General features: G+C 64.8%; 48 protein-coding genes and 1 pseudogene (2 of these 49 running past the window's edge). 37 read left to right on the forward strand and 12 right to left on the reverse strand.

Annotated features, from left to right (window positions below; genetic code table 11):
- The 3 genes from NH14_RS09590 to NH14_RS09600 all read left to right on the forward strand — a co-directional run.
- On the forward strand, nt 1-193 hold the end of the coding sequence (locus NH14_RS09590; protein ID WP_035534131.1) for a porin. The gene continues 938 nt to the left of window position 1, outside the view; the window shows 193 of its 1131 coding nt (coding positions 939-1131); the start codon falls outside the window, past its left edge; the stop codon is at nt 191-193.
- A 275-nt stretch (nt 194-468) separates the two neighbouring features.
- A complete protein-coding gene (locus tag NH14_RS09595; RefSeq protein ID WP_035534130.1) occupies nt 469-903 on the forward strand; it encodes a CHRD domain-containing protein in 435 nt (144 codons plus the stop codon).
- A 68-nt stretch (nt 904-971) separates the two neighbouring features.
- Nucleotides 972-2018 (forward strand): alpha/beta hydrolase, encoded by a 1047-nt coding sequence (locus NH14_RS09600; RefSeq protein ID WP_084225974.1) that lies wholly within the window; start codon nt 972-974, stop codon nt 2016-2018.
- Here the strand turns inward: NH14_RS09600 and NH14_RS09605 are convergent.
- Entirely contained in the window at nt 1988-2881 is an 894-nt protein-coding gene (locus NH14_RS09605; protein ID WP_035534129.1) for an EcsC family protein, read from the reverse strand. The two genes, NH14_RS09600 and NH14_RS09605, sit on opposite strands and share 31 nt — an antisense overlap.
- Before the next feature lie 111 nt (nt 2882-2992).
- Between NH14_RS09605 and NH14_RS09610 the strand changes: the two genes are divergently transcribed.
- Nucleotides 2993-4588: an MDR family MFS transporter gene (locus NH14_RS09610; protein ID WP_035534128.1), complete on the forward strand. Its 1596-nt coding sequence runs from the start codon at nt 2993-2995 to the stop codon at nt 4586-4588.
- 85 nt (nt 4589-4673) lie between these two features.
- Nucleotides 4674-5135, forward strand: coding sequence for a MarR family winged helix-turn-helix transcriptional regulator (locus NH14_RS09615; RefSeq protein WP_035534127.1), 462 nt, complete (start codon nt 4674-4676; stop codon nt 5133-5135).
- Nucleotides 5136-5244: 109 nt separating this feature from the next.
- On the opposite strand, the gene NH14_RS09620 is transcribed toward NH14_RS09615, so the two are convergent.
- On the reverse strand, nt 5245-6531 hold the full coding sequence (locus NH14_RS09620) for an amino acid deaminase (RefSeq protein WP_035534126.1): 1287 nt from the start codon (nt 6529-6531) through the stop codon (nt 5245-5247).
- Between the two features lie 132 nt (nt 6532-6663).
- On the opposite strand from NH14_RS09620, the gene NH14_RS09625 reads away from it, so the two are divergent.
- The 14 genes from NH14_RS09625 to pyrF all read left to right on the forward strand — a co-directional run bounded on the left by NH14_RS09625 (nt 6664) and on the right by pyrF (nt 21652).
- The gene (locus NH14_RS09625) at nt 6664-7635 is read left to right on the forward strand and encodes a MurR/RpiR family transcriptional regulator (protein ID WP_035534125.1); all 972 of its coding nucleotides are present in this window, start codon (nt 6664-6666) and stop codon (nt 7633-7635) included.
- A 54-nt stretch (nt 7636-7689) separates the two neighbouring features.
- On the forward strand, nt 7690-9159 hold the full coding sequence (locus NH14_RS09630; protein WP_035534124.1) for an N-acyl-D-amino-acid deacylase family protein: 1470 nt from the start codon (nt 7690-7692) through the stop codon (nt 9157-9159).
- Nucleotides 9160-9212: 53 nt separating this feature from the next.
- Nucleotides 9213-9602, forward strand: a complete 390-nt coding sequence (locus NH14_RS09635) for a RidA family protein (protein ID WP_028216230.1) — start codon at nt 9213-9215, stop codon at nt 9600-9602.
- Nucleotides 9603-10115: 513 nt separating this feature from the next.
- The gene (locus tag NH14_RS09640) at nt 10116-11084 is read left to right on the forward strand and encodes an IclR family transcriptional regulator (RefSeq protein ID WP_035534123.1); all 969 of its coding nucleotides are present in this window, start codon (nt 10116-10118) and stop codon (nt 11082-11084) included.
- Complete coding sequence (locus tag NH14_RS09645; protein WP_035534122.1) at nt 11081-12163, forward strand: 2-dehydro-3-deoxygalactonokinase; 1083 nt, start codon at nt 11081-11083, stop codon at nt 12161-12163. The genes NH14_RS09640 and NH14_RS09645 overlap by 4 nt, the downstream gene beginning before the upstream one ends.
- Before the next feature lie 34 nt (nt 12164-12197).
- Nucleotides 12198-12920, forward strand: a complete 723-nt coding sequence (locus NH14_RS09650) for a 2-dehydro-3-deoxy-6-phosphogalactonate aldolase (RefSeq protein WP_052148560.1) — start codon at nt 12198-12200, stop codon at nt 12918-12920.
- On the forward strand, nt 12917-13696 hold the full coding sequence (locus NH14_RS09655; RefSeq protein ID WP_035534121.1) for an SDR family oxidoreductase: 780 nt from the start codon (nt 12917-12919) through the stop codon (nt 13694-13696). The genes NH14_RS09650 and NH14_RS09655 overlap by 4 nt, the downstream gene beginning before the upstream one ends.
- A gap of 110 nt (nt 13697-13806) precedes the next feature.
- Nucleotides 13807-14808 (forward strand): arabinose ABC transporter substrate-binding protein, encoded by a 1002-nt coding sequence (locus NH14_RS09660; RefSeq protein ID WP_035534120.1) that lies wholly within the window; start codon nt 13807-13809, stop codon nt 14806-14808.
- Between the two features lie 167 nt (nt 14809-14975).
- On the forward strand, nt 14976-16487 hold the full coding sequence (araG, locus tag NH14_RS09665) for an L-arabinose ABC transporter ATP-binding protein AraG (protein WP_035534119.1): 1512 nt from the start codon (nt 14976-14978) through the stop codon (nt 16485-16487).
- A 23-nt stretch (nt 16488-16510) separates the two neighbouring features.
- Complete coding sequence (gene araH / locus NH14_RS09670) at nt 16511-17548, forward strand: L-arabinose ABC transporter permease AraH (protein WP_035534118.1); 1038 nt, start codon at nt 16511-16513, stop codon at nt 17546-17548.
- Nucleotides 17549-17582: 34 nt separating this feature from the next.
- On the forward strand, nt 17583-18371 hold the full coding sequence (locus NH14_RS09675) for an SDR family NAD(P)-dependent oxidoreductase (protein ID WP_035534117.1): 789 nt from the start codon (nt 17583-17585) through the stop codon (nt 18369-18371).
- Nucleotides 18368-19303 carry an SMP-30/gluconolactonase/LRE family protein gene (locus tag NH14_RS09680; protein ID WP_035534116.1) on the forward strand — a complete coding sequence of 312 codons (936 nt, stop codon included), beginning with the start codon at nt 18368-18370 and terminating at the stop codon, nt 19301-19303. The genes NH14_RS09675 and NH14_RS09680 overlap by 4 nt, the downstream gene beginning before the upstream one ends.
- Before the next feature lie 240 nt (nt 19304-19543).
- Nucleotides 19544-20689 (forward strand): aldose 1-epimerase, encoded by a 1146-nt coding sequence (locus NH14_RS09685; RefSeq protein WP_052148561.1) that lies wholly within the window; start codon nt 19544-19546, stop codon nt 20687-20689.
- 147 nt (nt 20690-20836) lie between these two features.
- Nucleotides 20837-21652: an orotidine-5'-phosphate decarboxylase gene (gene pyrF, locus NH14_RS09690; protein ID WP_035534115.1), complete on the forward strand. Its 816-nt coding sequence runs from the start codon at nt 20837-20839 to the stop codon at nt 21650-21652.
- A 376-nt stretch (nt 21653-22028) separates the two neighbouring features.
- Here pyrF and NH14_RS09695 read toward each other — a convergent pair.
- From NH14_RS09695 to thiL, 4 genes and pseudogenes are all read right to left on the reverse strand, one after another.
- A pseudogene (locus NH14_RS09695) lies at nt 22029-22571 on the reverse strand (cupin domain-containing protein).
- Between the two features lie 138 nt (nt 22572-22709).
- Nucleotides 22710-23210, reverse strand: a complete 501-nt coding sequence (locus NH14_RS09700; protein ID WP_035534114.1) for a CinA family protein — start codon at nt 23208-23210, stop codon at nt 22710-22712.
- A gap of 74 nt (nt 23211-23284) precedes the next feature.
- Complete coding sequence (locus tag NH14_RS09705) at nt 23285-23863, reverse strand: phosphatidylglycerophosphatase A family protein (RefSeq protein WP_035534113.1); 579 nt, start codon at nt 23861-23863, stop codon at nt 23285-23287.
- Nucleotides 23853-24857: a thiamine-phosphate kinase gene (gene thiL, locus NH14_RS09710; protein WP_035534112.1), complete on the reverse strand. Its 1005-nt coding sequence runs from the start codon at nt 24855-24857 to the stop codon at nt 23853-23855. Before thiL ends, NH14_RS09705 begins: the two co-directional genes overlap by 11 nt.
- Nucleotides 24858-25038: 181 nt before the next feature.
- On the opposite strand from thiL, the gene NH14_RS09715 reads away from it, so the two are divergent.
- The 3 genes from NH14_RS09715 to NH14_RS09725 all read left to right on the forward strand — a co-directional run bounded on the left by NH14_RS09715 (nt 25039) and on the right by NH14_RS09725 (nt 28737).
- Nucleotides 25039-27333 carry an NADP-dependent malic enzyme gene (locus NH14_RS09715; protein WP_052148559.1) on the forward strand — a complete coding sequence of 765 codons (2295 nt, stop codon included), beginning with the start codon at nt 25039-25041 and terminating at the stop codon, nt 27331-27333.
- Nucleotides 27334-27644: 311 nt separating this feature from the next.
- Nucleotides 27645-28163 carry a ribonuclease gene (locus tag NH14_RS34105; protein ID WP_084225973.1) on the forward strand — a complete coding sequence of 173 codons (519 nt, stop codon included), beginning with the start codon at nt 27645-27647 and terminating at the stop codon, nt 28161-28163.
- Between the two features lie 16 nt (nt 28164-28179).
- Nucleotides 28180-28737: a barstar family protein gene (locus NH14_RS09725; protein ID WP_035534110.1), complete on the forward strand. Its 558-nt coding sequence runs from the start codon at nt 28180-28182 to the stop codon at nt 28735-28737.
- A gap of 86 nt (nt 28738-28823) precedes the next feature.
- Here NH14_RS09725 and NH14_RS09730 read toward each other — a convergent pair whose 3' ends face one another.
- Nucleotides 28824-29564: a 16S rRNA (uracil(1498)-N(3))-methyltransferase gene (locus NH14_RS09730; RefSeq protein WP_035534109.1), complete on the reverse strand. Its 741-nt coding sequence runs from the start codon at nt 29562-29564 to the stop codon at nt 28824-28826.
- 19 nt (nt 29565-29583) lie between these two features.
- Complete coding sequence (locus NH14_RS09735; RefSeq protein WP_035534108.1) at nt 29584-29997, reverse strand: VOC family protein; 414 nt, start codon at nt 29995-29997, stop codon at nt 29584-29586.
- A 795-nt stretch (nt 29998-30792) separates the two neighbouring features.
- On the opposite strand from NH14_RS09735, the gene tkt reads away from it, so the two are divergent.
- Both tkt and gap read left to right on the forward strand, forming a co-directional pair.
- Entirely contained in the window at nt 30793-32793 is a 2001-nt protein-coding gene (tkt, locus tag NH14_RS09740; RefSeq protein WP_237179606.1) for a transketolase, read from the forward strand.
- A 99-nt stretch (nt 32794-32892) separates the two neighbouring features.
- Nucleotides 32893-33903, forward strand: coding sequence for a type I glyceraldehyde-3-phosphate dehydrogenase (gap, locus tag NH14_RS09745; protein WP_035534107.1), 1011 nt, complete (start codon nt 32893-32895; stop codon nt 33901-33903).
- A gap of 89 nt (nt 33904-33992) precedes the next feature.
- Here the strand turns inward: gap and NH14_RS09750 are convergent, their stop codons facing one another.
- A complete protein-coding gene (locus tag NH14_RS09750) occupies nt 33993-34736 on the reverse strand; it encodes a FadR/GntR family transcriptional regulator (protein WP_052148558.1) in 744 nt (247 codons plus the stop codon).
- Nucleotides 34737-34930: 194 nt separating this feature from the next.
- On the opposite strand from NH14_RS09750, the gene NH14_RS09755 reads away from it, so the two are divergent.
- Entirely contained in the window at nt 34931-36268 is a 1338-nt protein-coding gene (locus tag NH14_RS09755; protein WP_035534106.1) for a C4-dicarboxylate transporter DctA, read from the forward strand.
- Nucleotides 36269-36286: 18 nt separating this feature from the next.
- Entirely contained in the window at nt 36287-36799 is a 513-nt protein-coding gene (locus NH14_RS09760; RefSeq protein WP_035534105.1) for an ureidoglycolate lyase, read from the forward strand.
- A gap of 153 nt (nt 36800-36952) precedes the next feature.
- Here NH14_RS09760 and fur read toward each other — a convergent pair whose 3' ends face one another.
- Nucleotides 36953-37381 carry a ferric iron uptake transcriptional regulator gene (gene fur / locus NH14_RS09765; RefSeq protein ID WP_035534104.1) on the reverse strand — a complete coding sequence of 143 codons (429 nt, stop codon included), beginning with the start codon at nt 37379-37381 and terminating at the stop codon, nt 36953-36955.
- Nucleotides 37382-37517: 136 nt separating this feature from the next.
- On the opposite strand from fur, the gene NH14_RS09770 reads away from it, so the two are divergent.
- The 9 genes from NH14_RS09770 (at nt 37518) to NH14_RS09810 (ending at nt 47507) form a co-directional block, all read left to right on the forward strand.
- Nucleotides 37518-38438, forward strand: coding sequence for an outer membrane protein assembly factor BamE (locus NH14_RS09770; RefSeq protein WP_052148557.1), 921 nt, complete (start codon nt 37518-37520; stop codon nt 38436-38438).
- A gap of 255 nt (nt 38439-38693) precedes the next feature.
- A complete protein-coding gene (dapB, locus tag NH14_RS09775) occupies nt 38694-39491 on the forward strand; it encodes a 4-hydroxy-tetrahydrodipicolinate reductase (protein WP_035534103.1) in 798 nt (265 codons plus the stop codon).
- 84 nt (nt 39492-39575) lie between these two features.
- Entirely contained in the window at nt 39576-40307 is a 732-nt protein-coding gene (locus NH14_RS09780; RefSeq protein WP_035534102.1) for a MotA/TolQ/ExbB proton channel family protein, read from the forward strand.
- A 50-nt stretch (nt 40308-40357) separates the two neighbouring features.
- The gene (locus NH14_RS09785) at nt 40358-40789 is read left to right on the forward strand and encodes an ExbD/TolR family protein (protein WP_035534101.1); all 432 of its coding nucleotides are present in this window, start codon (nt 40358-40360) and stop codon (nt 40787-40789) included.
- A gap of 257 nt (nt 40790-41046) precedes the next feature.
- A complete protein-coding gene (gene leuS / locus NH14_RS09790; RefSeq protein WP_035534100.1) occupies nt 41047-43653 on the forward strand; it encodes a leucine--tRNA ligase in 2607 nt (868 codons plus the stop codon).
- Between the two features lie 70 nt (nt 43654-43723).
- Nucleotides 43724-44275 carry an LPS-assembly lipoprotein LptE gene (locus NH14_RS09795; RefSeq protein WP_035534138.1) on the forward strand — a complete coding sequence of 184 codons (552 nt, stop codon included), beginning with the start codon at nt 43724-43726 and terminating at the stop codon, nt 44273-44275.
- Nucleotides 44276-44310: 35 nt separating this feature from the next.
- Nucleotides 44311-45537, forward strand: coding sequence for a DNA polymerase III subunit delta (gene holA / locus NH14_RS09800; RefSeq protein ID WP_168727137.1), 1227 nt, complete (start codon nt 44311-44313; stop codon nt 45535-45537).
- A gap of 207 nt (nt 45538-45744) precedes the next feature.
- The gene (locus NH14_RS09805) at nt 45745-47016 is read left to right on the forward strand and encodes a glutamate-5-semialdehyde dehydrogenase (protein WP_035535385.1); all 1272 of its coding nucleotides are present in this window, start codon (nt 45745-45747) and stop codon (nt 47014-47016) included.
- Between the two features lie 74 nt (nt 47017-47090).
- Nucleotides 47091-47507 (forward strand): CopD family protein, encoded by a 417-nt coding sequence (locus NH14_RS09810; RefSeq protein WP_035535384.1) that lies wholly within the window; start codon nt 47091-47093, stop codon nt 47505-47507.
- A gap of 45 nt (nt 47508-47552) precedes the next feature.
- On the opposite strand, the gene NH14_RS09815 is transcribed toward NH14_RS09810, so the two are convergent.
- On the reverse strand, nt 47553-47999 hold the full coding sequence (locus NH14_RS09815) for a nuclear transport factor 2 family protein (protein WP_035535381.1): 447 nt from the start codon (nt 47997-47999) through the stop codon (nt 47553-47555).
- A gap of 883 nt (nt 48000-48882) precedes the next feature.
- Between NH14_RS09815 and NH14_RS09820 the strand changes: the two genes are divergently transcribed.
- Nucleotides 48883-55965 (forward strand): YadA-like family protein, encoded by a 7083-nt coding sequence (locus NH14_RS09820; protein WP_168727138.1) that lies wholly within the window; start codon nt 48883-48885, stop codon nt 55963-55965.
- A 163-nt stretch (nt 55966-56128) separates the two neighbouring features.
- Here NH14_RS09820 and NH14_RS09825 read toward each other — a convergent pair whose 3' ends face one another.
- Nucleotides 56129-56986 carry a MurR/RpiR family transcriptional regulator gene (locus NH14_RS09825; protein WP_035535245.1) on the reverse strand — a complete coding sequence of 286 codons (858 nt, stop codon included), beginning with the start codon at nt 56984-56986 and terminating at the stop codon, nt 56129-56131.
- Between the two features lie 278 nt (nt 56987-57264).
- Here NH14_RS09825 and edd point away from each other — a divergent pair, with 278 nt between their 5' ends.
- Nucleotides 57265-57671, forward strand: the 5' portion of a protein-coding gene (edd, locus tag NH14_RS09830) for a phosphogluconate dehydratase (RefSeq protein WP_035535247.1). The gene runs 1474 nt beyond the window's last position; 407 of the gene's 1881 nt are visible here — the first part of the coding sequence; its start codon is at nt 57265-57267; the stop codon falls past the right edge of the window.

The raw sequence follows: 57671 nt of genomic DNA on the forward strand, positions 1-57671 counted from the left end.
CTGGAACCAGTTCGGCCTGCAAGCCGACTACGCGCTCTCGAAGCGCACGGACGTGTACCTCGAAGGCGTGGGCGTTTGGGGTGCCGGTCAGGCTTCGATGGGCATTACGCAGGTTGGCTTCCAGGGCGCGGACAACTACTCGTCGTCGAAGAACCAGGGCATCGTCACGACCGGTATCCGTCACCGCTTCTAATGACGGGGCGGCCCGGCTTCTGGCCGGGCTGCCGAATCCCGGGTTTCGGAAGCCCGGGTTTGGGAATTCATCACGTAGTAAAGCAGTAGAAGGTAGTACTTGGGTTAAGAGCGCCACTCCCGGCGCTCTTTTTTTTGTCTCGCACTTTTCATTCCTCTGTTTTCAAGGCTGTCGATCATGCGGGATCGGACGCCTTTGCCGGATTTGCTCTAGCATGTGACGATGTGGCTGCCAGCCTACTGGGGCAGCACACCACAACAAACGGAGAACTCCCCATGAAAGCGCTTCGTCCGCTGCAGTTTGCTCTCGCCCTGTGTGTCCTTGCTTCCGGTGCCGCGTTTGCCGATACCGTTGCGCTGAAGGCCGATCTCGAACCTTCCAGCGAAGTGCCGCCGCGTGTGAGTCACGGGCACGGCATGCTCAATGCCACGTTCGACACCTCGACCAAATCGCTGAATTGGACCATCACTTACGAAGGCCTGTCGGGTCCGGTGGCGGCTGCGCATTTCCACGGCCCCGCGCCAGTCGGCCAGAACGCGAACGTACAGGTGCCGATTCCGAAGGGTGAACTCGCCAGTCCGATCAAGGGTTCCGCAACGCTCAACGAAAAGCAGGTCACCGATCTGATGGCCGGCCAGTGGTATTTCAACGTGCATACGCAACAAAACCCGGCGGGCGAAATTCGCGGGCAGGTGCTGCCTGCGAATTGAGCATCCGTTGGGTTGCGCGAGCGCTTGGTGAGCACATTTGGTGAGCGCATTGCGAGGAGCCGTGCCCCATGAGTCTTCAAGGCAGGTTGATCTGCTGGTTTCTGCGCCGCAGCTTTCTTCCGGCGACGCGCGGCCCCATCGACGTCGCACGCGTACGCGTGCAAACCGCGAAGCGGGTGTGGTTGCCTCAGGTCCCCAAGGGTTGGCAATTGCGCGAGCAGTATCGAGCCGCTGCCGAGCGTGACGCAGCCGACGCGCCATCGAGTGGTGAATGGCTCGTGCGCGAAGGTGGGGCGCCGCGCACGATCCTCTATTTACATGGTGGCGGTTATTACTTCTGCTCGCCGAAGACGCACCGTGCCATCACCTTCGGCCTTGCCACACGCGCCGAAGCCGATCTTTTTTCGCTCGACTATCGTCTTGCGCCCGAGCATCCGTTTCCGGCGGCGCTCGACGACGCGGTGGCCGCTTATCGGCGCTTGCTGGCTGACGGGGCGCGTGCCCAGTCGCTCGTGATCGCGGGCGATTCGGCGGGCGGCGGGCTCGCGCTCGCCACGCTCGTGGCATTGCGCGACGCCGGCGATCCGCTGCCGGCCGGCGCCGTGCTCTACTCGCCGTGGACCGACCTCGCGGCCACGGGCGCATCGATACGCGAAAACGACGGGCGCGATCCCATGTTCTGCGGCGACGTGTTCGCACGCGTGGCGCCGCTCTACCTTGGCGAGGCGAGCGCGACCGATCCTTATGCTTCGCCGGTTTACGCCGATCTCCACGGCTTGCCGCCGCTCTTCATGCTGGCGGGCAGCACCGAGACGCTGCTCGACGACACGCGCCGGGTCGCGCAACGCGCCCAGGCTGCCGGCGTGAGCGTCGAGTGCGGGATCGGGCGCGATCTACCGCATGTCTGGCCGATTTACGCGCCGTTCCTGCCCGAGGCGCGGCGGGCGCTCGACGACACCGCGCGCTTCGTGAAGCGCGTGACGACGGCCGACGATACCGCCCGCGCGCAGAAGAGCGCGCACATGCTAACGGAGCCTGAGGCGGATGCGCAATCGAGCAGACCGCCGGGCGCGCATCGAGCCGCTCAATCGAGCGTCACGTCGATCTCTTCGTAGGCTGCGCGGACGGCGGCTTCGCCGTAGCGCCGCTCGAGCCTGCGCACGGTGAAATGGCCGTGCGCGACGTTCTGGAAGTGATCGATGAATACGGTGTTCACCATGGCGCCGAGCACCGCGCCGATGGCCGGAATCGATTTCGCGGCCATCTGTTCGCTGACCTGCACGGAAAAGCGCGCGGCCACGGTTTGCATGAGCTTGAGCAGCGCAGTCGAGCCGTGCGCGGCGAAGCCTTTGGTCGCCATCTCCGACGACGCTTTCGATACCGCCTGCGCCAGCGCGCCGCGCACGATGAAATAGCCGAAGTCGGCTTCGTCGTCGGCGGCCGAGCGTCCGCCCATGCCGAACACGGTCAGGCATTGGAGCTGGGTGTCGGCGCTCGCGAGGTCTTCGCCTTCGCTGCGGGCGATGTCGCAAATCGAGCGGAACATCAGCGTCGTCGTGACGGGTAGCTCCACCGGCAGCGCGAACAGGCCGAACGCGCCGCCGGCCGCTCCCGTCGTGGCGACCGCGAACTTGTGCAACAGGTTGCTCGGCTTCGCGCCCGGTTTTTCTCCCTGCTTTGCGACTGAAGTTGTTATTTGTGTCGATTCCGCAGCCGCGCCCGCATCGGCGATCCCGGGCGCCCGCTCGCCCGGTTTGCCAAGTGTCTTGAGCGCAATCTGCAGGCATTTGCGCAGCGCTGCCTGAGTGGCGTCGTTGACCTTGTCGTTGGCCACGGCGGGCAGCTTCGCGATCAGTTTCTCGACCGGCGCACCCACGATAGCGGCGAGCTTCATGCCGAGCGGCGGCGTTTCCAGTTCGTGCTTCGCGCGCTTGAGCGCGGCAAGATCGGCTTCGGAAAAATCAGAACATGACCCCATAAATCTCCCGGGAAAAACGGTTCGGCAGGCGCTCCTCGACGCCCAGTGTAGAGGATCGCATCATGCTATGATTTCAATTCTTTGACGTATCAATCATTGCGGGATCAAAAAATGGCCGTCCGTACTGCCGCCCATCATTCGAGCGGGCAGGTGCTGCCGTTCCGGGAGTCGCTGCTGGCGATGCTCGGCGTCTCCTTTGTGAGCATGCTGGTCGCCCTGGACCAGACCGTCGTTGGCACGGCGCTGCCCACCATCGTCGCCGAGCTGCGCGGCTTCGAGCTTTACGCGTGGGTCGCCACGTCCTATCTGCTCGCCTCTGTCATCACCGTCCCTATTTTTGGCCGCCTTGGCGACTATTACGGGCGCAAGCCGTTCGTGATCGCGTCGATCGTCGTCTTCACCGGCGCCTCGGTTCTGTGCGGCGCGGCCAACAGCATGATGTTCCTCGTGCTCGCGCGCGGCCTGCAAGGTATCGGCGGCGGCATGCTGGTGGGCACGGCGTTCGCGTGCATCCCCGATCTCTTTCCCGATTCGGTCGTGCGCCTGAAATGGCAGGTGCTGATGAGCTCGGCGTTCGGCATCGCCAACGCGGTGGGGCCTTCGCTCGGTGGCTTTCTCACGCAGTATTACGGCTGGCGTTCGGTGTTCTATGTGAATCTGCCGGTCGGGCTGCTTTCGCTGTTTTTCGTCTGGCGTTATCTGCCGCACCTGCGCCATGTCGCGCACAAGGAGCGCATGCGGCTCGACTGGCCCGGCGCGCTGCTTATCGCGGTCACGCTCGGCAGCCTGCAACTGTTCGTCGAGCGGCTGCCCGCGCACGGCGTGACGTTTTCCGCGCTGGGCCTGCTCGTGCTGGCCGCGGCCTCGGGCTGGGCGCTGTGGCAGTGGGAGCGGCGCTGCCCGCAGGCGATCCTGCCCGTCGACATGTTCCGCAACGCGAGCCTCAACGCGCTCTTCAAGTTGGCGGTGCTGGGCGGCTTCACGATGTTCTCGCTGCTGTTCTACGCGCCGCTGTTGTTCCAGGGCGGCTTCGGCATGACGCCGAACGAGGCAGGCATGGTCATCACGCCGCTCGTGGTGTTCATCACGATCGGCAGCATCGCGAACGGACGCATCGTCTCGCGCATCCGCAATCCGAACCGGATGCTCTACGTCGGCTTTGGGATGCTCGCGTTCACCTGCTTTGCGGTCGCGCTTGCGTCGCACAACACGCCGCGCGCGCTGTTAATGGCGCTGATGATCGTGGGTGGCATCGGGCTCGGCTTCGTGATGCCGAATCTAACTGTGTTCGCGCAGCAGACCGCGGGCCGCGAGCATCTGGGCATTGCCACGGCGCTGCTGCAGTCGCTGCGTATGATCGGCGGGATGTTCGGCACCGCGCTGACCGGCACGATGGTCACGCAGCTTTACGCGAGCGGCGTGCACAAGGCGCTGGACGCCGACCAGGCGACGCACTGGTTCGCCCGGCTCGCCGACCCGCAGATTCTTATCAACCACGACGCGCAGTACGTGCTGATTGGCGAACTCGCGAAGGCCGGGCACAATGGCGCGCCGCTGCTGGAAGCCGCGCGCGAGTCGCTGGTGGGTGCGATTCATCTGGGGATTGCGGTGGCGGCGGTGATCGCGCTGGTGTCGATCTGGCAGACGCGGCGCGTGCCGCCCATCAGGCTTCAGCGCAAGGTCGAACCCGTGATCCACGCCGATTGAGGGCGACGCGTCGGGACGCAGAACAAGGCAGTGAGGCATGCAAGGCTCGCGGCCAGAGACAGGAAGACAGGCAGGAACACACAGCATGGAAACACAGGACCGCGTCGCTATCGTCCAGCAGTTCGGACGGACCTACCGCACGTTCATGTCGGCGTTCGAGGCGCAGGTGGGGCATCCGCTGCCGCGCTGGCGCATTTTGATGGCGCTGCATGAGCAGAATGGCGAGTCGTCGCAGAAGCGGCTCGTCGAGCGCCTGCGCGTTGACCCGGGCGCGCTCACGCGCCAATTGAAGCCGCTGGAGGCGCTGGGCTGGATCGCGCGCAGCGCCGACGCGCGCGACAATCGCATCACCAATGTGCAGCTCACGCAGGCGGGGCGCGATGTTGTCGAGGCGAGTCTGCCGCGGCGCAACGCATTCCTGAACCAGACAATGTCGTTGCCCGACGACGCGCTCACGGCGCTGTCGGGCGCGCTGCGGATGATGGAAGAACGGATTAGCGTGGCGGTGGCGCAAGCCGATGCGGCCGAAGCGAAGGAAGGCGCTTAAGGAAGAAGGCGCTTAAGGAAGAAGGCGCTTAAGGAAGGCGCTAAAGTCACCAGCCATCAGCCGGCCAGGCTGCAAGAGCCTGGCCGCAGTGAATCGAACCGCAGAGCGATCAGAAGAACGTTTCGATCACTTCCGTCACGCGATATTGCCCGTCGACCATCAGCACCTGGCGCCACCGGTCGAACGTGAGGCAGGGATGCGAAATGTCGAAGCCGATCATATCGCCGACCTTGATGTCCGTGCCGCCCGGAATCTGCAGATAGGCGTGCTGATCCATCATCTGGAAGATCTCCCAGCCTTCGTTCGCCGCGATCTCGCGCGGCATGCCGCCGCCGTCGCGTGAAGGACGATAGTGGCGCGTCGGCTCCGGGAAGCCCGCGTCGAACGCGGCGTCGCGCTTGCCGAAGCCGATGATCGCGCGGCCCGGCTCCGGAATCGACTGGACATAGGCCCATAGCTGCAGCGCCGGCAGGAGCGCCACGCCCATCTCGCGCGCGACCGGATTGCGCGTGAGGATTTGCGACTGCGCCTGCTTGTAGACGCCCACGTCGTGCGTGAGATAGCAGCCGGGGCGCAGCACGACGTCGATCGTGCCGGCCTGCGAGGCTTTCGCGAATTCCTCGGCCACCACGTCGTACCATGCCGATCCCGCGCCCGAAAGCAGTGCCGGCGAACGCGCGAAGCGGCCGGCGGCCGCGAGTTCCTCGGTCACGTTGAGCGCGTCGCGCAGGAAGGTACGCACCTCGCTCTCTTCCTTGAGGACGCCCTCGTAGATCTCTACGCCCGCTAGCTTGAGCGAGTCCGGATAGCGCGCGATCGCCTCGATCACGGCGCGGCGCGCGTCGGCGTCACGCACGCCGGTGCGTCCGCGCGGCACGCCCAGTTCGAGCAGCACTTGCAGCGTGCGGCGCGAGGCGCGGAAGAATTCGCCCAGTTGCTCGACGCCATCCACCGTGTCCACGAGGCAGAAAAATTCGAAGTCGGGATCGCTCAGCAATTCGGCGATGATCGCCATGTTGTGGCGGCCCACGAGCTGGTTCGCCATCAGCACGCGCGAGATGCCGCCGCGATACGCGGCGCGCGTCTGGTGCGCCGTGGCGAGCGTGATGCCCCACGCGCCCGTTTCCATCTGGCGGCGAAACAGTTGCGGCGCCATCGTGGTCTTGCCGTGCGGCGCGAGCTTCACGCCGTAGCGTGTGACGAAGTCCTGCATCCACTTGAGGTTGTGCTCGACGCGGTCCGCATACAGGACCGCCGCCGGCAAGCTCACGTCTTCGGCGAGCAGATTCCATTCGAGGCGCGCCGCGTCGCCCAGCGGCACGCTTGCGCCCGGCAGGTTGCCAAGGCCCTTGCTGTTCGGGTCGATCGTTGCGCTCTGATAGTTTGTAACTTTCATTTCCGTTCGCTCCATCTACTCTCCGTTGCGCCTTCCTGCAAGGAGGCCGTGCATGCATTGCAGGTTCGGCGTTGACTTGGAGATAGTACACAAAGTACCATCTGCTCGGGAAATGTTATTTATTAACAAAACATGAATTCAGCCGCCGAACCGGGACGTTTCGACATCGTTGCCCGAATCGCGCAGTGCGTGCCGGATTTGCGTCCGGCCGAGCGCGATGTCGCGGCCCTGATTCTCGACGACCTCGCCGCCGCCGCGCGGGCGAGCATCGGCGAGCTGGCGCGGCGCGCGGGCGTGAGCGTGGCCTCCGTCACACGCTTCGCGAAGGCGGTGGGCTGTCACGACGTGCGCGAACTCAAGCTGCGGCTCGCGCAGGCCGCCGCCGTGGGCGAGCGCTTCTTGCGCGCGGCTCCGGACGAGGGCGGCAGCCGGGGCGCGGGCAAGGGCGGGTCCGGCAAAGCACGCCGCGGGTCGGCGTCGCCGGCGGCGCAGCCCGAAGAGGGGCTCGCCACGCGCGTCTACGACGAAATTCACGCCGCGCTTGCGCGCAATCACGAACTGCTGCGCCACGCGCCGTTCGCGGAGGCCGCCGCCGCGCTGGCCCAGGCGCGCATGATCTACGTGTTCGGCATGGGCGGCGGCTCCAGCGCGCTCGCCGACGAAATGCGCTTTCGCCTCGTGCGCCTCGGCCGTCCGGTCGCGTCGTACCAGGACAGTTTGCTGCAACGGATGGTCGCAAGCACGCTATCTTCCGATTGTGTGGTGGTCGCGCTTTCCGTAACAGGACGCGTGCCCGAGCTGCTCGATGCGTGCCGCATCGCGCGCGACTACGGAGCGAAGCTGGTCGCATTCACCGCGCCGGCGTCGCCGCTTGCCGCGCTAGCCGACTGGCTCGTGCCGCTCGTCGCGAGCGAGACCGATTTCATTTACAAGCCCTCGTCGTCGCGGTACGCGATGATGATGGCGATCGACGTGCTCGTGACGGAACTCGCGCTTGCGCAGCCCGAAGCGAGCCGCGAATTGCTGCGCCGCATGAAGCTCACGCTCGACACGCATCGCGGCATTGCCGGACGCGGCGGCGAGCGTCAACCGCTGGGCGATTGAACCCAATATGCGCGAGGCGCAAACGCCCACGCGCGATCGACAGGAGACTGTGACATGCATTCGCATCCGGAAGCCGCCGATACCCTCATTTTCGGCGCCATGCTGTACGACGGCACGGGCGCACCGGGCGTCGAGCGCGATGTCGCGCTGCGCGACGGGCGCATCGCCGCCATCGGCAATCTGTCGAACTGGTTGGCGGAGGAAGTGATCGAGGCCGAGGGACGCGCGCTCGCGCCGGGCTTCATCGACGTCCATACGCACGACGACACCCACGTGATCCGCTCGCCGCAGATGCTGCCGAAGATCAGCCAGGGCGTGACCACGGTGGTCGTCGGCAACTGCGGGATCAGCGCTTCGCCGGTGTCGCTCAAGGGCGATCCGCCCGATCCGATGAATCTGCTCGGCGAGCGCGAGGCGTTCCAGTATCCGACCTTCGCGGCGTACGTCGACGCCGTGAATGCCGCGAAGCCCGCGGTAAACGTGGGGGCGCTGATCGGCCATACTGCGCTGCGCAGCAACCACATGGACGATCTCAAGCGCGCCGCCACCGGCGACGAAATCGCGGCGATGCGCGCGCAGCTCGAAGAGGCGCTCATGCACGGTGCGCTCGGACTTTCAACGGGCCTCGCGTATGGCAATGCCTTCGCGGCGTCGACCGAAGAAGTCGCCTCGCTTGCGGAGCCGCTCGCCATCGCCGGCGCGCTCTACACGACGCACATGCGCACCGAATTCGACGCCATCCTCGAAGCCATGGAGGAGGCGTACCACATCGGCAAGCATGCGCGCGTGCCGGTCGTCATTTCGCACCTCAAATGCGCGGGTCCGTCGAACTGGGGGCGCAGCGCGGAAGTGCTCGCGTCGCTCGAAGGCGCGCGCAAGTATCAGCCGGTGGGCTGCGATTGCTATCCGTACAGCCGCAGCTCATCGACGCTCGACCTCAAGCAGGTGACGGGCGACATCGACATCACGATCACGTGGTCGACGCCGCACCCCGAGCAGGCGGGCAAGCTCATCAAGGACATCGCGGCCGAATGGGGCGTCTCGCAGCAGGAGGCCGGCAAGCGTTTGCAGCCGGCAGGCGCGGTCTATCACAACATGTCCGAGGACGACGTGCGCCGCATCCTGTCGCATCCCGCGACGATGGTGGGCTCGGACGGCCTGCCGAACGACCCGCTGCCGCATCCGCGTTTGTGGGGCGCGTTCCCGCGCGTGCTGGGCCATTACGCGCGCGACGTTGCGCTGCTGCCGCTCGAAGAGGCGGTGCGCAAGATGACGGGTTTGTCGGCGCGGCGCTTTGGCCTCACGCAGCGCGGCGAGGTGCACGTGGGCTGGCATGCCGACCTCGTGCTGTTCGACCCCGCGAAGGTGCGCGACGCCGCGACCTTCGAGCAGCCGCAGCAGGTGGCCGAAGGCATCGACGCGGTGTGGGTGAACGGTGTGCTGTCGTACCGCGACGGCCAGGCAACCGGCGAACGCGCGGGCCACTTCGTTGCGCGAGGCACGCGCGACGCTCAGGTTTTCTAAGTTATTTTTTCGCGCACAAAGTTGCGACCCAAGCGAACTCAAAGGAGCAAACGATGAAACGAATTGGAGCAGAAGGCGGCAAGGGCCAGGGCGGACAACATCTGCCGTTCGCGCGCGCGGTGGAAGCCGACGGCTGGCTGTACGTCTCGGGCCAGACGCCGATGGAAGGCGGCGAGGTAATCAACGGCGGCATCGTCGAGCAGTCGCACAAGGCCATCCAGAATCTCTTCGCAATCCTGAAAGAGGCGGGCTATGGCGCGGAGCACGTGGTGCGCTGCGGCGTGTGGCTCGACGACGCGCGCGACTTCCAGTCGTTCAACAAGGTGTTCCGCGAGTACTTCGGCGAGCATCCGCCGGCGCGCGCCTGCGTGCAGTCGAGCATGGTGGTGGACTGCAAGGTCGAAGTCGATTGCGTCGCTTATAAGGCGCCGGCAGGGAAGTAATGCGGCGGGGCGTGAGAACGCCTCTGAAAGCCGCTGACCACGCTGCGCGACAATCGTGCAAAAAGCGTGCAAAAAACGTGCAAAAAACGTGCAAAAACGGCCCCAGGCTATCTGGCGGCCGTTTTTTTATTCGTATTGTTACTGTATTTCAACGCCCGTCAGCCATCCGTCGAAGGGATCAAATTCCCAATATTTGAGCGACCCAATCACATATTGGAGATCGCGGAAAAACCGACCTACAATCCGATCCATCCGACATGACGCGCCACACGCCCCAGACAGCGGGTGGCAAATGGCAAGTCGGCATAGCCCAGACAAAAGCCCACGGCCGCGCGAATCACGTGTCTCAGCGGGCAAGAATCGGAGACGTCAGCCATGTTCCAGTCCGCGAAGCATGCGGCCTCGTGCCGTCCACCGTCGCGCGCAAAAGCGCGCTCCAGCTTTTCGCACCATGGTCCGCAGGCCGTCGTTTGACGCCGCGCGTTTATCCCCGTTTTTCTGATCGGCCTCGCCATGAATAAAGCGATGTCCCCGAATTTCGCCGAACGCTTCACGAATGCTGAGGCCGAGCCGGCCGCCGAATCCAACGCGGACGCTCCAGCCGCCGCTGGCCGTGCTCAACTGCAAGCCAAATCCCGCGCCGGCGCCGACGAGATCGTCGGCCTGCCGGGCGCGCTGCTCGACGGCTCGGCGCAAGCCGGCACGCAGACGCTCCTGCGCGGCCTCGCCATTCTCGAAGCCGCCGCTGCCGGCGTGCGCGATCTGCGCTCGTTCGGCGCTGTGCTCGGCACGACGCGCAGCACCACGCACCGGCTCGTATCAAGCCTTGTGCAGGCGCGCTATTTGCGCCAGGTGCAGGGCGGCTATCTGCTCGGGCCCAAGCTCATCGAACTCGGCACGATCGCGCTCGAGCAAATGCCGCTCACGGCTGTCGCGCGCACGCATCTCGAAGCGCTTGCCGAGGCGACGCTCGACACGATTCACCTCGGCGTGCGCGATGGCGACGACGTGCTCTACATCGACAAGATCCCCGGCCAGCGCGGCCTCGAAATGCGCTCTCGCGTGGGGCACCGCATGCCGCTCGCGTCCACCGGCATCGGCAAGGCGATGATGCTCGATCTCTCGCCGCAGTCGTGGCGCGACTTGTTCGAGGCGTCGCGGCGCGCGCTCGCGGGCGTGAGCTTTCGCCCCGATCACAACCTCGATCCCGACACATTCCTTAAGCGCATGGCCACGTACTCGGCCGGCGGCTACACGTTCGATCTTGAGGAAAACGAAATTTCGATCCGCTGCGTAGCCGCGCCGGTGCGCGATGCGTCCGGGGCGATCGTGGCGGCGCTGTCGGTGGCGAGCACGATCCCCTACATGCCGCTCGAACGCATGGACGAATTGATCGCGGTCGTGCAGCGCGAGGCGCGCGCGATCTCGCAGGAACTCGGCTGGCGCGTGCCGCAACCCGCCACGCGCAGGATCCGACGATGAGCGCACATACGACGGCGGCACGCAGAGCGCACGGCAAGCCGGATGCCGCCAGGGCGAAGCCGGCCGCGCTCATCGCGCTCGATTGGGGCACGACTTCGCTGCGCGCGTATTTGTTCGATGCGGCGGGCGAGGTGCTCGACACGCGCATGTCGACAGCAGGAATCATGAATCTGCCGGTGCCGGCTGAAGAGGGCGGCTTCGACGCCGCATTCGACGAGGCTTGTGGCGTGTGGCTCGCACAGTCGAGCGCGCTTCCGGTGCTCGCGGCGGGCATGGTCGGCAGCGCCCAGGGCTGGGTGTCGGCGCCGTATGTGGAAACGCCCGCAAGCGAGGACGCGCTGGTGGCCGGCATCGTCAGGGTGCGCACGGCCAGCGGTGTGGAGGTGGCCGTCGTGCCGGGCGTGCTGGAGCCCGGCGCGTTGCCCAATGTCATGCGCGGCGAGGAAACGCAGATCTTCGGCGCGTTGGGTGAGCGCGGTGCGCAGTTCGATGCCCGTGCCGACGCGGCCATGCAAGCGCCGATGCAGCCGGCACTGATCGGCCTGCCCGGCACGCACGCGAAATGGGTGGTGGTGGAAGGTGCGCGCATTGAGCGCTTCTACACCTTCATGACGGGCGAGGTCTACGCGGCGCTCACGGCGCACACGATCCTCGGCCGCACCATGAAGCGGCCGGCCGCGCCCGATACGGCGGCGTTCCTGCGCGGCGTGACGGTGGCGCGCGAACACGGTTGCGCGGGCGTGCTGGCGACCGCGTTCAGCACGCGCACGCTCGGCCTCACCGATCAGCTTGCCGCCGACGAACAGCCCGACTATCTCTCGGGCCTCCTGATCGGTCATGAACTGGCGGGGCTCGACGCGGTGCTCGCGCGCCGCGACGTGGAACTCGCGGCATGTGCGCCGCGCTTGATTGGCGCCGATGCGCTGTGCGAGCGCTACCGGCTCGCGCTTGCGCAGTTCGGCTGCTCTGGCGCGCAAATCGTGCATCGGGCGACCGAGCGCGGACTGTGGCGCGTCGCGGTGCGCGCGGGCCTCGTGGCCCCGACGGATCAGACGAGCCAGACAAATCAAACGGCGTGAGCCGCGCAGAACGCAACTCACAGGACTACGCACGATGGAACCTGAATTGAACTTGCCGGCCCCGTACACGCCTCACGCGGGCTTCACGGCCGCGTTTGGCGCCTGCCGGATGGTCGCGATCATGCGCGGCATCCGGCCCGCCGAGGCCGCCGACCATGGCCGCGCGCTCTACGAGGCGGGCTTCAGGCTCATCGAGGTGCCGCTCAACTCACCGTCGCCACTAGAGAGCATCGCGGCGCTGCGCGCGGCGCTGCCCGCCGACGCCATGATTGGCGCGGGCACCGTGCTCACGCCCGGGCGCGTGCGCGATGTCAAGGCCGCCGGCGGCGAGCTGATCGTGATGCCGCATGCGGATACCGAGGTGATTCTCGCGGCCAAACTGCAGGGCCTCGCTTGCGTGCCGGGCGTGGCGACGCCCACCGAAGCGTTCGCGGCGCTCAAATGCGGCGCCGATGCGCTCAAGATGTTTCCCGCTGAGCAACTGGGCGCGGAAGTGACGAAGGCGTGGCGCGCGGTCATTCCCGGCGTCGTGCCGCTGCTGCCCGTGGGCGGCGTGAAGCCGGACAACATGGGGCCGCAACTGGCGGCGGGCGCGAGCGGCTTCGGCCTGGGCTCCGCGCTCTACAAGCCGGGCCAGGACGTTGCGGCGACGCGCGCGAACGCGCTCGCGTTCGTCGCGGGCTGGCGCGCCACCCAAAACGCGCAAGCAAGCGCGCAAGCTCGCGAACAAGCCGGCGCACAGGGAGCGAAGGCGTGAACCGCCTGAACGGCAAGGTCGCGATCGTGACCGGCGCGGGACGCGGCATTGGCGCCGCGATCGCGCGCGCGTTCGCGGCCGAGGGCGCGGCGCTCGTGCTTGCCGAGCTCGATGGTGCGAGCGCCGAGGCCACCGCGCGCGAGATCGCGCAGGCGCAGCCAGGCGCGCGCACGCTCGCGGTGCCCACGGACGTCACGCAAGCAACCTCGGTGCAGGCAGCAGTGGCCGCCGCAGAGCGCGCGTTCGGCCCGGTCGACGTGCTCGTGAACAACGCCGGCATCAACGTGTTCGCGGACCCGCTCACGATGACCGACGACGACTGGCGCCGCTGCTTCGCCGTCGATCTGGACGGTGTCTGGAACGGTTGCCGCGCCGTGCTGCCCGGCATGGTCGAGCGCCGCGCGGGCAGCATCGTGAACATCGCCTCGACGCACGCGTTCCAGATCATTCCGGGCTGCTTCCCGTACCCGGTTGCGAAGCACGGCGTGATCGGCCTTACGCGCGCGCTCGGCATCGAATACGCGCCGAAGAACGTGCGCGTGAATGCGATCGCGCCGGGCTACATCGAAACGCAGCTCACGCACGACTGGTGGAACGCGCAGCCCGACCCCGAGGCGGCGCGCCGCGCGACGCTCGAATTGCCGCCGATGAAGCGCATCGGCCGGCCGGAAGAAGTCGCGATGACGGCCGTATTCCTCGCATCGGACGAAGCGCCGTTCATCAACGCGAGTTGCATCACGATCGATGGCGGGCGCACGGCGCTGCATCACGAGTAGAGAAGACAAGAACACGCAGGACCTTCGCTACAGCGCTGGCCGCGCGCGGGCGGATGAAGAAAAAGCGGCCGCTACCTTCCCGTGACTGAAGAAGACAGGAGACAGACACCATGCAACGCAGGATTTTCCTCACGCTGTTGGCCGCCGCAACGACCGCGATGCTCGCGCAGGCCCCTGTAGCGCAGGCCGCCGACCCGGTCAAGATCGGCTTTCTCGTGAAGCAGCCCGAAGAGCCGTGGTTCCAGGACGAGTGGAAGTTCGCCGAGATGGCTGCCAAGAAGGATGGCTTCACGCTCGTGAAGATCGGCGCGCCCTCGGGCGAGAAGGTCATGAGCGCGATCGACAATCTGGCCGCGCAAAAGGCTCAGGGCTTCATCATCTGCACGCCCGACGTGAAGCTCGGGCCGGGCATCGTCGCCAAGGCCAAGGCCGACAAGCTCAAGATGATGACCGTCGACGACCGTCTTGTCGACGGCGCGGGCAAACCGATCGAAGCCGTGCCGCACATGGGCATCTCCGCCTACAACATCGGCAAGCAGGTGGGCGACGGCATTGCCGCCGAGATCAAGAAGCGCGGCTGGGACATGAAGGATGTGGGCGCCATCGACGTGACCTACGAGCAGTTGCCGACCGCGCACGACCGCACGACTGGCGCCACCGACGCGCTGGTGGCCGCGGGATTCCCGAAGGCCAACATCATTGCCGCGCCGCAGGCCAAGACCGATACGGAAAACGCCTTCAACGCCGCCAACATCGCGCTCACCAAGAACCCGCAGTTCAAGCATTGGGTGGCGTACGGCCTGAACGACGAAGCCGTGCTGGGCGCCGTGCGCGCCGCGGAAGGGCGCGGCTTCAAGGCCGACAACATGATCGGCATCGGCATCGGCGGTTCGGACTCGGCGCTCAACGAGTTCAAGAAGCCCGAGCCGACCGGCTTCTTCGGCACGGTCATCATCAGCCCGAAGCGCCACGGCGAGGAGACGTCGGAGCTCATGTACGCGTGGATCACGCAAGGCAAGACGCCGCCGATGCTCACGCTCACGACCGGCATGCTGGCAACGCGCGACAACGTGGGTCAGGTGCGCGAGCAGATGGGACTGGCTTCGAAGTAACGGCAAAAAAGCACTGCTTGAAGGAAGTGGTTTGAAGGGCTTCCCGCTGCAAGGCGGCCGGCGTGCGAGCGAAGTACGCGAAGTGAGCGAAGCGCGCGCCGGCCGCGTGGGGAATTCCCAGTGAATCCGCAGTGAATCCGCAGTGAATCGAAAGAGAGGAAACCGAAGTGTCAGCGACACTGCGTTTTGACAATATCGGCAAGGTGTTTCCCGGCGTGCGCGCGCTCGACGGCGTGTCATTCGACGTGCATGCGGGCGAAGTGCACGGCTTGATGGGCGAGAACGGCGCGGGCAAGTCCACGCTGCTGAAGATACTCGGCGGTGAGTATCAGCCCGATTCGGGCCGCATCCTGATGGACGGCAACGAGGTGCGTTTTGCCGATGCTGCCGCGTCGATTGGCGCGGGCATCGCCGTGATTCACCAGGAACTGCAATACGTGCCCGACCTCACGGTCGCGGAGAATCTGTTGCTGGGCGCACTGCCCAACGCGCTCGGCTGGGTGAAGCGCGGCGAGGCGCGCCGGTTCGTGCGCGAACGGCTGGCCGTGATGGGCGTGGATCTCGATCCCGCCGCGAAGCTGCGCAAGCTCTCCATCGCGCAGCGCCAGATGGTGGAAATCTGCAAGGCGCTGCTGCGCAATGCGCGCGTGATCGCGCTCGACGAGCCCACGAGTTCGCTCTCGCACCGCGAGACCGAAGTGCTTTTCAAGCTCGTGCGAGAACTGCGTGCCGACAACCGCGCGCTCATCTACATCTCGCACCGCATGGACGAGATTTACGAGCTCTGCAACGCCTGCACGATCTTTCGCGACGGCCGCAAGATCGCTTCGCACGAGAAGCTCGAAGAGGTCAAGCGCACGACGCTCGTGGCCGAAATGGTGGGCCGCGAGATCAGCGACATCTACAACTACTCGCCGCGCGAGCACGGCAAGGTGCGCTTCGCGGTGCGCGGCATCGAAGGGCATCCGCTCAACGAGGCGGCCAGCTTCGAAGTCAAGGCGGGCGAGATCGTCGGCTTTTTCGGGCTCGTGGGCGCGGGCCGCAGCGAGCTCATGCAACTGATTTACGGCACGCACAAGCGGCGCGCGGGCGAGATCGAGCTCGACGGCAAGCCGATTCGCGTGAAGTGCGCGAGCGATGCGATTCGCCATGGCATCGTGCTGTGCCCGGAAGACCGCAAGGAGCAGGGCATCGTTGCGATGGCAACGGTCTCGGAGAACATCAACATCAGCTGCCGCCGCCATTTCCTGAGGGCGGGCATGTTTCTCGATCGCAAGAAGGAAGCCGAAACGGCCGACCGCTTCATCAAGCTCTTGAAGATCAAGACGCCGAGCCGCCGCCAGAAGATCCGCTTTCTCTCGGGCGGCAATCAGCAGAAGGCGATCTTGTCGCGCTGGCTCGCCGAGCCCGACCTCAAAGTGGTGATTCTCGACGAACCCACGCGCGGCATCGACGTCGGCGCGAAGCACGAAATCTATAACGTGATCTACCAGCTTGCCGCGCGCGGCTGCGCGATCGTGATGGTGTCATCGGAATTGCCGGAGGTGCTTGGCGTGTCGGACCGCATCGTGGTGATGCGCGAGGGCCGTATTTCCGGCGAGTTGCCGCGCAGCGCGGCGAGCGAACACGCGGTGCTGGACCTCGCGCTGCCGCAGGGCGCGCAGGCCAAAGCCGCATGAGTGGACGGGGAGGAGTGACTGAAATGCAAGCGAGAGAAAACCTGACGGCCGAGGCCGCCGATGCAGCGAAGAGCGTCGCGCACAGCGCCGCCGACGCGCTGATTCCGAAGACCAGCGACAAGCAGAAGTGGTGGCAGCAGATCACCGAGTACAGCCTCATCGTGATCTTCGCGATCATGTTCATCACGATGTCGCTGACCGTCGATCACTTTTTCTCGATCGAGAACATGCTTGGCCTCGCGCTGTCGATCTCGCAGATCGGCATGGTGGCCTGCACGATGATGTTCTGTCTCGCCTCGCGCGACTTCGATCTTTCGGTGGGTTCGACCGTCGCGTTCGCGGGCGTGCTGTGCGCAATGGTGCTCAACGCCACCAACAACACGTTCGTCGCGATCATTGCCGCCGTGGCCGCGGGCGCCGCGATCGGCTTCGTGAACGGCGCGGTGATCGCGTACCTGCGCATCAATGCGCTGATCACCACGCTCGCCACCATGGAGATCGTGCGCGGGCTCGGCTTCATCGTTTCGCACGGCCAGGCCGTGGGCGTGTCGTCCGACACCTTCATCGCAATGGGCACGGCATCGTTCTTCGGCGTGCAACTGCCGATCTGGGTCACGCTCGTGTGCTTCATCGTGTTCGGCGTGATGCTCAACCAGACCATATACGGGCGCAATACGCTCGCCATCGGCGGCAATCCAGAAGCTTCGCGGCTCGCGGGCATCAAGGTCGAGCGCACGCGCGTGTGGATCTTCCTGATCCAGGGCGCGGTGACGGCGCTCGCGGGCGTGATTCTCGCCTCGCGCATCACCTCGGGCCAGCCGAACGCGGCAGAAGGTTTCGAGCTGAACGTGATATCGGCGTGCGTGCTGGGCGGCGTGTCGCTTCTCGGCGGCCGCGCGACGATCTCGGGTGTGGTGATCGGCGTGCTCATCATGGGCACGGTCGAGAACGTGATGAACCTGCTCAACATCGACGCGTTCTATCAGTACCTCGTGCGCGGCGCGATCCTGCTCGCGGCGGTGCTGCTAGACCAGTTGAAGAATCGCGGTGCGCGCGATTGAAGCCTGCGATTGAGCAATTAATCAGGAATCCAATATGACGACGTGTTCCAGCTACGCGCATGAGGGCTATGCGCGCTACCCGAGCCTCGCGGGCCGCGTGGTGTTGATAACGGGCGGAGCGACCGGAATCGGCGCGTCGTTCGTCGAGCACTTCGCAGCGCAAGGCGCGCGCGTGGCGTTCTTCGATATCGATGTGAGCGGGGGCCAGGCGCTGGCCGACACGCTCGGCGATTCGCGCCACAAGCCGCTCTTTCTCGCCTGCGACCTCACCGACATCGCCGCGCTGCGCGCGGCCATCGCCGATGTGAAGGCGGCGCTCGGGCCTGTCGAGGTGCTCGTGAACAATGCCGCGAACGACCGCCGCCATACGCTTGCCGAAGTCACGCCGGAGTCGTTCGACGCGGGCATCGCTGTGAACTTGCGGCATCAACTCTTCGCGGTGCAGGCCGTGGCGGAGGATATGAAGGCCGCGCGCGCGGGCTCGATCATCAATCTCGGCTCGATCAGCTGGATGCTCAAGCAAGCCGATCTGCCGGTGTACACGATGAGCAAATCGGCGGTGCAGGGGCTCACGCGCGGGCTTGCGAAAGACCTCGGGCGATACGGCATCCGCGTGAACTCGCTCCTGCCGGGCTGGGTGATGACCGAGAAGCAGCGGCGCCTGTGGCTCACCGACGAAGGGCGCGAGAACATCAAGCGCGGGCAGTGCATCGACGCAGAACTGCTGCCCGAGGACCTCGCGCGCATGGCGCTTTTTCTCGCGGCCGATGACAGCCGCATGATCACCGCGCAGGAGATGGTGGTGGACGGAGGCTGGGCTTGAGCGCGAACCAAAGCGATAACGCAAACGCAGCGGATGCGGCGGCGGCCGCGCTGCTGGTGGATGCGAAATGCGAGCTGGGCGAGGGCGCGACGTGGTGCACGCGCAGTGGCCGGCTTTACTGGACCGATATCGAAGGCAAGCGTTTGTGGCGCTACGACGCGCGCGAGGGCAAGCCCGTGACGTGGGAGATGCCGGAGCGCCTCGCGTGCTTCGCGCTTTGCGCGGATGCGCGCACGCTGCTGCTGGGCCTCGAATCGCGGCTGGCGTTCTTCGACCTGGAAACGGGGGCGATAGACACCATCGTCGAGGTCGAGCCTGGCGTGCCCACGCGCCTCAATGACGGGCGCTGCGACCGCCAGGGGCGCTTCGTGTTCGGCACGAAGTACGAGGCAACGCCGATGCAGGCGATCGGCGGCTTCTATCGTTTGAATCGCGACCTCACGCTCGAACGCCTGCCGTTGCCCGCGCCGGCGATTTCGAACAGCATCGCATTCAGCCCCGACGGATCGACGATGTATTACTGCGATTCGCTCACGCGCAAGATCTGCGCATGCGATTACAACGCGGGCGGTGCGGATGGAACGATTGCAAACGAGCGCGTCTTTACCACGCTCACCGACGAGACCGGCGTGCCGGACGGCTCGACCGTCGATGCTGAAGGCGGGTTGTGGAACGCGCAATGGGGCGGCGAGCGCGTGGTGCGCTACGGTGCGGATGGCGTGGAAACCGGGCGCGTAAAGATTCCCACAGCGCAGCCTAGCTGCGTTACTCTCGGCGGAGCGTTGCTGGACACGCTTTATGTCACGAGCGCGCGGGCGGAAATGGAGCCGGCCACGCTGGCGCGCGAGCCCCATGCGGGCGGTGTTTTCGCAGTCCGAATCAGCCGTGTGGGCCTTGTTGAGCCGCTGTTTCAAGGCGCTCGGCGCGCTTGATCGGATGTATCGAGCGTTGCGCTGGAATCGTGCCGGAGCCGTTTTGCAAGGTGCCAGCGCGCGCAAAGGCGTTGTAGTCCAGCAACAGAGAGCATCAGAAAAAGAAACAGCAGGGCGAACACAAGAAGCGGCCGCAGGGCCCGTGCACGAGAACCCATGACGCGCGAGCACGGCGCCGGCAGGCCACCGGCGAGCCGCCTGTCGCGGCGGCGATCGATCATGCCTCTCGAGGAGCATCTCATGAGTGTTGCGAATTCCGCTGTGCGTCGGCCTGACGCCTCGTCCGCCTCAGCAGCTTCCGCTGTATCGCCTGCCGCTGCACGGCGTGCGCGGCTCGAAGCCGCCACCCATCCGGTCCTCGCGGGACCGAGCACCTCGGCGGTGGCGATTGGCGCGGCAGGCACGGGCGACGTGGCCTGCGTGACGCTGGCGAACGCGTATCTGAGACTCGACGTCGCGCCGCAACTGGGCGGCGGCATCACGCGCTTCGACTGGCGCAGCGAAGGCGCGCTCGAACCCGTATTCCGGCGCTGCGAGCGCGTAAGCGCGCGCATGGACCCGAACGAACTCGCGTGCTACCCGCTGCTGCCGTATTCGAATCGTATCGGCGCGGGGCGTTTCCAGTTTGGCGGACGCAAGATCGAAGTGCCGCGCAATCGCGCGAGCGAGCCGTTGCCGATCCACGGCGATGGGTGGCTCGCGCACTGGACGCCCGAGGAGGTCAATCGCGAGCGCGTGCGGCTCGTGCTCGACCGCAGCGATGGCGAGCCTTACGCCTATCGCGCCGTGCTCACCTATGCGCTCGACGGCGCGACGCTCGCGATGACGCTCGAAGTGGAGAACACGGGCCGCGAGGCGTTGCCGTTCGGCCTGGGCGTGCATCCGTTCCTTGCGCGCGACGCGAGCACCGAGCTTTCCGCGCCCGCGAGCGGCCTGTGGCTGTCGGGCGCGGATTGGCTGCCGGTGCGCCACGTGCCCGCCCCGCCCGCGTGGCAGTTCGGCGTGGCCTATCCGCTGCCCGAACAGCTTGTGAATCACGCGTTCAGCGGCTGGAGCGGGCGTGCCGCCGTGGTGTGGGAGCGTCGCCGCCTGTCGCTCTCGATCTGCGCAAACACCGACTATTACGTGCTCTACACGCCGCCCGGCGAGCGCTTCTTCTGCTTCGAGCCCGTCGATCACCCGATCAACGCGGTCAATCTCGAAGGCGGCGGCGGGGCGCACGGCATGACCGTGCTGGACCACGGCGAGCGGCTCGTGCGCACATTCAGCTTCACGGTCGAGCGCATGGATATGCGCGCGACGGCGAATCCGCATCGCGAGGGCGCGCGCGGGCGGGCCGGGGCGCGAGGCGCGAAGGGTGCGCGTGCGAGGCGCGCGGCTGGCTGACAGCGGGTGCGCGTTGCTTGCCCGCTTGCAGACCGCCCCCCGCCCGGGGCGATTCGGCGGACCTGCCGCGAGTGCGGGGGCATGGGCGGCCAAGCCGGGTAAAATACGCGCCGTTTTCCCTACACCGGCTCACCGCGAGTCCTCACCATGACTTCCTTTACTCAGACCCTGGGTGCCGCTTGGCAGCGCACCGGCTCGCTGCTGTGCGTCGGCCTCGACCCCGAGCCCACGAAATTCCCGGCCGCGCTGGCGGGCCGCAGCGACGCGATCTTCGAATTCTGCCGTGACATCGTCGACGCCACGGCGCCCTATGCGTGCTCGTTCAAGCCGCAGATCGCCTACTTCGCCGCGCACCGCGCCGAGGACCAGCTCGAAGCGCTGATCGCCCATATCCACGAGAAGCATCCGGGTCTGCCCGTGATCCTGGACGCCAAGCGCGGCGATATCGGCAGTACCGCCGAGCAGTACGCGCGAGAAGCGTTCGAGCGTTTCAAGGCCGATGCCGTGACGGTCAATCCCTATATGGGCTTCGACTCGATCGAGCCGTGGCTGGCGCATGAGGGCAAGGGCGTGATCGTGCTGTGCCGCACCTCGAACCCCGGCGGCTCCGATCTGCAATTCCTCACCGTCGATGGCAAGCCGCTCTACCAGATCGTGGCCTCGCTTGCGGCGCAAAAGTGGAACGCGAGCGGCGAACTCGGCCTCGTGGTGGGCGCGACGTTCCCGAAGGAAATCGAGACGGTGCGCGCGCTCGTTGGCGACATGCCGCTGCTGATTCCCGGCATCGGCGCGCAAGGCGGCGACGTCGAAGCCACGGTGAAGGCGGGGCGCACCGCTAACGGCACGGGCATGCTCATCAACTCGTCGCGCGCGATCATCTACGCGAGCAAGGGCGAGGATTACGCGCAGGCGGCTGCAAAGGCCGCTGAACAGACGCGCGACAAGATCAACGCATATCGCTGAGGCGGGCGCGGACCGGCGCGTGGAGCGTCGGTCTGTCTCAGCGCCTCACGCCGAAGTCTGTCTTTGTGCTTCTGAACATCAAGAAACGCCCATGTCTCTTTAAGCTTTTTAAGAGCATTCTTATTAAAAGCCCTTGGATCCCTCAGTATTATCTGAGTCAACGCAGGGCGAGATGTAGGAGGGTGTCGGGATTTCCTCCGTCAGGTCAGGCAAACATCTCGTTTCCGGTTGACGAATGGCGATCGTCGCCAGTCTGGCGGCGGTACAACGGAACACGCTGTAGGGAGCGTGTCGCAGATGGTTTAGGTCGCCATCTGCACATTTGGCAGGGTTTTTGCGGCGCATCTTTGAGAGCGCCGCTTCTTTTTTTGTGCGGTCAATTTTTTGAAGCCACCGCAATTCCCGCCGGCTTTCTGAACAGCTCGATGATCCCGCGATGCAGCGGATATTTGTCAACGAGCGCATCCACATTTGCAAGCTCGAACTCGCTGAACTCGAACCCCGGCGCCACCGTGCAGCCCACGAGCGCGTACGTGGATGGGTCGCAGCAGCGCGCCGCAAACCAGTGTCCCGCCGGCACCACGACCTGAAAAACCGTGCCCGGATGGTCGAGCGCGTGGCCCAGCTTGCGCGTGGTCAGTACGCCACGCTCGTCGATCGAGTGAATTTCAATGGGCGAGCCCGCGTAGAAATGCCAGAGCTCGTCGGAGCGGATCCGGTGCTAGGTCGAGTAGGCGCCGTTCGCGAGCAGGAAGTAGATCGCGGTCGAGGCCGTGCGCGGGCCTTCGCTGGCCGGTGCGCCGTCGCGGCAGATCAGTTTGTCCGAACGGTAGGTTTCGCTGTAGTAGCCGCCTTCAGGATGGGGTTCGAGCCCAAAGCGGCGGATCAGTTCGTCGACGGGATTGCTGGCGCTGGCCAGTGCGATTGGCTTCGCGGCGGTTGACTTCACGGTAGTCATGGTGCGGGCCTCCTTGTCCTTGTCGATTGCATGAAGCGGTTGGGCTGCCGTCGGGGCGGTTATCCGCGCGCGTCCTGCGTTCGATCCGGCCGGACGCTTTCAGCGCTCCTTTTCGTCGATCAGCGTAAGCAGCCCGCGCAGCGCGTGGGTGGCGGCCTGCACGCGGATCTGCTCGCGGTCGCCCTTGAAGACCAGCGTTTCGACGCTCGTGTGCAGCCGGTTGCTCCAGCCGAACGACACCATGCCGACTGGTTTTTCCGGCGTGCCGCCGCCCGGACCGGCGACGCCCGTGATGGCGAGCGAAACTTGTGCCCGGCTGTTGCGCAACGCGCCTTCGGCCATCGCGCGCGCGACCGGTTCGCTCACGGCGCCGTGCTTTTCGATGAGTTCGGCGGGCACGCCGATCATCTCCGTCTTCGCCTGGTTCGAGTACGTGACGAAGCCGCGGTCGAACCAGCCGCTGCTGCCGGAAATGTCGGTGATGGCGGTGGCGACCATGCCGCCGGTGCAGGACTCGGCCGTGGCGAGCATGAGCCGTGCGTCGCGCAGCTTGTTGCCGGCGCGAATGGCGAGTTGATGAACGACGGAATCGGTAGGCATGGGAAATGTCCGTGGCGGTGTGCCGGTTTGTATTCTCTTACGGGTGGCCTGGGCGGTGGCGGCGTGCGTGGCGCTCAGACCGACATGCGCCAGAGGGCGATCACGAGCAGCGTGAAGAACGCGGCAATGAGGTCGACTAGCATGATGCCGAAGCCGCCCTTGAAGCGCCGCTCGAAATAACGGATGGGCGGCGGCTTCACCATGTCGAAGAAACGAAACACGACGAACGCCCAGAGTTTGCCCACGAAGTCGATGGGCGTGATCATCAGCAGCACGAGCCAGAACGCAACGATCTCGCCCCAGACGATGGCGCGGAGATCTTCGGTGCGCAGCATTTTTGCGGTGAACCCGGTGATGCCAATGCCGCCGAGAAAGCCCACGACGATCAGCAGGCCCCAGTCGAGCACCGTGAAGTAGCGGTTGAGCACTTCGAAGGCCGCCCATGCGAAGAGCGTGCCGGCTGCGCCTGGCGCGAGCCGCGAGAGTCCGGCGCCGAACCCGAGCGAGATCAGATGCAGCGGATGCGCGAGCATGAAGCGCGCGTCGGCGCGGCGCGGCGCCGCGCTCGTGGCCGTGGCGCTCGCGCCGGCATGGGCGGGCTGGCTGGCCGTCGCGAGTTTGTCGGCGGGCGCGGGCGTGGGGTCAGTCTGCATGAAAGTGGTCGAAGCCTTGCAACGTCAGGTTGAGCGGTGCACCCGAGGCGTCGCGCCACGTGATCGCGGGCGCAACAGGCGAACCTGCCATATCGGATGAAGTGATTGTACCGATGCGCGTCACGCGCCCGCCCGCCTGTTGCGCCGCTGCCAGGACGGCCTCGCGCTGCGCTTGCGCTGCCGTGAAGCAGAGTTCGTAGTCGTCGCCGCCGGCCAGCGCGCATTGCAGTTGCAGCGCGCGCGGCAGGCGCGCGAGCGCAGCCGAGAGCGGCAGCGCGTCCACGTCGATCTCGGCATTCACGTGCGAGCGCTCGAGGATGTGTCGCAGGTCGCCCGCGAGGCCGTCGGAGATGTCGAGCGCCGCGCGCGCAATGCCGCCGAGCGCGAGGCCGAGCGCGACGCGCGGCTCGGGATGTTCGAGCGCATGGCGAAAATGCGCGGCGTCTGCGCGATCGATCGGCACTTGCGGCCACTCTCCACGCAGCACGCCGAGACCCGCGCGCGCGTCGCCCGGCGTGCCCGACACCCAGATGTCGTCGCCGGGCTGGGCCGCGTCGCGCCGGAGAGCATGACTCTGGCGAACCGAGCCGAACACGGTGATGCACAGATTGAGCGGCCCGGCAGTGGTGTCGCCGCCGATCAGCTCGCAGCCGTAACGGTCGGCCAGCTCGAAAAGCCCGTTGCTGAACGCTTCGAGCCAGTCCTCGCGCGGCTTGGGCAGCGCGAACGCGAGCGTGAAGCCAAGCGGCGCGGCCCCCATCGCGGCGAGATCGGAAAGGTTCACGGCGAGCGCCTTGTGGCCGAGCGCGCGAGGGGCGACGTCGGGAAGAAAGTGACGGCCTTCCACGAGCATGTCCGTGGAGACGGCCAGCATTTCGCCGGCGGCCGGCGCGATCAGCGCGCAGTCGTCGCCGATGCCGAGCACGGCGCGGCGCGTGTTCGTGCGTGCGCGTCGCGCGAAATAACGGTCGATCAGGGAAAACTCGGAAAGCATGACGAATGGTCTATGACGAATGACTCGGGTGGTCCGGCGCGAGCCGCGCCGGCAGGGGCGTTCCCCTCATTGCGGTCGCGGCAGCCGCGCCCGAACTGTTAGGAATACCCGCAGGAATTGGCGCTACAATGCGATCGATCCAGATTTTGCCATTCTAGTCCGCACTTACGCCCTGCCCGCCATGTCGAATCCCGCCACGAACAAGCTGCGCGAAGCCGCCCTCGACTATCACGAATTTCCTGTGCCGGGAAAGATCGCGATTGCGCCGACCAAGCAAATGATCAACCAGCGCGACCTCTCGCTCGCGTACTCGCCGGGTGTTGCGTTCGCGTGCGAGGCGATCGTCGAGAATCCGCTGAATGCCGCGCGCTTCACGGCGCGCAGCAACCTCGTGGGCGTCGTGTCGAACGGCACGGCCGTGCTCGGGCTCGGCAATATCGGGCCGCTCGCCTCGAAGCCGGTCATGGAAGGCAAGGCGGTGCTGTTCAAGAAGTTCGCCGGCATCGACGTATTCGACATCGAGCTGAACGAGACCGACCCGCACAAGCTCGTGGACGTGATCGCCGCGCTCGAACCCACCTTCGGCGGCATCAATCTGGAAGACATCAAGGCGCCGGAGTGCTTCATCGTCGAACGTGAAGCGCGCAAGCGCATGAAGATTCCGGTCTTCCACGACGACCAGCACGGCACGGCCATCGTGGTGGCGGCTGCGTTCACCAATGGCCTGAAGGTCGTGGGCAAAGACATCAAGCAGGTGAAGCTCGTGGCCTCGGGCGCGGGCGCGGCGGCGCTCGCGTGTCTCGACCTGCTCGTCGACCTCGGCCTGCCGCTCGAAAACATCTACGTGACCGATCTCGCGGGCGTGGTCTACAAGGGCCGCACCGAACTGATGGATCCGGACAAGGAGCGCTTCGCACGCGAAACCAGCGCGCGCACGCTCGCTGAAGTGATCGAAGGCGCCGACATTTTCCTCGGCCTTTCCGCTGGCGGTGTCCTCAAGCCGGAAATGGTCAAGCAGATGGCCGAGAAGCCGCTTATCCTCGCGCTCGCGAATCCCACGCCGGAAATCCTGCCGGAACTCGCGCTCGAAGCGCGTCCGGACGCGGTGCTTGCCACGGGCCGCACGGACTACCCGAACCAGGTGAACAACGTCCTGTGCTTCCCGTTCATTTTCCGCGGCGCGCTCGACGTGGGCGCGACCACTATCACGCGCGAGATGGAAATCGCCGCCGTGAATGCGATCGCGGAACTGGCGCGCCAGGAGCAGAGCGATGTCGTGGCCACGGCTTACGGCATCCAGGATCTGCAATTCGGGCCTGAATATTTGATTCCGAAGCCGTTCGATCCGCGTTTGATCGTGAAGATCGCGCCGGCCGTCGCGAAGGCCGCGATGGATTCGGGCGTGGCGACCCGTCCGATCGAGGACATGGACGCCTACACGCAGCACCTGCAGCAATTCGTCTATCACAGCGGCACGACCATGAAGCCGATCTTCCAGCTCGCGCGCGCCGCCGAGCCGGAGAAGAAGCGCATCGTGTTCGCCGAAGGCGAAGAGGAGCGCATCCTGCGCGCGGTGCAGATCGTGGTCGACGAAAAACTCGCCAAGCCGATCCTGATTGGCCGCCCGGCGGTGATCGAGCAGCGCATGGCGCGCTACGGCCTGCGTCTGGTCGCGGGTCAGGATTACACGGTCGTCAACACCGACCACGACGAGCGCTATCGCGACTTCTGGCAAAGCTACGCGAAGCTCATGGCGCGCAAGGGCATCACGCAGCAAATGGCGAAGCTCGAAATGCGCCGCCGCACCACGCTGATCGGCTCGATGCTGGTGGAGAAGGGCGAGGCCGACGGCATGATCTGCGGCACGGTCAGCACGACGCACCGTCATCTGCACTTCATCGACCAGGTGATCGGCAAGAAGGAAGGCTGCAACGTCTATGCGGCGATGAACGCGCTGGTGTTGCCGAACCGCCAGATTTTCATCGTCGACACGCACGTGAACGTCGACCCGACGCCCGAGCAGCTTGCCGAAATCACCATCATGGCAGCGGAGGAAGTGCGCCGCTTCGGCATCGAGCCGAAGGTCGCGCTGTGCTCGCACTCGAACTTCGGCTCGAGCCTTGCTGCCTCGGCGCAGAAGATGCGCGATCTGCTGGAGATTCTCAAGGAGCGCGCGCCGGACCTCCAGGTGGACGGCGAGATGCATGGCGACGTCGCGCTCGACGCGAACCTGCGCCGCGAGATCCTGCCGGAGTCGACGCTCGAAGGCGACGCGAACCTGCTCGTCATGCCGAACATCGACGCGGCGAATATCTCCTACAACCTGCTGAAGACGGCGGCGGGCAACAACATCGCCATTGGCCCGATGCTGCTCGGCGCGGCCAAGCCGGTGCACGTGCTGACCGCTTCGGCCACCGTGCGCCGGATCGTCAACATGACCGCGCTGCTGGTCGCCGATGTGAACGCGACGCGTTAAGTTTTTCGCGTCGGGGTCTCATCAAGCCGTAACTCCGCGGAGTCGTCGCGGCTTCGTGTTTCATACCGGCGGCGCTGCTCGCCGCCGGTATTCCGCCCCCACTTCAGGTGCACATCAGGCGCACTTCTGGCCGATGGCCGGCCGCGTTCCGGCACCATCTCCACATTTGTAAAATTTACCGGTTTGCCGCTTGTGCGCGGTCAAGCCCTGTTTGTCGTCGCCGGTGCGCGATTGCTTCCAGGGTCCATTAGCGATACCCTTACACCTTTAATGGTCGTCGAAAGCGTGATCCGAGAGGCGGGAATCCGAAGATGGTACGTATAGGACTGCCTGCTGTTTCAACGGCCAAAAACGCTAGCGCATCGGCCGATTCGGCACGTGTAAGTCATTGTTTTGTTGGGGGTTTCTGGCGTCGTTCGAGCGATGTTCAGCGGTTGGCATCGGTTGCGTCGGCGGCGTTGCTGGCGGCGGCGCTGGTGTGCTCGCAAGGCGTCGTGGCGCGCACTCCGGTGCCGTACGATGCCGGAGCATCGGGGGTATCGTCAGGCACCGTGAGCGTGGGCGAGTTGCCGCGCGAAGCGGTCAACACACTGAGCCTGGTTGCCGGAGGCGGGCCCTATCCGTTTGAGAAAGATGGCATCGTGTTCGGTAATTACGAGCAGCAGTTGCCGAAGCATCGGCGCGGTTACTACCACGAATACACTGTCCCGACGCCCCGAGCGCACAACCGCGGCGCGCGGCGCATTGTCTGCGGCGGTCCGCTCAGGCGCACGGACAACTGCTATTACACCGACGACCACTACGCCAGTTTTAAGCGAATTGTTGAATGACACCGGGAAAAGCAGCATGAGCGATAACACTTACGCGCACGACCCGCGGGTCGCGAGCGATCTGTTCGCGTCCGGCGAGGGCAACCTGTTCCAGCGCGTTATGCAGATGCATCACGACGACCAGCAGCGCGAAGCCGCGCGCAGGGGTGAGGCAAATTCATCGAACGAGGAGGCCATGGACCTGTTTGCGACCGTCCAGTCGAATATCGTCCAGTCGATCCGTGCGTTCCGCGTGCAGGATCTCGCCGACGAGGCGCAGCGGTTGCAGCAGCATTTCCTATATGCGTATTGCGCCAACGCGCAGACCAAGCAGGAAGTGCTCGAAACCATTGCCACATCGTTTCTGTTTCCGAAGCATTTCGGCAAGAACTACGATGGTTTGTACGATTGCTTGACCGACCTGGTGCAAAAGGCCGGTGAGCAGCCGGGTTTCGTGATCGTGCTCGACGGCTTGCCGATCGCACAGAAGTTCGATAAGGACGGGCGCGAGACGCTGCTCGACGTGTTCCGCGAAGCTTCGGAGTACTGGGCCGAGCGCAAGGTGCCGTTCCGCGTCTTTTATTCGTTCGCCTGAGCGTCTGCCATTTGAGAATCGTCGCATTCTTGCGACAAAAATACGCAGGCCCGCCGCATGATCGCATGCGGCGGGCCTTGTCATTTTTACCAGCCGCCCCAGCGCGCGGCCAGCGCTGCGAGCACGGCGATGCCTGCCGTCTCGGTGCGCAGGATGCGGGGCCCCAGCCCCACGGCGATAAAGCCGTGATCGAGCGCCGCGGCTTCTTCCGGCGACGAGAAACCGCCTTCGGGGCCGACCAGAACCGTGATTTCGCCTTGCGGCGGGGTGTTGGGCAGGGTGGCGAACGACACGTTCGCGCGCGGCGAAAGCAGCACGCGCAACTCGCCGTCGCCGGGCGTTTTGGGCAGCGAGCCGAGCCAGGTGCCGATCTCGCGGGTGGAGGCGACTTCGGGCATGCGGTTGCGTCCGCATTGCTCGCACGACGCCTGGACGATGCGCTGCCAGTGAACCTGGCGGCGCACGGCGCGCTCGCCCACGAGGCGCACGACGCTGCGCGAGGTGGTGAGCGGCACGAAGTTCGTCGCGCCCAGTTCGACGGCCTTTTCGATCAGCCAGTCCATCTTGTCGCTGCCGGCAATACCTTGCGCGAGCGTGAGCCGGTACGGAGGTTCGGTCTCGACGTCGCGGAACGGACCTACGCGCACTTGTGTGTCGCGGCGCTCCATGGCGATGATTTCGGCGCTGTATTCACCCCCCACGCCGTTGAACAGCACGATCGTGTCGCCGGGCTGCAGCCGCAGCACCTGAACGTGTCGCGTCACTTCGTCCGGGAGAGTGAAGACGTCGCCGGACTGCAGGGAGTTTCCGACGAAAAAACGGGGCATAAGACAAGTTCTCATTGCTTCATGACAGATGGCGAGCAAGCGCCCAGCGGTAGCCGTCGAGGTCTTCGACCTGAGCAAAACGGTCACCCCAGAATTGGTCCTGCGGCTCGCTCAACGATTTCGCGCCAGCGTCCAGCGCTCGCGCATACACCGCGTCGACATTGTCGACGTAAAGGTAAAAGGATTGGGGCGCGATCGCGTTCGCGCTCTTCGGCGTGCGCGCCGTCGAACCGAATGCGCCCTCCGGCGCGAACATTACGATCAGCTGATCGTGATATGTCATTTCCACATGCATGACCGCACCGTCGTCCGCCACGCAATCGCGCACCGCAAAACCGAACGCCGCCTGGAAAAATTCGATTGCGTCGCGCGCATCGCGCACCGTCAGATACGGCGTCAGCCACGGCACGCCTGCGGGGCGGGGTGCGGTCATCGGATTTCTCCAGATTCAGGTTGAGGGACGAGCGGGTGGTTGGAGGCTGTCTGGGTCGGTTGGCACGCGAAAATGTGATGAACGCTGCGATTCTCCAACGTTGTGCACCCTAAATCTGTAGGAATTGGCCTAGTTTGTCGCGGGGGGGCCGAAGTGCCGTCCGGCGCGTTGCGCGCGGGCGTGCGGCGCACGACCACGCCCCTGAGATCGGCGCGCGCGTGTGTACGTGTCGGGAAAACCTTACGGCGTATCGGGGCGGAACGAAGGAGGCGCGGCAAGGTCAAGGTGATATCGAGCGACGAGAGAGCGGGTGCTGGCGGTGCATTCGGCCAAAGCCATGCAACATGCGCACAAAACCGGAGAGCGACAAGTCGCCGCCACGTTGCAAATGAATATAAATCGGGCCCGATTGACAGGTAAATCAGGGCAGTAGCCGTATTATACGGGCAGCCGGCCGGGCTGCCGCCGCCTTGCGGCGCACATCGGGTGCGCCGCAAGATAATGGGGGCGGGTCTGTTGCGGATTTCGGGCAAGTGGAGGGCCTCGCCAGGTCCTGGCTGTCAGGGAAAATCCGCACGATCTGTTAGAATATCGCCCTTTGCAGCCCTGTCCGTTTGCTCTGGCCGTTTGCGTCTTCCTGGCGCCGCATCGCGCGCCGCAGCGAACATTTCTGCCGAGCTTCCGGAACCGTGCGCTGCCGCGCGAGCGCTGCTGAATGCAGCCGCCCAAGCCGTTTTTGCCCTCGTTCCCGGACTCGACATGACGACCTCGTCCTCCCCCGCTACCACCCAATTGATGGCCAACGCGATTCGCGCGCTGTCCATGGACGCTGTTCAGCAAGCGAACTCCGGCCACCCCGGCATGCCCATGGGCATGGCCGAGATCGCCGTCGCGCTGTGGTCGCGCCATCTGCGCCACAACCCGACCAATCCGCACTGGAGCGACCGCGACCGTTTCGTGCTGTCGAACGGCCACGGCTCGATGCTGCTGTACTCGTTGCTGCACCTGACCGGCTACGACCTGCCGATGGCCGAGCTGAAGAACTTCCGTCAACTGCACTCGAAGACGCCGGGCCACCCGGAGTTCGGCATCACGCCGGGCGTCGAGACCACCACGGGCCCGCTCGGCCAGGGTATTGCGAACGCGGTTGGCATGGCGCTGGCTGAAGCGCTGCTCGCCGCCGAGTTCAACAAGGCGGACGCGAAGATCGTCGATCACCACACCTACGTGTTCCTCGGCGATGGCTGCCTGATGGAAGGCATCTCGCACGAAGCCTGCTCGCTCGCCGGCACGCTCAAGCTCAACAAGCTGATCGCGTTCTACGACGACAATGGCATCTCGATCGATGGTGACGTGGTCAACTGGTTCCACGACAACACGCCCGAGCGCTTCCAGGCCTACGGCTGGAACGTGATCCCGCACGTGGACGGCCACGACGTGGACGCTGTCGACGCGGCCATCCAGAAGGCGAAGGCCTCGGACAAGCCCACGCTGATCTGCTGCAAGACCATCATCGGCAAGGGCGCGCCCACCAAGCAGGGCGGCCACGACGTGCATGGCGCGGCGCTCGGCGCGGACGAAATTGCCAAGTGGCGCGAAGCCGCGGGCTGGAAGTGGGAGCCGTTCACGCTGCCGCAGGAAGTCTACGCAGACTGGGACGCCAAGGCCGCTGGCGCGAAATTCGAAGCCGCGTGGAACGAAGCGTTCGCCGCGTACCAGTCGAAGTACCCGGCCGAAGCCGCGGAGTTCACGCGCCGCATGGCCGGCAAGCTGCCCGCCGACTGGGCGCAAAAGGCTGCGCAGATCGTCGCCGGCGCGGATTCGCGTAAGGAAACCGTCGCTACGCGCAAAGCCTCGCAGCAAGCCATCGAAGGGCTTGCTGCAGTGCTGCCGGAACTGCTCGGCGGCTCGGCTGACCTGACCGGCTCGAACCTCACCAACTGGAAGGCGTCGAAGCCCGTGCGCGCGGCCAAGGAAGGCGAGGCCGGCATTCAGTGGGGCAACCACATCAACTACGGCGTGCGCGAGTTCGGCATGAGCGCGGCGCTCAACGGCATCACGCTGCACGGCGGCTACCGCGCGTTCGGCGGCACCTTCCTGACGTTCTCGGATTACAGCCGCAACGCGCTGCGCGTGGCCGCGCTGATGAAGTGCCCGTCGATCTTCGTGTTCACGCACGACTCGATCGGCCTTGGCGAAGACGGCCCGACGCACCAGTCGATCGAGCAGGTCGCGAGCCTGCGCCTGATCCCGAATATGACGCTCTGGCGTCCGGCCGATACCGTCGAAACCGCGGTGGCCTGGACCGAGTCGATTGCCCACCATGGCCCGTCGAGCCTCGTTTTCAGCCGTCAGAACCTCGCGTTCAACGAGCGCACCGATGCGCAGATCGCCAACATCGCGAAGGGCGGCTACGTGCTCAAGGACTGGAACGACGAGATCCCGAGCCGCAAGATCATCCTGATCGCGACGGGCTCGGAAGTCGAACTGGCGATGAAGGCCGTCGAGGCGCTGCAGCGCGAAGGCATTGGCGCGCGCGTGGTGTCCATGCCGTCCACCAATGTGTTCGACAAGCAGGACGCCGAATACAAGGAGCGCGTGCTGCCCAAGGGCGTGCGCCGTGTCGCGATCGAAGCTGGCGTGACCGACTTCTGGCGCAAGTACGTGGGCCTCGAAGGCGGCGTGGTCGGCATCGACACGTTCGGCGAATCGGCTCCGGCTGGCGTGCTGTTCAAGCACTTCGGCTTCACGGTCGAGCACGTCGTCGCGACGGCCAAGGCTGCGCTGCACAACTAAGTATTGCTATATGGGCCCGCCTTGCGCGGGCCTTTTGCTGTATGCGCCACAGCACAGGCAGCAGCGGCACCCGAATTTTTACTCATCAGGAGATGAACCATGACGATCCGCGTCGCTATCAACGGCTACGGCCGCATTGGCCGTAACACGCTTCGCGCGTTCTACGAGAACGGCAAGAAGCACGACATCCAGATCGTTGCGATCAACGACCTCGGTGATGCGAAGACCAACGCGCATCTGACGCAATACGACACGGCGCACGGCAAGTTCCCGGGCGAGGTGAAGGTCGACGGCGACTACCTCGTCGTGAACGGCGACCGTATCCGCGTGCTGGCCAACCGCAACCCGGCCGAACTGCCGTGGGGCGAGCTGGGCGTCGACGTCGTGATGGAATGCACGGGCTTCTTCACGACCAAGGAAAAGGCCAGCGCCCACCTGAAGGGCGGCGCGAAGAAGGTGATCATCTCGGCGCCGGGCGGCAAGGACGTCGACGCAACGATCGTCTATGGCGTGAACCACGACGTTCTGAAGGCCGAGCACACGGTCATCTCGAACGCATCGTGCACGACCAACTGCCTGGCACCGCTCGTCAAGCCGCTGAACGACAAGATCGGCCTCGAAACCGGCCTGATGACGACGATTCACGCATACACGAACGACCAGGTCCTGACCGACGTGTACCACGAAGACCTGCGCCGCGCGCGCTCGGCTACGCAAAGCCAGATCCCGACGAAGACGGGCGCCGCTGCGGCAGTCGGCCTCGTGCTGCCGGAACTGAACGGCAAGCTGGACGGCTACGCAATCCGCGTCCCGACCATCAACGTGTCGGTCGTCGACCTGTCGTTCATCGCCAAGCGCGACACGACGGTTGAAGAAGTCAACGCGATCATGAAGGAAGCTTCGGAAGGCGCGCTCAAGGGCATCCTCGGCTACAACGACGCACCGCTGGTTTCGATCGACTTCAACCACAACCCGGCATCGTCGACGTTCGACGCCACGCTCACGAAGGTCTCGGGCCGTCTCGTGAAGGTGTCGAGCTGGTACGACAACGAGTGGGGCTTCTCGAACCGCATGCTGGACACGGCGGTTGCTCTCGCGAACGCGAAGTAAGTCTGCTTGTCTTGCCGGTGCCGCCGGGCCTCGCGGTCCGGTGCGCGCCACGATAAACCGCCCATCGACTGGGCGGTTTTTTTTCGCCCTTACTTTTCGGCGTCGACGACAGGCGCCGAAGCGGGAAAAGCGGCGGACGCGGGCGTGGGCGGCCTCGGGAAGTAGACGCCCGCGCGCTGGGCGGCATTGGCGATGTGGGCCTCGATGGCCGCGCCCGCCGCGGCGCTGTCACGCGCCTTGAGCGCCGCCACGATCAGGCTGTGTTCCCGATGCGTGGAAAGTACGAGCTCGCGCCGGTAGAACGGCATGCGCTGGCTCTCTTTCATGATGTCGGCGCTGTTGCGCAGGATCGATTCGATCGCCGCATTGCCCGCGAGAGTCACGATGCGCATATGGAAGTCGAAGTCCAGTTGCGCGGCTTCGTCGAGTTCGTCGCAGGCGAGCGCTTCGTGGAGGGTGTCGGTGTTGTGCTCGAGCCAGGCGATATCGGCGTCGCTGATTGCGAGCGCCGCCATGCGCGCGGCGAAGCCTTCGAGCGCGTAGCGCATCTGGTAGGTGTCGGGCAGCGACGACTGGTCGGCAAAGCGCCACGGGTGAGCACTCGTGGCCTGCGCGCTCGTGACGTAGACGCCCTTGCCCGCGCGGATCGACAGCATGCCGAGCGCTTCGAGCGTGGAGAGCGCCTCGCGCAGCGACGCGCGGCTGATCGCCAGTTCCTCGGAGAGCTGCCGCTGGGCGGGCAGCAGGCTGCCGACCGGGTACAGGCCAGCTTCGATCCGGGTGCGGATCGTGGCAATGGCGGCATCAGTGACGGTGTGCGGAACGTTCTTCATCGGACGGCTCGCAAGCCTCGCGTGGTCTGACCGGTATTGTAGTCCGGAGCAGCGGGCCGGGCAGGCGATACGAGGGTAAACACCGCGCAAGGCAATCTTGACTCCAATATATCGGCTTCCTACTATTCGCCATAACACTACTGGTCAGACCAGTAAGAACAGTTGTCTGCTGCCCCTGCCCGAAGGAGAAAGTCGTGACGAAGTTCCTCAACTCGCTGTTTGGCCGCGTAGTGATTGCCCTTGTGCTGGGCATCGTAGTCGGTGCGGTATTTCCCCATTTCGCCCAATCCCTGCGGCCGCTCGGCGACGGCTTTCTCAAGCTCATCAAAATGGTGATCGGTCCCATCGTGTTCTGCGTGGTCGTGAGCGGTATGGCGCACGCGGGCGATCTGAAGAAGGTGGGGCGGGTCGGTCTGAAGTCGGTGGTCTACTTCGAGTTCATGACCACCATCGCGCTCGTGATTGGCGCCGTGCTCGCGTATATCACGCGTCCGGGCGCAGGCATGAACGTGGACCTGCATTCGCTCGACGCGGCTTCGCTCGCGACCTACACCGAGCATGCCAAGAGCCTGAAAGACACCGCCGGCTTCCTGCTGAAGATCATTCCCGACACGGCGTTCGATGCCTTCGCGAAGGGCGATATCCTGCAGATCCTCGTGTTTTCAGTGCTGTTCGGCAGCGCGCTCTCGCTGCTCGGCCCGAAGGCACAGCGCGTGAACGTGCTCATCGACGAGCTTTCGCAGGTGTTCTTCCGCGTGATGGGCTTCATCATCAAGCTCGCGCCGCTCGGCGTGCTCGGCGCGATCGCGTTCACGACCGGCACATACGGCGTGGCTTCGCTCAAGCAACTCGGTTTTCTCGTGGTCGTGTTCTACGCGAGCTGCATCGTGTTCGTCGCGGTTGTGCTCGGCATCGTGATGCGCCTCGCGGGCTTCAATATCTTCAAACTGATCCGCTATCTGCGTGAAGAACTGTCGATCGTGCTCGGCACCGCATCGTCCGACGCCGTGCTGCCGCAGATCATGCGCAAGCTCGAATGGATGGGCGTGAAGGACTCCACCGTCGGTCTCGTGATCCCGACCGGTTATTCGTTCAACCTCGACGGCTTCTCGATCTATCTCACGCTCGCCGTGATCTTCATCGCGCAAGCCACCAATACGCCGCTTTCGACGCACGACCTGATCGTGGTGGTGCTCGTGTCGCTCATCACCTCCAAGGGCGCCCACGGCATTCCGGGCTCGGCAATCGTGATTCTCGCCGCCACGCTCTCCGCGATTCCGGCGATCCCCGTGCTCGGCCTCGTGCTGATTCTGCCGGTGGACTGGTTCGTCGGCATCGCCCGCGCGCTCACGAACCTGATCGGCAACTGCGTCGCCACGGTGGTGGTCGCGGTGTGGGAGCGTGACATCGACAAGGCGCGTGCGAAGCGCGTGCTCAACCTCGAGCCTGGCTACCTGTACGTGCCGGCGGGAGAGGACGATGAGTCGGCGGACGCTGCAGCACTCGGCGGCAAGCCTGCCCACGCAATGTGAATTGAACAAGGAGCCCGCATGAAAACCCTGCTGCTGGAACCTTTGACGCGCGAGGCCTTCGCACCATTCGGCGACGTGATCGCGCTCGACGGCGCGCGCCATTTTCCGATCAACGGCGGCACTACCGAGCGTTTTCACGATCTGGCGCTGATCGATACGAGCGAGGCCGGCGGCCGGCCCATCGTCAGCGTATTTCGCGCCCAGCCGCGCGCCTGGCCGGTCGAGATCTCGATGATGGAGCGGCATCCGCTGGGCAGCCAGGCGTTCGTGCCGCTCGGCGAGGTGCGCTACGCCGTGGTCGTTGCACCCGCGGGCGAACTCGATCCGGCGCAACTGCGCGCGTTCTGGGTCGAGGGCGGGCAGGGCGTCAATTATGCGAAAGGCGTCTGGCACCACCCGCTGCTTGCGTTCGATCGCGTGAGCGACTTTCTCGTGGTCGACCGTGGCGGCCAGCAGCCGAATTGCGATGAGGTGGCGCTGGATGGGGTCTGGCGGCTCGTCCACGCGCCCGAGACTGCCGCGCTTGCCTGAGGTCCGGCGCGGCTGCGCCCGCGCTAAATCACGTTAGCCTCAACGCCTCTCGGAATCACCGTACCAAACGAAAACGCCACGGCAGGTCTGCCGTGGCGTTTTCGTTTGTGCGAACGGTCCGGGGTTCCCCGCCCCGGTCCGCGCGCAGCCCGCTCAGTGCTTGCGGTGCGGGCAATTTTCCTTCGTGCACGCGCCGTACAGCGCGAGTGCGTGCTCCTGCAGCTTGAAGCCACGTTCGTTAGCAATTGACTGCTGGCGCTTCTCGATTTCGGGGTCGAAGAATTCCTCGACGAGACCGCAATCGAGACAAACGAGATGGTCGTGGTGGCTGCCTTCGTTGAGTTCGAAGACGGCTTTGCCCGATTCGAAGTTGCTGCGGGTCAACAGGCCCGCCTGCTCGAACTGCGTGAGCACCCGGTAAACCGTGGCGAGGCCGATGTCGAGTTCCTCGTTCAGCAGGTTGCGGTACACGTCTTCGGCGGTGAGGTGGCGCACGGCGCTATGCTGAAAAATCTCCAGGATCTTCAGGCGAGGCAGTGTCGCCTTGAGGCCGATGTTCTTGAGATCGGTTGGATTGGTCATGACGATAAGTCCCTGGAGTACAATGCTGGGTTCTTATGTTAACGGGTTTTTGCCGTTCCCGGCATTTTTCGGCGGAACTCGAACGAACGTCTACAGGATACGCGCGGCTTCGCGACAAGCCCGCACGGTGAGGGAAATGATTCCAGAATTCACAACGATGGGCCGCCGCCTGAGCGGCCGCCGCGTGGCGTGCACCCTGCTGGCTGCGGCCGCGTTCGCAACGCTCGCCGGTTGCAGCACTTATGACAGCATGACCCAGCGTTTTGCCCAAAGCATCACGCCTTACCGCATCACTATCGTGCAGGGCAACTTCGTCTCGAAGGAAGCCGCCAGTCAGATGCGGGCGGGCATGTCGCGCGCCGAAGTCAAGCAATTGCTCGGCACGCCGCTCCTGACCGACATGTTCCACGCGAACCGCTGGGACTACGTCTTCTACTTCAAGCGCGGCTCGACCGCCGTGGTCCAGCAGCGCGACTTCGTCGTGATGTTCGAGGGCGACCGCGTGGCGAGCTGGTCGGGCGGCGAAGACCTGCCGTCGAATCTCGAATTGCTTGCCGAAATCGACGGCGACAAATCGGGCAAGAAAGCCAAGGCCGTCGCGGCTGCGCCGGCTTCGGGCGCGTCGGCGCCTGCCGCCGCGCAGGCTTCGGCCTCGAGCGCCACGGGCCCGACTGTCGGCGACACGGCGCGCACGCCGTCCTCGGAACTCGGCACCGCCACTTCGCAATTGCCGCTCGACGCGAACGCACAGGCCGCCGCGGCCGCAAACCGCGCCACGGAAGCGGTGCAGATGCCTTCGAGCCTGACCCCGTCGGTGCGTGCAGGCACGCCGACTTCGTCCGCGCTGCCGCAGGGCGTGGGCACGATGCCGTCGCAGATTCAGTTGCAGCGCAAGCCGATGCCGCAGATCCAGGGCGTGCCGCCGGCGAATCCCGTGGGTCCGGTCCCGGGCGCGCAGGGCACCGGCGACACCGGGTCGAATCCGCTGCCGCCGTCGCAGAGCGCTCCGCTTACCGCACCGCCGCAGACGCCCGCGAATTCGACCTCGGGCGGCTGATGTTGCTGCGGGCCGTCCCAAGGCGATTCGTGCAGATTCGGCTCGGGCGACTCGGGTAATACAGACAGGGCCTGGCGCCTCGCGCCAGGCATTCCATCGGCGGCTTCGGGCCGCCGTGCTTTTTGGCAATGCCCCCGCTTGGGGCCGCTTGGGGCCGCTTGGGCTCCCTCGGGCGGTGCGTCCGCTTGACAGCCGCCTGGTCGTCGACCGGTTCAGGCTGGCGGGGCTGCCGGTTTCACGTTCGCAGGAAGAGCCATGAAAATTGCAATCGCCGGAGCATCGGGCCGCATGGGCCACATGCTCATCGAAACGGTCCTGAATTCCCCCGAAATCACGCTTTCGGGCGCGCTCGAACACAAGGGCTCGGCCGCTATCGGCAAGGACGCGGGCGCGTTCCTCGGCAAGGAAACCGGTGTGCACATCACCGACGACATTGAGCAGGTCTTTGCGCAAAGCGACTGCCTGATCGATTTCACGCGCCCGGAAGGCACGCTCGTTCATCTGGAGGCCGCGCAGCGCCACGGCGTGAAAATGGTGATCGGCACGACGGGTTTCGACGCCCAGCAAAAGGCCCAGCTCGGTGCCGCCGCGCAGAAAATCGGCATCGTGTTCGCGGCCAACATGAGCGTGGGCGTGAACGTCACGCTCAAGCTGCTCGAATACGCGGCGCGCTTCTTCGAGACCGGTTACGACATCGAGATCATCGAGGCGCACCATCGCCATAAGGTCGATGCCCCCTCGGGCACCGCGCTTGCGATGGGCGAGGCCGTGGCACGTGCGCTCGGGCGCAATCTCGACGACTGCGCGGTATACGGCCGCCATGGCGTGACCGGCGAGCGAGATCCATCGACGATCGGTTTTTCGGCGATTCGCGGCGGTGACATCGTGGGCGACCATACCGTGCTGTTCGCGGGCATCGGCGAGCGCATCGAGATCACGCACAAATCGTCGAACCGCCAGTCTTACGCCCAAGGCAGCCTGCGCGCCGCGCGCTTTCTGCAGGACAAGGCCACGGGCCTGTACGATATGCAGGACGTGCTCGGCTTGCGCTGAGCGTCATTGGCGGGTGTGGCGGCGCATGCGCGCCGCGCGGGGCCTGCGACCGCAGGCAAGTGACACGGAGGCAGGCGAGATTCAATGGCAGCGAGTACCGGAGTCATCCACTATCTGCAGACGAGCGACGCCGTCACGCACGCCGTGGCGTGGGTGCTGCTGGCGATGTCGATTGCGAGCTGGTGCTTTCTGCTGGTGAAGAGCTGGGTGCTCGTGCGCGCGAAACGCCAGGGACCTCGCGCGGTCGCGCGATTCTGGCAGGCGCATTCGCTTGCCGATGGCGTGAGCGCGATGCGCGCGCTCGACCGCGAGCGCGTGTTCCTGCCGCTTGCCGAGGCGGCGCTCGCCTGCGCCGAGGCCGACACGACCGGTGCGCTGCTCGCGCGCGTGGACCGCGGCGAACGCGTGTTGCGGGTGCTTCGCGGCGCGCTGCAGACGTCGCAGCGGCGGCTCGAGTTCGGGCAGGTGCTGCTGGCTTCGGTGGGCAGCACGGCGCCTTTCGTCGGCTTGCTCGGCACGGTCTGGGGCATCTATCACGCGCTCGGCAGCATCGCGACGAGCGGCCAGGCGATGATCGAAAACGTGGCCGGGCCGGTGGGCGAGGCGCTCATCATGACGGCGTTCGGCCTCGTGGTGGCGATTCCCGCTGTGCTCGCCTACAACGTGCTGGGCCGCCTTGCGCGTCAGATCGGCGACGATCTCGACGGCTTCGCGCACGATCTCCACGCATGGGCCTGCGCGCCCGAGGGCGCGGCGCCGCGCCGCGAAGGTGCGCAGGGTGCGCCGCGCGAAGGCGTGCGCGCGGGATCGTTCTGATCCGTTCATCGGCCTGCTGACCGACCGGCAACTCGCGAGGAACGACCCACATGGCATTTGGCGGACTCGAGAAAAAGCGCGATTCGGCGCCAATGGCCGATATCAACATGACGCCGCTCATCGACGTCATGCTCGTGCTGCTCGTCATCTTCATCATTACGGCGCCGCTGTTCACCCACGCCATCCGGCTCGATCTGCCGCAAGTCGCGGCTGCGCCCGTGCAGCAGACGCCGCAGACCATCACGCTTTCCATTGATGCAACGGGCAAGCTCTATTGGAATGCGCAGCTCATTTCGCTCGACGAGCTGCGTACGCGCTTCACCGCCGCAGGCAAGGCGCCCGAGGCGCAGCAGCCCGAACTGCAATTGCGCGCGGCGCGAGAAACGCGCTATGAAGTGATCGCCCAGGTCATGGGTGCCGCGCAGCAGGCGGGGCTCGCGCGCATCGGCTTCGTGACCGAGCCGCCGCGCAGTCAGCACTAAGCAGTCAGCACAGAGCGCTTGGCACAGAGCGATCAGCACCGGGTCCTCGCCAGCCGTGCCCGCCGGCCACGGAATCCCGCCATGCGAAGCGGCAGCGGAAAGCGCGGCCAACTCGACGGTATAATCATCGTTTCCCTGTAAAAAAGCGGGGCTGCCGAACCTGCCGCAGCCAGCGAGCGCCCCGCCCGGGCTTGTGTCCTGGCCGCGCCCGCCCGGCCCGGCTGAATCCGCCCGAATCCGCGTTCCCCATCCACACCATGCTCGAAAAATACGTTCCCTCCGACGTCGAATCCGCCGCGCAAGGCGATTGGCGCGCCAGCGACGCTTACCGGACGGCCGAAAAGGCCGACAAGCCCAAGTTCTACTGCGTCTCGATGCTGCCGTATCCGTCGGGCAAGCTGCATATGGGCCACGTGCGGAACTACACGATCAACGACGTGATGTACCGCTATCTGCGCATGAACGGCTACAACACGTTGATGCCGATGGGCTGGGACGCGTTCGGCATGCCCGCTGAAAACGCCGCGATGGCCAACGGCGTGCCGCCGGCGAAGTGGACTTACGACAACATCGAGTACATGAAGGGCCAGATGCAGTCGATGGGCCTCGCGATCGACTGGTCGCGCGAAATCGCCACCTGCAAGCCCGACTACTACAAGTGGAACCAGTGGTTCTTCCTGAAGATGCTGGAGAAGGGCATCGCCTACAAGAAGACCGGCACGGTGAACTGGGACCCGGTCGATCAGACCGTGCTCGCCAACGAGCAAGTGATCGACGGGCGCGGCTGGCGCTCGGGCGCACTCGTGGAAAAGCGCGAAATCCCGATGTACTACCTGCGCATCACGCAGTACGCCGATGAACTGCTGGGCGATCTCGACGGCCTCGGCTGGCCCGAGCGCGTCAAGATCATGCAGCAGAACTGGATCGGCAAGAGCTTCGGCGTGAACTTCGGCTTCCCGTACGAACTCGATGGCGAGAAGAAGCTGCTGCGCGTGTTCACCACGCGCGCCGACACCATCATGGGCGTAACCTTCTGCGCCATCGCGGCCGAGCACCCGCTTGCCACGCGCCTCGCGCAGGACAAGCCCGAGCTGCTGCCGTTCATCGAGGAATGCAAGCGCGGCGGCGTGGCCGAGGCCGACGTGGCGACGATGGAGAAGAAGGGCGTCGCCACGGGCTTCACGGTCACGCATCCGATCACGAACGAGCAAGTGCCGGTATGGATCGGCAACTACGTGCTGATGAGCTATGGCGAAGGCGCGGTGATGGGCGTTCCGGGCCACGACGAGCGCGATTTCGCGTTCGCGAAGAAGTACGACTTGCCGATCAAGCAGGTGATTGCGGCCGAAGGCGAGACCTACTCGCTCGACGGCTGGCAGGAGTGGTACGGCGACAAGGAGCGCGCGGTCTGCATCAACAGCGGCAAGTTCGATGGCCTGAACTATCAGCAGGCCGTGGACGCCGTCGCAGCCGACCTCAAGGCGCACGGCTACGGCGACAAGCAGGTCACGTGGCGTCTGCGCGACTGGGGCATTTCGCGCCAGCGCTACTGGGGCACGCCCATCCCCATCATCCATTGCCCGAGCTGCGGCGACGTGCCGGTGCCGGAGAAGGATCTGCCGGTCGTGCTGCCCGAAGACCTCGTGCCGGACGGCACGGGCAACCCGCTCGCGAAGTCCGAAGCATTCCTGAACTGCAAGTGCCCGACCTGCGGCGCCGACGCGAAGCGCGAAACCGACACCATGGACACCTTCGTCGATTCGTCGTGGTACTTCTACCGCTATGCGGCACCCGATGCGAAGGCCATGGTCGACGAGCGCACCGACTACTGGATGCCGATGGATCAGTACATCGGCGGCATCGAGCACGCGATCCTGCACCTCTTGTATTCGCGCTTCTGGGCGAAGGTCTCGCGCGATCTCGGCCTCGTGAAGTTCGGCGAGCCCGCGAAGAACCTGCTCACCCAGGGCATGGTGCTCAACGAGACGTTCTATCGCGAAGACGCATCGGGCAAGAAGACCTGGTATAACCCGGCCGACGTCACCGTCACGCACGACGACAAGGGCCGCCCGGTCGGCGCGACGCTCAACAGCGATGGCCAGAGCGTGGTGCTGGGCGGTGTCGAGAAGATGTCAAAGTCGAAGAACAACGGCGTCGACCCGCAAGTGCTGATCGACCAGTACGGCGCGGACACCGCGCGTCTGTTCACGATGTTCGCCGCTCCGCCGGAGCAGCAGCTCGAGTGGTCGGGCGCGGGCGTGGAGGGCGCGAGCCGCTTCCTGCGCCGCGTCTGGACGTTCGGTTATGCGAACGCCGAGGCGATCAAGTCGTGCGCGTCGTTCGACGCAACTGCGCTCAGCGAGGTTGAGAAGACGGTGCGCCGCGAAGTGTATGGCGTGCTCAAGCAGGCCGACTTCGACTATCAGCGTCTGCAGTACAACACCGTCGTTTCGGCGGCGATGAAGATGCTCAACGCGATCGAAAGCGCGAAGGGACCCAACGGCGGCGCAGGCGCGGGCGTGCAGCGCGAGACCTTCGGCGTGCTGCTGCGCGTGCTGTATCCGGTCGTGCCGCACCTCACGTTCGAGCTCTGGAAGGCGCTTGGCTATGCAGACGAATACGGCACGCTGCTCGATGCGCCGTGGCCGAAGGTCGACGAAAAGGCGCTGGAGCAGGCCGAGATCGAGCTCGTGCTGCAGGTGAACGGCAAGGTGCGCGGCGCCGTCACGGTGGCCAAGGATGCGCCGAAGGACGCGATCGAAGCGGCTGCGCTCGCCCACGAGATGTTCGCGAAGTTCGCCGAAGGGCGCGCGCCGAAGAAGATCATCGTCGTGCCGGGCCGTCTCGTGAACGTCGTGGTCTGACATGACGTGCTGGCGGCGGCGCGCGATCGACGTATCGCGTACCGCCGCTGTTCTGAACCAGGGAGTCCAGGTGATTCGCAGATCGTTCCTGTTACTGGCGGGCAGCGCGTTGATGCTTTCGGCGTGCGGGTTCCAGCTGCGTGGCGAGCAGAATTACGCGTTCAAGCGCCTCGCCGTCGTTGGCGCATCGGCGCCCGTGTCGGCGCGCCTCACGCGCATGGTCGAAGGCGGCAGCGACTCGGTGGTGGTCGATTCGCCGGCCAATGCCGACGCTGTGCTGCGCGTGACCGAGACGCGCAGCTTTAGCACGCTCACGCTGAATTCGCTCGGCGTGGTCGAGGAATATCAGGTCAACTATTCGTTGAACTACACGCTTACGGCGCCGGACGGCTCCCCGCTGATCCAGCCGAGCACGATCGCGCTCAATCGCGCGATGACCTATAGCGATCAGTACGCGACCGCGAAGGTTTCCGAATCCGATCTGCTCTACGCCGACATGCAGAATGACGCCGTCGACCAGCTCACGCGCCGTCTCGCGGTTCTGAAAACCCTGCATCCCACGCCGGCCCAGGTCGTGCCGGGCGTCGCGCCGCGCGCGCCGCTGCCGCCGCCGCCGCTGTGATGCGCGTCGTGTTTTTCTCCTGAAGCGCACACCCCATGCAACTGCGACTGGACGCACTCGAGCCGCACCTCGCCAAAGGGATGGCGGGTCTGTACGTCGTCTTCGGCGACGAGCATCTGCTCGCCCAGGAAGCCTGCGACCGCATTCGCGCGAGCGCGCGCGCCGCGGGCTTTACCGATCGTTCGGTGTTCACGGTCGAGCGAGGATTCGACTGGAGTGCGCTGCTTGGCGCAAGCCAGTCGATGTCGCTGTTCGGCGACCGCCAACTGGTGGAGTTGCGCATTCCGTCGGGCAAACCCGGCAAGGAAGGCGCGGATGCGCTCAAAATGCTAGCGGCATCGGCAAAATCGGCGGCGAATCCGGACGTGCTGACGCTCATCACGCTGCCGCGTCTCGACGCCGCCACGCAAAAGTCCGCGTGGTTCACGGCGTTGGCGGACAGCGGCGTGGCGATCAAGATCGATCCGGTCGAGCGCGCGGCGCTGCCGAACTGGATCGGTCAGCGCCTCGCGCTTCAGGGGCAACGCGTGGCGCCTGGCGAGGACGGGCGGCGCGCGCTGCAATTCGTTGCGGAGCGCGTGGAAGGCAACCTGCTCGCGGCGCATCAGGAAATCCAGAAGCTCGGGCTGCTGTATCCCGAGGGCGTGCTGAGCTTCGAGCAGATTCACGACGCAGTGCTCAACGTCGCGCGCTACGACGTTTTCAAACTCAACGAAGCAATGCTCACCGGTGACGTCGGCCGCCTCGCGCGCATGCTCGACGGCCTGCAGGGCGAAGGCGAGGCTTCCGTGCTGGTGCTGTGGGCCGTCGTCGAAGAAGTTCGCACGCTGCTGCGCATCAAGCGCGGCGTGGCGGCGGGCAAGCCGCTCGCGATGCTGTTGCGTGAGAACCGTGTCTGGGGGCCGCGCGAGCGGCTCATCGGCCCCGCGCTCTCGCGGCTGACCGAGGCGACGCTCGAACGCGGTCTCGCGCTCGCGGCGCGGCTCGACCGGCAGGTCAAGGGGCTTTCCGGCCATTCGCGCGCCGACTGGCGCGACGCGTTGCCGCCCGATGCCTGGGACGGCCTGTTCGAACTGGCAATGACGGTCGCCGCGCCGCGCGACAGCGGCGCGCCGGCGCGTTCGGGTCCGCCCGCGCGCGGCGCCGGGGCTTCGGGGCGCGCGCAGCCTGGCCGCCCGGCCGCGAGCCCAGCTGCGGCGGCAGCGGCCGCCGCAGCCGCCTCCCGACCGCGCACCGCAGGGCCGGGGCGCAGGCTAGGCTAGTTGTGCTGGCCGGGCGCTCCGGCACCTGCTATCGGTATCGTCTGTGGGCTATGGGTGTCCTCGTCTGCGGCGCCCGAGCGGCGCAATCCGTACCCGAACTCCAGGGCGCGCGCAGCAAAGCCCGCAAGCTGGCCTTAAAATCGACCTAACCTGAACCGCGCAGCCTCATACGGCATCGACCGGATGCGCCGCATCACGACAGAAACCATGGATATCGACCAGTACATGACTGACCTCGGCCGCCGCGCCCGCAATGCTTCGCGCGCGATGGCCCGGGCCTCGACCGCCGCCAAGAACGCCGCGCTGGAAGCCGTTGCGCAGGCGATCGAGCGCGAGACGCAGCAACTGAAGGACGCCAACGCCCGCGACCTCGCGCGCGCGAAGGAGAAGGGACACGACGCGGCGTTCATCGACCGCCTCACACTCTCGGACAAGGCGCTCAAGACCATGGTGGAGGGCTTGCGCCAGGTCGTGGCGCTGCCCGACCCGATCGGCGAGATCAGCAACCTCAAGTTCCGTCCGAGCGGCATCCAGGTCGGCCAGATGCGCGTGCCGCTGGGCGTGATCGGCATCATCTACGAATCGCGCCCGAACGTGACCATCGACGCTGCGGCGCTGTGCCTGAAGTCGGGCAACGCCACCATTCTGCGCGGTGGTTCCGAGGCGCTCGAGTGCAACACGGCGCTCGCGAAGCTGATCGGCGAAGGGCTGGCGGCGGCTGGTCTGCCCCAGGACGCGGTGCAGGTGGTGGAAACCGCCGACCGCGCGGCCGTGGGCAAGCTCATCACCATGACGGAATTCGTGGACGTGATCGTGCCGCGCGGCGGCAAGAGCCTGATCGAGCGTCTGATGGCCGAGGCGCGCGTGCCGATGATCAAGCACCTCGACGGTATCTGCCACGTCTACGTGGACGATCGCGCTGATCTCGCCAAGGCGCTGACCGTCTGCGACAACGCCAAGACGCATCGCTACGGCACCTGCAACACGATGGAGACGCTGCTGGTCGCGCGCGGCATCGCGCATGAGGTGCTGCCGCCGCTTGGCAGCCTCTATCGCGGCAAGGACGTGGAGCTGCGCGTGGACGCCGCCGCGCGCGCGATTCTCGCGGACGCCAACGTCGGCCCGCTCGTGGACGCCACCGAGGAAGACTGGCGCACCGAGTACCTCGCGCCGGTGCTGGCGGTCAAGATCGTCGACAACCTCGATCAGGCCGTCGAACATATCAATCACTACGGCTCGCATCACACCGACGCCATCGTCACCGAAGATCACGACCGCGCGATGCGTTTCCTGCGTGAAGTGGATTCGGCGAGCGTGATGGTGAACGCCTCGACGCGTTTCGCCGATGGCTTCGAGTTCGGCCTGGGCGCGGAGATCGGCATCTCCAACGACAAGCTGCATGCGCGCGGCCCGGTAGGCCTGGAGGGGCTGACCTCGCTCAAATACGTCGTGCTGGGCCACGGAGAAGGCCGGCAATAAGTCGACGCGGTGCGTGCATTGCGGGGCGCGCCATTCTCCTAAATTCGATACGCCGATAACAACAAGGATCGCCGATGCTCTGGGTCAAGACGTTTCACATCGTTCTGATTGCCTCGTGGTTCGCTGGCCTGTTCTACCTGCCGCGCATCTTCGTGAATCTCGCGATGGAAACCGAACCCGCGGCCATCCAGCGCCTCCTGATCATGGCGCGCAAGCTCTACCGCTTCATGACGATGATCGCCGTGCCTGCGCTGTTGTGCGGGCTATGGCTGTGGCTCGTGGTGGGGATCGGCCGCGGTCAGGGGTGGATCCACGCGAAAGTGGGCGTGGTGGTACTCCTCATCGTTTATCACGCGTATTGCGGGCGCTTGCTCAAGACCTTCGAGCGCGGTGAGAACCGCCGCTCCGACAAGTGGTATCGCATGTTCAACGAGCTACCGGTGCTCGGCATGCTGGCGGCGGTGGCGCTGGTCGTCATCAAGCCGTTCTGACTCGCGCTTCCCTCCTTCTCTCTTCCTCATCCCCGACGGGCGCCATCAGATGGTGCCCGACTCCTTGCGGCGCATGCGCGCGCCGACGACGCGCCAGCCGTCGTCACGCTTCATGAAAACATCGGCAAAGCGGTATTCGACCGGCTTGAGGCCCGGCGCGGGCGTATAGCGGTTGATGCCGGTGACGACGCCCAGATTGCCGAGCACCTGAACGCGCACGTCCTCGAGCACCTGCGTGCCCCCCGGCGCAAGCGCGGCGGCGGCGAGCAAGTCGCGCTTCGAGCGATGCATGCCATTAGGCAGGACTTCGAGGAATTTATCGTCCAGCAGATCGTTGAGTATGGAGCGGTCGCCGGTGGCGGCCGCATGGGTCCATTGCTGTTCGAGGATTTGCAGTTGAACAGCTTCGCTCGTGACGGGATTGCTCGGGACGGAGGCAAAAACAGTGGTGGCTGTCACGCATGCGGCGGCGACGGCGAATAGATGTCTCATGGCGTTTCCTGGGTTGATCCGGCGAACCGGGCGGTCCGCAAAAAACGGGAAACGATCGCATGATCGCCGGCGGCAGCCGGCCAAAGAGGCACCGAGCGCGAAAGCCATACGTGGCACGCAGAACGTTGTGTCTGCGTTTCCCGACGTAGAAAGTGTATTTATCTTACGGATTGTCAGATATAGGACGAATCTCAAAACTGGAGAAGCGGCTCGCGTGGCCAATGTGCAACACGAAGCGCCGTGCGACATTGCGCCGCAATTTCGCGATGAGTGGAAGGGCGCTTGCATGATTGCGTGTGACGATTTCCGTCTATGTCGAATCAGAGTTTATAAATCAATGAGGGGTTTTGTTTTGGATTGATCTCATTCCAATTTCATTAAAATAAGAATCTGTAGGGCTGTTTCCTATGTATTGCATTTGATCGCCGATATTATTGTAAGAATCTGCTGATGTTATGGACGGTGTTTCTCAGTTAAATCTGTAGTACCTCCGTTTTCTTTTTATTCAATGATCAAGCCTGTTCAAGGTGATTTGTCAGTGTCCTTTGCGTGATGGATGGCCTTGTTCCATGCGGGCTCGCCGCTTTTTTGCACGACTTGCTGGTTTGGGAATTTTCTTATATTCGCTGTTTTGCCTGGTTAATAGAGTTACGCCTTGTTAACGCCTCTCGAGTAACGGGCGGCGCCGGCAATTCTCAGTTAAATCTGACGGTGCCTGGTTTTGGAGCCCATCCGGAAAACGATTATTCGTTCATATAAGGCGGTGAGTTTTCCGGCTCAAGGGAATTGCATTAGGGCGGTTTGCAAATCCGCTCGTAATGCGTCTGCGTGGGATGCGTAGACGCCAGTTGGGATCCCGTCTTTAATCAAGGTAAGGCAAAGAATGAACAAGACATATCGATCAATCTGGAATGAGTCCACGGGGACGTGGGTAGCCGTCCAGGAAAACGCCGCATCGCGGAGCAAGCGCTCGTCGAAGCCGATTGTTCTGGCCACCGGAGCGATGGGAGTTGCGACTAGCCTGCTGTCGGCGCACGCGTTTGCGGCAACCGCCGGCACCGTCGGGCAAGGCGGTCTGGAAATCTGCTCGGGTACGAGCGGCTACTCGTGGGGCTCTTCGGGCGGCAGCGAGTCGGTGAATTGCGCGTCAGGCACCACGGGCAAAAGCGACGGGCTCGCTTTCTCCTTGAACAATGCAGGCGATACCAAGGGCGGCTACGGTTTCGACGCCTCCACGGCGCAAGTGGCCGGCTATCAAAACGGTCTGCTCAACATCAAGGGGACGGACGTCCAGGTCTACGGCCCCACGACATTCCATAATGTCGTCACGATGAGCAACCAGAAGATCGTGCAACTCGCGCGCGGCGAAGTTTCGTCGGCCAGCGCGGACGCGGTCAACGGCTCGCAGCTCTACGGCTCGGTTTCGAGCGTGGCGAAGAATTTCGGCGGCGGCGCGGCTGTCGGGCCGGATGGCGCCATTAGCGCGCCGTCCTATGTGCTTTCCGGCTCCACCTATAACGACGTCGGGTCGGCGTTGTCGGCGCTCAGCAACGGTTCGGACACCAACGCGGTCCATTACGATTCATCGGCAAACACGTCTGTGACGCTGGGCGGGGTTGGCTCCACGACACCGGTCGCGCTGCACAACGTGGCGAACGGCGTCGTGAGCGAAACCAGCACCGACGCCGTGAACGGCGCACAACTGAATGGCGTGAACGCGTCGGTCACGAACATCGACAACAGCGTCACCAAGATTCAGAACACGTTGACCACGGCCGGCTGGGGCGCACAGGCCTCGTCGTCGAGTCCGACCGGCTATACCTATGGTGGCTTCAAAACTGCAGACGACGGCACGGTCAGCAACCCGGCGGTCCTCTATGTGCCGAATACCATTGGCACAGCGAACGCACAAATCGTTCTCGATCCGGGCCAGGGTAACAGCCTCTACTTCGTGAATGGCGATCGTAGCCAAGGCCTTTTGCCGAAGGGCACTGTCATCAGCAATGTGGCGGACGGCATTCAGGATACCGATGCGACCAACGTTGGCCAGGTGGCTGACATGATCGCCGCCAAAATCCCGGGCGGCCTGCAGCAGACGCCGAAGCTGCTCAAGGCCGGCGCCATGCGCTTGGGCGCCTCGCCGGGAGGTTCCGGCGTTGATCTTTCCACCGCGGACGGACAGCCGTACAGGACGGCGGCGTACTACTCGCAGGTGCGTGGCACTGGCAACGCGTCTGGCTCGACACCGCCGACCGACGTCGCGCGCGCGAACGGCGCCGGCAGCATCGCTATCGGCTCGAATACGGAAGCGGACGGCGGTGGCAGCACGGCAGTGGGTATCCAGTCGCTGGCTACGGCGAACGACTCGGTGGCGCTGGGTTCTGGTTCGGTCGCCAACGTCGCTAATACGGTCTCTATGGGTAGCGATGGCACGGCCACGCGTGCGGTCGTCAACCCGGACGGCACCACGAGCTACGTAAAGAGTCAGGCCAACACGCGTCGTGTCGTGAACATGGCCGCAGGCCAGAGCGACACCGATGCGGTGAACGTGTCGCAGCTCAAGGGTGTGACGAACGCGCTGGGTGGCGGTTCCACCGTGAACGCCGACGGCTCGGTCGTGGCGCCGACGTATGCGCTGTCGGGTGGCACCTACTCGGACGTGGGCTCGGCGCTGACCTCGGTGGACCAGAGCGTGACAAACCTGGCGGGCGAGGTGGCCAATGCGGTGATGTATGACTCCTCGGCGCACGACAAGGTGACGCTGGGCGGAGCGGACGCAAGCAAGACCGTAACGCTCACCAATGTTGCGAACGGCCAGTTGAACGCATCGAGCACCGACGCGGTGAACGGCGCGCAGTTGTTCGCGACGAACCAGAACGTGTCGAATCTCTCGGGCGACGTCACCAACATCCAGGGCGACATCACCAACATCAACGGCAAGCTCGCTGATGCCGTGACCTACGACTCGTCGGCGCACGATTCGCTGACGCTTGGTGGCACCGACGCAAGCGCACCGGTCGCGCTGCATAACGTCGCGAATGGCGAGCTCTCGGCTGGCAGCACCGATGCGGTCAACGGCGGCCAGCTCTACGCCACGAACTCGAACATCTCGAACCTTGCCGGCGACGTCACCAACATTCAGGGCAACATCACCAACATCAATGGCAAACTTGCTGATGCCGTGACCTACGACTCGTCAGCGCACGATTCGCTGACGCTTGGTGGTACCGACGCAAGCGCACCGGTCGCGCTGCACAACGTCGCGAATGGCGAGCTCTCGGCGGCCAGCACCGATGCGGTCAACGGCGCGCAGTTGTTCGCCACGAACTCGAACATCTCGAACCTTGCCGGCGACGTCACCAACATCCAGGGCGACATCACCAACATCAACGGCAAGCTCGCTGATGCCGTGACCTACGACTCGTCGGCGCACGAGTCTGTGACGCTCGGCGGCACGGGCTCGACCGTGCCGGTGGCGCTGCACAACGTGGCGGCCGGTGTCACGGCAAATGACGCCGTGAACGTGGGCCAATTGACCTCGGCCGGGTTCCAGGTCGATTCGTCGACGGGTTCCGTGCTGAACAAGGCGGTTACGTACAACGAGAGTTCGATTGCTTCGGGCTCGCCGACCATTACGCTGGAACCGGGCACCGGCAACAGCGGTTACTACCGCAACAGCAACCGCAACGACGGATTATTGCCCAAGGGCACGGTCATCAGTAACGTTGCGTCCGGCATTCAGGATACGGATGCGGCAAACGTTGGCCAGGTGTGGGACATCATGAATGGGCAGGGCGAGGCCGCCGCGATGGCGCCGAATATGCTGCTCAGATCGTCGCGCATGCTGCTGGGCGCGTCGCAGGGTTCGGGGGTCGATCTCTCGACGGCGGCCGGGGCACCGTACAAGACGGCGGCATATTACTCGCAGGTTCGCGGTACTGGTAACGCAGTGGGCTCGACGCCGCCGACCGACATGGCTCGTGCGAACGGCGCCGGCAGCATCGCCATCGGTTCGAACACGGAAGCAGACGGTGGCGGCAGCACGGCGGTGGGTGTCCAGTCGCTGGCCACGGCAAACGACTCGGTGGCGCTGGGTTCGGGTTCTGTTGCCAACGTCACGAACACGGTCTCGGTGGGTAGCGATGGCACGGCTACGCGTACCGTGATCAATCCGGACAACACCACGACTACGGTCCAGAGCCAGGCCAATACGCGCCGTATCGTGAATATGTCGGCAGGCCTTAACGATACCGACGCGGTGAACGTCTCGCAGATCAAGGGCATCACGAAAGCGCTGGGCGGCGGTGCGGACGTGAGCTCGACCGATGGCTCGATCACTGCGCCGAATTACGTGCTGGACGGTAACTCATACACGGATGTGGGTTCGGCGCTGCAGGCTGTCAACGACAAGGCAGGCTCGGGTTCAATGGACGGCGTGGTGTATGACACGTCGGCGCATGACACGGTGACGTTTGGCGGCTATGGCAAGAGCCATGCACCGGTCTTGTTGACGAACGTGGCGAACGGCCAGGTAAGCGCATCGAGTTCCGACGCTGTGAACGGTGCGCAACTGTACGCGCTGGGTGCGACGACGGACACTTCGGGCAATGTCACCAACGCGTTTGTTGCCTATGACGACACCACGAAGTCCAAGGTGACGCTCGGTGCCAAGGGCGCGACTACGGCGACGGTGCTCACGAACGTGGCCAACGGCCAGTTGAACGCATCGAGCACGGATGCGGTGAACGGTGCGCAACTGTACGCAACGAACCAGAGCGTCACGAGCATCGCGGGCGATGTGACGAACCTGTATGGCAAGATCCAGGACGCGGTGCTGTACGACACGTCGGCACACGACTCCGTGACCTTGGGCGGCAAGGGGTCGACCAAGCCGGTGGCGCTGCACAACGTGGCGAACGGCGCGGTGAACATGGCCAGCCTCGACGCGGTGAACGGCTCGCAGCTCTACGGCCTGGCTTCGAGCACGGCAACTGCGCTGGGTGGTTCGACTACCGTAAATGCCAACGGCTCGATCAGCGTGCCGAATTACGTGCTGGACGGGAAGTCGTACACGGACGTGGGCAAAGCACTGGATGCCATCAACACAAAGGCGGGGTCGGGTTCTGTGGATGGCGTGGTGTATGACACGTCGGCACATGACACGGTGACGTTTGGCGGCTATGGCAAGAGCCATGCACCGGTCTTGTTGACGAACGTGGCGAACGGCCAGGTAAGCGCATCGAGTTCCGATGCAGTGAACGGTGCGCAACTGTACGCGCTGGGTGCGACGACGGACACTTCGGGCAATGTCACGAATGCGTTTGTTGCCTATGACGACACCACGAAGACCAAGATCACGCTCGGTGCCAAGGGCGCGAGTACGGCGACGGTGCTCACGAACGTGGCTAACGCCCAGTTGACGGCATCGAGCACGGATGCGGTGAACGGTGCGCAACTGTACGCAACGAACCAGAGCGTAACGAGCATCGCGGGCGATGTGACGAACCTGTATGGCAAGGTTCAGGACGCGGTGCTGTACGACACGTCGGCACACGACTCCGTGACCTTGGGCGGCAAGGGTTCGACCAAGCCGGTGGCGCTGCACAACGTGGCGAACGGCGCGGTGAACATGGCCAGTCTCGACGCGGTGAACGGCTCGCAGCTCTACGGCCTGGCTTCGAGCACGGCAACTGCGCTGGGTGGTTCGACTACCGTAAATGCCAACGGCTCGATCAGCGTACCGAATTACAAGCTGATCGACGGAACATACACGAACGTGGGCGACGCGTTGGCGGCTATCGACGCCAAGGCGGGCTCGGGTAACGTGAATGGCGTGGTGTATGACACGTCGGCACATGACACGGTGACGTTTGGCGGCCAGAATTCGACTGTACCGGTCTTGCTGACGAACGTGGCGAACGGCCAGGTAATCGCATCGAGTTCCGATGCAGTGAACGGCGCACAGCTGTACGCGCTCGGTGCGACGACGGACACTTCGGGCAATGTCACCAACGCGTTTGTTGCCTATGACGACACCACGAAGACCAAGATCACGCTCGGAGCAAAGGGCGCGACTACGCCGACGTCGCTCACGAACGTGGCAAACGGCCAGCTGAACGCATCGAGCACGGATGCGGTGAACGGTGCGCAACTGTTCGCGACGAACCAGAGCGTAACGAGCATCGCGGGCGATGTGACGAACCTGTATGGCAAGGTTCAGGACGCGGTGCTGTATGACACGTCGGCACACGAATCCGTGACCTTCGGCACGTTGGGCAAGGCCGTGGCGCTGCACAACGTGGCAAACGGCGCGGTGAGCGTGGCAAGCCTTGACGCGGTGAACGGCTCGCAGCTCTACGGTCTGGCCAACTCGACGGCTGCAGCGCTGGGTGGCAAGACGAAGGTCAACTCCGACGGCTCGATCTCCGCTCCGACCTATGCCGTGGGTAAGGGGACGTACAACGACGTGGGCACTGCGCTTGACGCAATTGCCGCCCTTGCAACCGGCGGCTCGGTTGACGCGGTGATGTACGACTCGTCGGCGCACGACAAGATCACGCTGGGCGGTCAGAACTCCACGAGCAAGGGACCTGTCAAGGTAACGAACCTCGCCAACGCCTCGGAAGCCAGCGACGCCGTGAACCTCGCGCAGCTCGAAGCGATGGGCATGACCGTCGACACCTCCGGCAACGTGACGAATGCGTTCGTGGCCTACGACGACACGTCGAAGTCCTCGATCACGCTGGGCGGCGCCGATTCGACCAAGCCGGTTGCCATCCACAACGTGGCGAACGGTTCGGCAGCCAACGACGCCGTGAACGTCGCACAGCTTCAGGCGATGGGCGCGATCGTGGACAGCTCGGGCAACGTGACGAATTCGTTCGTTGCGTACGACGACGCGACGAAGGGTTCGGTCACGTTTGGCGGCATCGGTGCAACCGCACCGGTCAAGCTGCACAACGTTGCTGCGGGCGCAGTCACGTCGAGCAGCACCGACGCGATCAACGGCGCACAGCTGTACAACGTTGCGTCGAGCACTGCCAGCTCGCTGGGTGGTGGTTCGACGGTCAACGCCGACGGTTCGATCTCGGCGCCGACCTACGTGATCAGCGGCGGCACGTATAACAACGTGGGCGGCGCGCTGACGAATCTTGACGGCCGCGTGACGAATATCGAGAACACGGTGACCAACATCGCGGGCTCGGTGGCCAATGCGGTCCAGTATGACTCGTCGGCTCACGACAAGATCACGCTGGGCGGCACGGACGCGTCAACGGCGGTCAAGCTGACCAACCTGCAGGATGGCAAACTTTCGGCCAGCAGCACGGACGCCGTCACGGGTGCGCAGTTGTACGCGACGAACGTGGAAGTCTCGAACCTGAACCAGGCCATTCAGAACATCAACATCAACGGTTCTGAATACATGTCGACCAACTCGACGAGCGGCCCGGCTTCGGCCACTGGCTCCAACTCGATCGCGGCGGGCGGCGGCGCAACGGCTACGGGTGCGAACTCGACGGCCATGGGCGACAAGGCCAAGGCTACGGCTGACAACTCGGTCGCGCTGGGTGCGAACTCGGTGGCGGGCGAGGCGAACACGGTGTCCGTCGGTTCGGCGGGCAACGAGCGCCGGATCACCAATGTCGCAGCGGGCGTCAACCCGACCGATGCTGTCAACATGGGGCAGTTCCAGAGCGGCATGAGCTCGCTGCAGAGCGGCTTGAACTCCGTGGCGCGTAACGCCTACGGCGGCATTGCAGCGGCAACCGCGCTGACGATGATTCCGGACGTCGATCAGGGCAAGACCATTTCGGTTGGTGTCGGTACGGCCAACTTCAAGGGCTACCAGGCAGCGGCGATTGGTGCAACGGCTCGTATCACCCAGAACCTCAAGGTGAAGCTGGGCGGCGGCTATGCATCGAGCGGTGGAGCTACCTACGGCGGCGGTATGTCGTACCAGTGGTAAGTGTTTGATGGCAATCCAGGAGCGGTTCGTCCGCTTCTGGTGAGTCAATACACTGCTGCTCCGGCCGCGTAGTTTGGGCCGAAACGCAAGGCGGACTCTTTCGGGAGTCCGCTTTTTCTTTTTGGGGCGCGGTTTTCGGCTCCATCCTTGTAGCGCGACGCGTTTAGCCGTTCGCGTCCAGTCTGCGCCGCGCGATGATGTCCTTCGCGCCGGCAAGCTTTTCGGCGAGCTCCGGGCCGCGCTGCAACGCCACGCCCACCGCAAGGATGTCGCCGATGGCGAGATGCGAGGTGCGCGAGGTCATCGGCGAGAAGATGTCGGTGTCCTCGTCGACGTTCGCGTGCAGTCCAACGCTTGCGAGGCGCGCAAGCGGCGAGGTGCCGTGCGTGATTGCGATCACCTTCGCGCCGCGGCCGAGCGCCGTTTGCGCTGCATCCACCACGTCGCGCGTGCGTCCGGTGTTCGAGATGGCGACCACCACGTCGCCCGGCCCAAGCAGCGCCGCTGACATCAGGAACGTGTGCGGGTCCGAATAGGCGATGCTCGGCATGCCGAGTCGAAAGAATTTGTGCTGCATATCCTGCGCCGCGATGCCCGAGCCTCCCGCGCCATAAAACTCGATGCGCGACGCTTTGGCGAGCAGGTCGATGGCGGCGCCGAGCGCGTCCGTGGACAGGTTGTTGCGCACCTGCAAGAGCGCTCCGATCGTGCGGTCGAGCACCTTGGCCGCGACGCCGGACACGGGCTCGTCCGGGCTCACGTCGCGGTAGACGGCAGGCATTTCCGTGGGCAGATCGGCGGCCACAGCCTGCGCGAGGCGGATCTTGAACTCCCGAAAGCCCGAGAACCCGAGTGCATGGCAAAAGCGCGCGATGGTCGGCTGACTCACGCCCGCGCGCTGCGCGACCTCGGTCATGGAGAGGTCGAGCAATTCTCGCGGCGCTTCGACGATGTAATCGGCGAGCTTGCGCTCGGACGGGCGCAACTGTTCGCGAATGGCCTTCACTTGGGACAGCAGCATCGGAAAACTCGCACTATGCTGAAAGATCCGTTGAGAATAGCGGATCGATTGATATGTACAAAAACTACAAGAATCATCGGGAAGATGCAAGCAGGGTTTAGCCGGAGCAAGGGATATTCCCATAAATATGGGGGATTTTCAGCGCTTGCATGCTTCGGCTTCCTGGGCGAAACTGGGATTGCAGGCTTGTAGTTTTTCTACTAACATCGCCGCATCGCTGACCGGATCGCGCGATGCGTCCCCGAGCGTCCCGCGAGATAAAAATGGAAGGAGATTCGATGGTTTCCCCGCATTCGCATTTGATGAAGGTCACGCGGCGCGTGATCGAGCGCAGCAAGCCGACACGCGAGGCCTATCTCGCGCGCATCGAGGCGGCGCAGGATCGTTTTCCGGCGCGCGGCGCGCTGTCGTGCGCGAATCTCGCCCACGGTTTCGCCGGTCTCGAAGGGCGCGACAAGATCGCCATCAAGGCGATCCGCGAACCGAACATCGGCATCGTCTCGTCCTATAACGAGATGCTTTCGGCGCACGCCCCCTACAAAGATTTCCCCGAGATCATCAAGAAGGCCGCTCGCGAAGTGGGCGGCGTCGCGCAGTTCGCGGGCGGCGTACCCGCGATGTGCGATGGCGTCACGCAAGGCAACGCCGGTATGGAACTGTCGCTGTTCTCGCGCGAAGTGATCGC

Source organism: Paraburkholderia sacchari (assembly GCF_000785435.2).
Classification (GTDB): Bacteria; Pseudomonadota; Gammaproteobacteria; order Burkholderiales; family Burkholderiaceae; genus Paraburkholderia; species Paraburkholderia sacchari.

Bases quoted from the DNA above. Each gene is read 5' to 3' on its own strand.
- NH14_RS09770 (WP_052148557.1), top strand. From the start codon at position 37,518: ATGATTCCAGAATTCACAACGATGGGCCGCCGCCTGAGCGGCCGCCGC.
- NH14_RS09600 (WP_084225974.1), top strand. From the start codon at position 972: ATGAGTCTTCAAGGCAGGTTGATCTGCTGGTTTCTGCGCCGCAGCTTT.
- NH14_RS09785 (WP_035534101.1), top strand. From the start codon at position 40,358: ATGGCATTTGGCGGACTCGAGAAAAAGCGCGATTCGGCGCCAATGGCC.
- NH14_RS09685 (WP_052148561.1), top strand. From the start codon at position 19,544: ATGAGTGTTGCGAATTCCGCTGTGCGTCGGCCTGACGCCTCGTCCGCC.
- NH14_RS09805 (WP_035535385.1), top strand. From the start codon at position 45,745: ATGGATATCGACCAGTACATGACTGACCTCGGCCGCCGCGCCCGCAAT.
- tkt (WP_237179606.1), top strand. From the start codon at position 30,793: ATGGCCAACGCGATTCGCGCGCTGTCCATGGACGCTGTTCAGCAAGCG.
- fur (WP_035534104.1), bottom strand. From the start codon at position 37,381: ATGACCAATCCAACCGATCTCAAGAACATCGGCCTCAAGGCGACACTG.
- NH14_RS09615 (WP_035534127.1), top strand. From the start codon at position 4,674: ATGGAAACACAGGACCGCGTCGCTATCGTCCAGCAGTTCGGACGGACC.
- NH14_RS09675 (WP_035534117.1), top strand. From the start codon at position 17,583: ATGACGACGTGTTCCAGCTACGCGCATGAGGGCTATGCGCGCTACCCG.
- NH14_RS09725 (WP_035534110.1), top strand. From the start codon at position 28,180: ATGAGCGATAACACTTACGCGCACGACCCGCGGGTCGCGAGCGATCTG.
- NH14_RS09650 (WP_052148560.1), top strand. From the start codon at position 12,198: ATGGAACCTGAATTGAACTTGCCGGCCCCGTACACGCCTCACGCGGGC.
- NH14_RS09605 (WP_035534129.1), bottom strand. From the start codon at position 2,881: ATGGGGTCATGTTCTGATTTTTCCGAAGCCGATCTTGCCGCGCTCAAG.
- thiL (WP_035534112.1), bottom strand. From the start codon at position 24,857: ATGCTTTCCGAGTTTTCCCTGATCGACCGTTATTTCGCGCGACGCGCA.
- pyrF (WP_035534115.1), top strand. From the start codon at position 20,837: ATGACTTCCTTTACTCAGACCCTGGGTGCCGCTTGGCAGCGCACCGGC.
- NH14_RS09825 (WP_035535245.1), bottom strand. From the start codon at position 56,986: ATGCTGCTGTCCCAAGTGAAGGCCATTCGCGAACAGTTGCGCCCGTCC.
- araH (WP_035534118.1), top strand. From the start codon at position 16,511: ATGCAAGCGAGAGAAAACCTGACGGCCGAGGCCGCCGATGCAGCGAAG.
- NH14_RS09595 (WP_035534130.1), top strand. From the start codon at position 469: ATGAAAGCGCTTCGTCCGCTGCAGTTTGCTCTCGCCCTGTGTGTCCTT.
- NH14_RS09715 (WP_052148559.1), top strand. From the start codon at position 25,039: ATGTCGAATCCCGCCACGAACAAGCTGCGCGAAGCCGCCCTCGACTAT.
- NH14_RS09645 (WP_035534122.1), top strand. From the start codon at position 11,081: ATGAGCGCACATACGACGGCGGCACGCAGAGCGCACGGCAAGCCGGAT.
- NH14_RS09660 (WP_035534120.1), top strand. From the start codon at position 13,807: ATGCAACGCAGGATTTTCCTCACGCTGTTGGCCGCCGCAACGACCGCG.
- dapB (WP_035534103.1), top strand. From the start codon at position 38,694: ATGAAAATTGCAATCGCCGGAGCATCGGGCCGCATGGGCCACATGCTC.
- NH14_RS09610 (WP_035534128.1), top strand. From the start codon at position 2,993: ATGGCCGTCCGTACTGCCGCCCATCATTCGAGCGGGCAGGTGCTGCCG.
- NH14_RS09760 (WP_035534105.1), top strand. From the start codon at position 36,287: ATGAAAACCCTGCTGCTGGAACCTTTGACGCGCGAGGCCTTCGCACCA.
- NH14_RS09635 (WP_028216230.1), top strand. From the start codon at position 9,213: ATGAAACGAATTGGAGCAGAAGGCGGCAAGGGCCAGGGCGGACAACAT.
- NH14_RS09730 (WP_035534109.1), bottom strand. From the start codon at position 29,564: ATGCCCCGTTTTTTCGTCGGAAACTCCCTGCAGTCCGGCGACGTCTTC.
- NH14_RS09750 (WP_052148558.1), bottom strand. From the start codon at position 34,736: ATGAAGAACGTTCCGCACACCGTCACTGATGCCGCCATTGCCACGATC.
- holA (WP_168727137.1), top strand. From the start codon at position 44,311: ATGCAACTGCGACTGGACGCACTCGAGCCGCACCTCGCCAAAGGGATG.
- NH14_RS09620 (WP_035534126.1), bottom strand. From the start codon at position 6,531: ATGAAAGTTACAAACTATCAGAGCGCAACGATCGACCCGAACAGCAAG.
- NH14_RS09735 (WP_035534108.1), bottom strand. From the start codon at position 29,997: ATGACCGCACCCCGCCCCGCAGGCGTGCCGTGGCTGACGCCGTATCTG.
- NH14_RS09810 (WP_035535384.1), top strand. From the start codon at position 47,091: ATGCTCTGGGTCAAGACGTTTCACATCGTTCTGATTGCCTCGTGGTTC.
- gap (WP_035534107.1), top strand. From the start codon at position 32,893: ATGACGATCCGCGTCGCTATCAACGGCTACGGCCGCATTGGCCGTAAC.
- NH14_RS34105 (WP_084225973.1), top strand. From the start codon at position 27,645: ATGGTACGTATAGGACTGCCTGCTGTTTCAACGGCCAAAAACGCTAGC.
- NH14_RS09625 (WP_035534125.1), top strand. From the start codon at position 6,664: ATGAATTCAGCCGCCGAACCGGGACGTTTCGACATCGTTGCCCGAATC.
- NH14_RS09705 (WP_035534113.1), bottom strand. From the start codon at position 23,863: ATGCAGACTGACCCCACGCCCGCGCCCGCCGACAAACTCGCGACGGCC.
- NH14_RS09820 (WP_168727138.1), top strand. From the start codon at position 48,883: ATGAACAAGACATATCGATCAATCTGGAATGAGTCCACGGGGACGTGG.
- NH14_RS09780 (WP_035534102.1), top strand. From the start codon at position 39,576: ATGGCAGCGAGTACCGGAGTCATCCACTATCTGCAGACGAGCGACGCC.
- NH14_RS09630 (WP_035534124.1), top strand. From the start codon at position 7,690: ATGCATTCGCATCCGGAAGCCGCCGATACCCTCATTTTCGGCGCCATG.
- NH14_RS09815 (WP_035535381.1), bottom strand. From the start codon at position 47,999: ATGAGACATCTATTCGCCGTCGCCGCCGCATGCGTGACAGCCACCACT.
- NH14_RS09700 (WP_035534114.1), bottom strand. From the start codon at position 23,210: ATGCCTACCGATTCCGTCGTTCATCAACTCGCCATTCGCGCCGGCAAC.
- NH14_RS09640 (WP_035534123.1), top strand. From the start codon at position 10,116: ATGAATAAAGCGATGTCCCCGAATTTCGCCGAACGCTTCACGAATGCT.
- leuS (WP_035534100.1), top strand. From the start codon at position 41,047: ATGCTCGAAAAATACGTTCCCTCCGACGTCGAATCCGCCGCGCAAGGC.